This window comes from Streptomyces sp. CNH287, from assembly GCF_000424825.1.
This window is the reverse complement of record NZ_KE384251.1, coordinates 606194-661191: the sequence shown is the minus strand read 5'-3', so window position 1 is coordinate 661191 and position 54998 is coordinate 606194. Positions and strand designations below refer to the sequence as shown.

General features: G+C 73.0%; 56 protein-coding genes and 1 pseudogene (2 of these 57 running past the window's edge). 17 read left to right on the top strand and 40 right to left on the bottom strand.

Annotation, left to right across the window (positions count from 1 at the left end):
- The 3 genes from H299_RS0126780 to H299_RS0126770 form a co-directional block, all read left to right on the top strand.
- Positions 1–1063, top strand: the 3' portion of a protein-coding gene (locus tag H299_RS0126780; protein WP_027750923.1) for an NAD(P)-binding domain-containing protein. The gene continues 335 nt to the left of window position 1, outside the view; 1063 of the gene's 1398 nt are visible here — the last part of the coding sequence; its start codon lies off the left edge, out of view; its stop codon occupies positions 1061–1063.
- Between the two features lie 403 nt (positions 1064–1466).
- Positions 1467–2867, top strand: coding sequence for a DUF2252 domain-containing protein (locus H299_RS0126775; protein ID WP_027750922.1), 1401 nt, complete (start codon positions 1467–1469; stop codon positions 2865–2867).
- A gap of 50 nt (positions 2868–2917) precedes the next feature.
- Positions 2918–3337, top strand: coding sequence for an SHOCT domain-containing protein (locus H299_RS0126770; RefSeq protein ID WP_027750921.1), 420 nt, complete (start codon positions 2918–2920; stop codon positions 3335–3337).
- Between the two features lie 54 nt (positions 3338–3391).
- Here the strand turns inward: H299_RS0126770 and H299_RS0126765 are convergent, their stop codons facing one another.
- Positions 3392–6466 (bottom strand): hypothetical protein, encoded by a 3075-nt coding sequence (locus tag H299_RS0126765; protein WP_051262872.1) that lies wholly within the window; start codon positions 6464–6466, stop codon positions 3392–3394.
- A gap of 239 nt (positions 6467–6705) precedes the next feature.
- Between H299_RS0126765 and H299_RS0126760 the strand changes: the two genes are divergently transcribed.
- The gene (locus tag H299_RS0126760; RefSeq protein WP_051262871.1) at positions 6706–7461 is read left to right on the top strand and encodes a GNAT family N-acetyltransferase; all 756 of its coding nucleotides are present in this window, start codon (positions 6706–6708) and stop codon (positions 7459–7461) included.
- Positions 7462–7621: 160 nt separating this feature from the next.
- On the opposite strand, the gene H299_RS0126755 is transcribed toward H299_RS0126760, so the two are convergent.
- Genes H299_RS0126755 through H299_RS0126745 form a run of 3 tightly spaced genes read right to left on the bottom strand, consistent with a single transcriptional unit; the run spans position 7622 to position 10648 of the window.
- Positions 7622–9121: a tripartite tricarboxylate transporter permease gene (locus H299_RS0126755; RefSeq protein WP_027750918.1), complete on the bottom strand. Its 1500-nt coding sequence runs from the start codon at positions 9119–9121 to the stop codon at positions 7622–7624.
- A 1-nt stretch (position 9122) separates the two neighbouring features.
- Entirely contained in the window at positions 9123–9665 is a 543-nt protein-coding gene (locus H299_RS0126750) for a tripartite tricarboxylate transporter TctB family protein (protein ID WP_051262870.1), read from the bottom strand.
- Positions 9662–10648, bottom strand: coding sequence for a tripartite tricarboxylate transporter substrate binding protein (locus H299_RS0126745; RefSeq protein WP_027750916.1), 987 nt, complete (start codon positions 10646–10648; stop codon positions 9662–9664). The genes H299_RS0126750 and H299_RS0126745 overlap by 4 nt, the downstream gene beginning before the upstream one ends.
- Before the next feature lie 265 nt (positions 10649–10913).
- On the opposite strand from H299_RS0126745, the gene H299_RS0126740 reads away from it, so the two are divergent.
- The gene (locus tag H299_RS0126740; protein ID WP_027750915.1) at positions 10914–12617 is read left to right on the top strand and encodes an ATP-binding protein; all 1704 of its coding nucleotides are present in this window, start codon (positions 10914–10916) and stop codon (positions 12615–12617) included.
- Entirely contained in the window at positions 12614–13375 is a 762-nt protein-coding gene (locus H299_RS0126735; protein ID WP_027750914.1) for a response regulator, read from the top strand. Before H299_RS0126740 ends, H299_RS0126735 begins: the two co-directional genes overlap by 4 nt.
- A gap of 157 nt (positions 13376–13532) precedes the next feature.
- Here H299_RS0126735 and H299_RS0126730 read toward each other — a convergent pair whose 3' ends face one another.
- Both H299_RS0126730 and H299_RS0126725 read right to left on the bottom strand, forming a co-directional pair.
- On the bottom strand, positions 13533–14255 hold the full coding sequence (locus tag H299_RS0126730; protein WP_027750913.1) for a hypothetical protein: 723 nt from the start codon (positions 14253–14255) through the stop codon (positions 13533–13535).
- A 243-nt stretch (positions 14256–14498) separates the two neighbouring features.
- Entirely contained in the window at positions 14499–14900 is a 402-nt protein-coding gene (locus H299_RS0126725; RefSeq protein ID WP_027750912.1) for a Rid family hydrolase, read from the bottom strand.
- A gap of 97 nt (positions 14901–14997) precedes the next feature.
- On the opposite strand from H299_RS0126725, the gene H299_RS0126720 reads away from it, so the two are divergent.
- On the top strand, positions 14998–15972 hold the full coding sequence (locus tag H299_RS0126720; protein ID WP_027750911.1) for an HTH domain-containing protein: 975 nt from the start codon (positions 14998–15000) through the stop codon (positions 15970–15972).
- A 101-nt stretch (positions 15973–16073) separates the two neighbouring features.
- Here the strand turns inward: H299_RS0126720 and H299_RS0126715 are convergent, their stop codons facing one another.
- From H299_RS0126715 to H299_RS0126645, 15 genes are all read right to left on the bottom strand, one after another.
- Positions 16074–17447 carry an amidohydrolase/deacetylase family metallohydrolase gene (locus tag H299_RS0126715; protein ID WP_027750910.1) on the bottom strand — a complete coding sequence of 458 codons (1374 nt, stop codon included), beginning with the start codon at positions 17445–17447 and terminating at the stop codon, positions 16074–16076.
- Between the two features lie 14 nt (positions 17448–17461).
- Positions 17462–17953, bottom strand: a complete 492-nt coding sequence (locus H299_RS0126710) for a RidA family protein (RefSeq protein WP_027750909.1) — start codon at positions 17951–17953, stop codon at positions 17462–17464.
- A 99-nt stretch (positions 17954–18052) separates the two neighbouring features.
- The gene (locus H299_RS0126705) at positions 18053–19648 is read right to left on the bottom strand and encodes an aminotransferase class V-fold PLP-dependent enzyme (RefSeq protein WP_486587432.1); all 1596 of its coding nucleotides are present in this window, start codon (positions 19646–19648) and stop codon (positions 18053–18055) included.
- 160 nt (positions 19649–19808) lie between these two features.
- Positions 19809–20819, bottom strand: a complete 1011-nt coding sequence (locus H299_RS36485; RefSeq protein WP_078513059.1) for a LysR family transcriptional regulator — start codon at positions 20817–20819, stop codon at positions 19809–19811.
- Positions 20820–20949: 130 nt separating this feature from the next.
- Positions 20950–21312, bottom strand: a complete 363-nt coding sequence (locus tag H299_RS0126695; protein ID WP_027750907.1) for a hypothetical protein — start codon at positions 21310–21312, stop codon at positions 20950–20952.
- Positions 21284–22081 (bottom strand): ABC transporter ATP-binding protein, encoded by a 798-nt coding sequence (locus H299_RS0126690; protein WP_027750906.1) that lies wholly within the window; start codon positions 22079–22081, stop codon positions 21284–21286. The genes H299_RS0126695 and H299_RS0126690 overlap by 29 nt, the downstream gene beginning before the upstream one ends.
- On the bottom strand, positions 22078–22992 hold the full coding sequence (locus tag H299_RS0126685) for an ABC transporter permease (protein ID WP_078513058.1): 915 nt from the start codon (positions 22990–22992) through the stop codon (positions 22078–22080). The genes H299_RS0126690 and H299_RS0126685 overlap by 4 nt, the downstream gene beginning before the upstream one ends.
- Positions 22989–23831, bottom strand: a complete 843-nt coding sequence (locus H299_RS0126680; RefSeq protein ID WP_486587431.1) for an ABC transporter permease — start codon at positions 23829–23831, stop codon at positions 22989–22991. The genes H299_RS0126685 and H299_RS0126680 overlap by 4 nt, the downstream gene beginning before the upstream one ends.
- The gene (locus tag H299_RS0126675; RefSeq protein ID WP_051262868.1) at positions 23828–24961 is read right to left on the bottom strand and encodes an NrtA/SsuA/CpmA family ABC transporter substrate-binding protein; all 1134 of its coding nucleotides are present in this window, start codon (positions 24959–24961) and stop codon (positions 23828–23830) included. The genes H299_RS0126680 and H299_RS0126675 overlap by 4 nt, the downstream gene beginning before the upstream one ends.
- 3 nt (positions 24962–24964) lie before the next feature.
- Entirely contained in the window at positions 24965–25963 is a 999-nt protein-coding gene (locus H299_RS36480) for a sugar kinase (RefSeq protein ID WP_051262867.1), read from the bottom strand.
- A gap of 164 nt (positions 25964–26127) precedes the next feature.
- Positions 26128–26781 carry an RraA family protein gene (locus H299_RS0126665; RefSeq protein ID WP_037760615.1) on the bottom strand — a complete coding sequence of 218 codons (654 nt, stop codon included), beginning with the start codon at positions 26779–26781 and terminating at the stop codon, positions 26128–26130.
- 181 nt (positions 26782–26962) lie between these two features.
- Positions 26963–27976, bottom strand: coding sequence for a LysR family transcriptional regulator (locus H299_RS36475; RefSeq protein WP_051262866.1), 1014 nt, complete (start codon positions 27974–27976; stop codon positions 26963–26965).
- Between the two features lie 96 nt (positions 27977–28072).
- Positions 28073–28561 (bottom strand): 2,4'-dihydroxyacetophenone dioxygenase family protein, encoded by a 489-nt coding sequence (locus H299_RS0126655; RefSeq protein ID WP_027750901.1) that lies wholly within the window; start codon positions 28559–28561, stop codon positions 28073–28075.
- Between the two features lie 74 nt (positions 28562–28635).
- Positions 28636–29364, bottom strand: coding sequence for an SDR family oxidoreductase (locus tag H299_RS0126650; protein WP_199782505.1), 729 nt, complete (start codon positions 29362–29364; stop codon positions 28636–28638).
- A 120-nt stretch (positions 29365–29484) separates the two neighbouring features.
- Positions 29485–31152: an FAD-binding protein gene (locus tag H299_RS0126645; RefSeq protein WP_027750899.1), complete on the bottom strand. Its 1668-nt coding sequence runs from the start codon at positions 31150–31152 to the stop codon at positions 29485–29487.
- Positions 31153–31344: 192 nt separating this feature from the next.
- On the opposite strand from H299_RS0126645, the gene H299_RS0126640 reads away from it, so the two are divergent.
- Together H299_RS0126640 and H299_RS36470 are read left to right on the top strand one after the other, a co-directional pair.
- Positions 31345–32070 (top strand): helix-turn-helix domain-containing protein, encoded by a 726-nt coding sequence (locus tag H299_RS0126640; protein WP_027750898.1) that lies wholly within the window; start codon positions 31345–31347, stop codon positions 32068–32070.
- Positions 32071–32412: 342 nt separating this feature from the next.
- Positions 32413–33849 (top strand): MFS transporter, encoded by a 1437-nt coding sequence (locus H299_RS36470; protein ID WP_078513057.1) that lies wholly within the window; start codon positions 32413–32415, stop codon positions 33847–33849.
- A 53-nt stretch (positions 33850–33902) separates the two neighbouring features.
- On the opposite strand, the gene H299_RS0126630 is transcribed toward H299_RS36470, so the two are convergent.
- The 4 genes from H299_RS0126630 to H299_RS36465 form a co-directional block, all read right to left on the bottom strand.
- Entirely contained in the window at positions 33903–34370 is a 468-nt protein-coding gene (locus tag H299_RS0126630) for a MarR family transcriptional regulator (protein ID WP_027750897.1), read from the bottom strand.
- Between the two features lie 107 nt (positions 34371–34477).
- On the bottom strand, positions 34478–35143 hold the full coding sequence (locus H299_RS0126625) for a DsbA family oxidoreductase (RefSeq protein ID WP_037760608.1): 666 nt from the start codon (positions 35141–35143) through the stop codon (positions 34478–34480).
- Positions 35143–35649 (bottom strand): nucleoside deaminase, encoded by a 507-nt coding sequence (locus H299_RS0126620; RefSeq protein WP_078513056.1) that lies wholly within the window; start codon positions 35647–35649, stop codon positions 35143–35145. Before H299_RS0126620 ends, H299_RS0126625 begins: the two co-directional genes overlap by 1 nt.
- 101 nt (positions 35650–35750) lie before the next feature.
- Positions 35751–36245 (bottom strand): hypothetical protein, encoded by a 495-nt coding sequence (locus tag H299_RS36465; RefSeq protein ID WP_051262865.1) that lies wholly within the window; start codon positions 36243–36245, stop codon positions 35751–35753.
- A gap of 151 nt (positions 36246–36396) precedes the next feature.
- Here H299_RS36465 and H299_RS0126610 point away from each other — a divergent pair, with 151 nt between their 5' ends.
- A complete protein-coding gene (locus H299_RS0126610) occupies positions 36397–36984 on the top strand; it encodes a TetR/AcrR family transcriptional regulator (protein ID WP_027750894.1) in 588 nt (195 codons plus the stop codon).
- A 13-nt stretch (positions 36985–36997) separates the two neighbouring features.
- Here H299_RS0126610 and H299_RS0126605 read toward each other — a convergent pair whose 3' ends face one another.
- Both H299_RS0126605 and H299_RS0126600 read right to left on the bottom strand, forming a co-directional pair.
- Complete coding sequence (locus H299_RS0126605) at positions 36998–37474, bottom strand: polyketide cyclase (protein ID WP_027750893.1); 477 nt, start codon at positions 37472–37474, stop codon at positions 36998–37000.
- Between the two features lie 101 nt (positions 37475–37575).
- Entirely contained in the window at positions 37576–37785 is a 210-nt protein-coding gene (locus H299_RS0126600) for a DUF4287 domain-containing protein (protein WP_027750892.1), read from the bottom strand.
- Between the two features lie 130 nt (positions 37786–37915).
- On the opposite strand from H299_RS0126600, the gene H299_RS0126595 reads away from it, so the two are divergent.
- The 3 genes from H299_RS0126595 (at position 37916) to H299_RS0126585 (ending at position 40015) form a co-directional block, all read left to right on the top strand.
- A complete protein-coding gene (locus tag H299_RS0126595; RefSeq protein ID WP_027750891.1) occupies positions 37916–38602 on the top strand; it encodes a transcriptional regulator in 687 nt (228 codons plus the stop codon).
- Between the two features lie 124 nt (positions 38603–38726).
- Entirely contained in the window at positions 38727–39191 is a 465-nt protein-coding gene (locus H299_RS0126590) for a MarR family winged helix-turn-helix transcriptional regulator (protein ID WP_486587430.1), read from the top strand.
- 62 nt (positions 39192–39253) lie between these two features.
- Complete coding sequence (locus tag H299_RS0126585) at positions 39254–40015, top strand: class I SAM-dependent methyltransferase (RefSeq protein WP_027750889.1); 762 nt, start codon at positions 39254–39256, stop codon at positions 40013–40015.
- A 70-nt stretch (positions 40016–40085) separates the two neighbouring features.
- Here H299_RS0126585 and H299_RS36460 read toward each other — a convergent pair whose 3' ends face one another.
- Positions 40086–41729, bottom strand: a complete 1644-nt coding sequence (locus tag H299_RS36460) for an MFS transporter (protein WP_078513055.1) — start codon at positions 41727–41729, stop codon at positions 40086–40088.
- A gap of 182 nt (positions 41730–41911) precedes the next feature.
- On the opposite strand from H299_RS36460, the gene H299_RS36455 reads away from it, so the two are divergent.
- Positions 41912–45244: a BTAD domain-containing putative transcriptional regulator gene (locus H299_RS36455; RefSeq protein ID WP_051262864.1), complete on the top strand. Its 3333-nt coding sequence runs from the start codon at positions 41912–41914 to the stop codon at positions 45242–45244.
- Positions 45245–45262: 18 nt separating this feature from the next.
- Here H299_RS36455 and H299_RS0126570 read toward each other — a convergent pair whose 3' ends face one another.
- Positions 45263–46159, bottom strand: a complete 897-nt coding sequence (locus H299_RS0126570) for an MBL fold metallo-hydrolase (protein WP_027750888.1) — start codon at positions 46157–46159, stop codon at positions 45263–45265.
- Positions 46160–46279: 120 nt separating this feature from the next.
- On the opposite strand from H299_RS0126570, the gene H299_RS36450 reads away from it, so the two are divergent.
- Positions 46280–47221: a LysR substrate-binding domain-containing protein gene (locus tag H299_RS36450; protein WP_051262863.1), complete on the top strand. Its 942-nt coding sequence runs from the start codon at positions 46280–46282 to the stop codon at positions 47219–47221.
- 39 nt (positions 47222–47260) lie between these two features.
- Here H299_RS36450 and H299_RS0126560 read toward each other — a convergent pair whose 3' ends face one another.
- From H299_RS0126560 to H299_RS0126535, 6 genes are all read right to left on the bottom strand, one after another.
- Positions 47261–47515: a hypothetical protein gene (locus tag H299_RS0126560; RefSeq protein ID WP_027750887.1), complete on the bottom strand. Its 255-nt coding sequence runs from the start codon at positions 47513–47515 to the stop codon at positions 47261–47263.
- Positions 47516–47675: 160 nt separating this feature from the next.
- Positions 47676–48623, bottom strand: a complete 948-nt coding sequence (locus H299_RS37800; protein WP_051262862.1) for a hypothetical protein — start codon at positions 48621–48623, stop codon at positions 47676–47678.
- A gap of 13 nt (positions 48624–48636) precedes the next feature.
- A complete protein-coding gene (locus H299_RS36440; RefSeq protein ID WP_051262861.1) occupies positions 48637–49224 on the bottom strand; it encodes a sigma-70 family RNA polymerase sigma factor in 588 nt (195 codons plus the stop codon).
- A gap of 546 nt (positions 49225–49770) precedes the next feature.
- Entirely contained in the window at positions 49771–51315 is a 1545-nt protein-coding gene (locus H299_RS36435) for a LysM peptidoglycan-binding domain-containing protein (RefSeq protein ID WP_158692393.1), read from the bottom strand.
- A gap of 141 nt (positions 51316–51456) precedes the next feature.
- Positions 51457–51663, bottom strand: coding sequence for a cation transporter (locus H299_RS0126540; protein WP_027750886.1), 207 nt, complete (start codon positions 51661–51663; stop codon positions 51457–51459).
- The gene (locus H299_RS0126535; protein ID WP_027750885.1) at positions 51663–52055 is read right to left on the bottom strand and encodes a nuclear transport factor 2 family protein; all 393 of its coding nucleotides are present in this window, start codon (positions 52053–52055) and stop codon (positions 51663–51665) included. Before H299_RS0126535 ends, H299_RS0126540 begins: the two co-directional genes overlap by 1 nt.
- Before the next feature lie 105 nt (positions 52056–52160).
- Between H299_RS0126535 and H299_RS0126530 the strand changes: the two genes are divergently transcribed.
- Both H299_RS0126530 and H299_RS0126525 read left to right on the top strand, forming a co-directional pair.
- Positions 52161–52745 carry a TetR/AcrR family transcriptional regulator gene (locus H299_RS0126530; protein ID WP_027750884.1) on the top strand — a complete coding sequence of 195 codons (585 nt, stop codon included), beginning with the start codon at positions 52161–52163 and terminating at the stop codon, positions 52743–52745.
- A gap of 82 nt (positions 52746–52827) precedes the next feature.
- Positions 52828–53400, top strand: a complete 573-nt coding sequence (locus H299_RS0126525; protein ID WP_037760921.1) for a GNAT family N-acetyltransferase — start codon at positions 52828–52830, stop codon at positions 53398–53400.
- Positions 53401–53413: 13 nt separating this feature from the next.
- Here H299_RS0126525 and H299_RS0126520 read toward each other — a convergent pair whose 3' ends face one another.
- The 5 genes and pseudogenes from H299_RS0126520 to H299_RS40700 all read right to left on the bottom strand — a co-directional run.
- Complete coding sequence (locus H299_RS0126520) at positions 53414–53842, bottom strand: phosphatase domain-containing protein (protein WP_027750882.1); 429 nt, start codon at positions 53840–53842, stop codon at positions 53414–53416.
- 47 nt (positions 53843–53889) lie between these two features.
- Positions 53890–53988, bottom strand: a pseudogene (locus H299_RS40705) (RidA family protein); the annotation flags it as partial.
- 138 nt (positions 53989–54126) lie between these two features.
- The gene (locus H299_RS0126515) at positions 54127–54462 is read right to left on the bottom strand and encodes a hypothetical protein (protein ID WP_051262860.1); all 336 of its coding nucleotides are present in this window, start codon (positions 54460–54462) and stop codon (positions 54127–54129) included.
- Positions 54463–54517: 55 nt separating this feature from the next.
- Positions 54518–54961 carry a DUF7848 domain-containing protein gene (locus tag H299_RS0126510; RefSeq protein ID WP_027750880.1) on the bottom strand — a complete coding sequence of 148 codons (444 nt, stop codon included), beginning with the start codon at positions 54959–54961 and terminating at the stop codon, positions 54518–54520.
- Positions 54961–54998, bottom strand: the end of a protein-coding gene (locus H299_RS40700; protein ID WP_486587429.1) for a hypothetical protein. The gene runs 481 nt beyond the window's last position; 38 of the gene's 519 nt are visible here — the last part of the coding sequence; its start codon lies beyond the right edge, outside the window — the gene reads right to left on this strand; it ends in the stop codon at positions 54961–54963. Before H299_RS40700 ends, H299_RS0126510 begins: the two co-directional genes overlap by 1 nt.

The following is a 54998-nucleotide window of genomic DNA, read 5'->3' as shown; positions in this document are numbered from 1 at the left end:
CGGCGTCTCCCGGCTCGGCCGCGACCGGATCGTCGACGCCGACCGCGAGCAGCAGCCCTTCACCGTCCGCGTCTCGCTCGCCGACGGCACCGAGGAGCGGATTCTCGCCCGCGCTGTGATCGACGCCTCCGGCACCTGGTCCGCCCCCAGCCCCATGGGCGCCGACGGACTGCCCGCCCTCGGCGAGCGCGCCGCCTCCGCGCGCATCTCCTACCGCATCCCCGACCTCAAGGACCCGGCCGTCCGCGCCCGGTACGCCGGGAAGCGCACCGCCGTCATCGGCTCCGGCGCCTCCGCCTTCACCGCCCTCGCCGTACTCGCCGACCTCGCCCGGCAGGCCCCCGGCACCCACTCGGTATGGCTCCTGCGACGCGGCATCAGCGGCTCCACCTTCGGCGGCGGCACCGCCGACCAGCTCCCCGCCCGCGGCGCCCTCGGCCTCGCCGCCAAAGCCGCCGTCGACAACGGATACGCCGACGCGGTCACAGGCTTCCGCACCGACGCCGTCGAGCCCGCCGAGCAGGAGGGCCTGATCCTCGTCGGCGAGGACGGGCGACGCCTCAACCCGGTCGACGAGGTCATCGTCCTGACCGGTCTGCGCCCCGACCTCTCCTTCCTGTCCGAGCTGCGCCTCGGCCTGGACGACCGCCTCCAGGCGCCGACAGCGCTGGCACCCTTGATCGACCCCAACCAGCACTCCTGCGGCAGCGTCTACCCGCACGGCCACCGCGAACTGTCCCACCCCGAATCCGGCGTCTACCTCGCCGGCATGAAGTCCTACGGCCGCGCACCCACGTTCCTGGCCATGACCGGCTACGAGCAGGTCCGCTCCATCACCGCCGCCCTCGCCGGCGACCTCGAATCCGCCGACCGCGTCGAACTCACCCTCCCCGAGACCGGAGTCTGCGGCGGCGCCGGCCTCTTCGACGACCCCGCCGACCAGGCGGACGCCGGAGGAGGCTGCTGCGCCCCGGCTCCCGCGCTGGTGCAGATCGGCGTCGCCGCGTCTGACTCCGCTGCGGCTGCCGGGGAGCCGAAGCCGTCGGGTGGCTGCTGCGCGTGACCGAGGGGGAGCGGTCGCGGCCCCGCGGCGTACTCCCAGCCCTGTGCGCCACACAGATCACCCAGCTGGGGCATCGTCTTCTACGCCTTCCTCGTCCTGAACCCGCTGATCACCCAGGAGTCCGGCTGGTCAGCCGGACTCGCCCTGCTGGTCTGCGCATGCGCGGGAACGCAGGTCGTCGGGCCGTTCCTGGTGCACCGCCGGCCGGGGCCGTCAGGCGTACGGGGCGCACGGCCCGGACGTGGGCGCGGGTGTGGGGGCTCGCCGCCGGGGCGGATCGCGCCGCTGGGCGTCGTGGTCGGGATGCCGGGCGGTGTGGAGCGTGGGACGGTGGAAGTGGTCGGGCAGCTGGCCTGTAGCCGGGGCAAGTGCTCCGCAGGGCCGCTCCGCCCAGGAGGTGGTCATGGCTGGCCAGGTCGGCGGGAGGCTGCCGGAGGAGCGGGCAGCGCGGGGGCGGGCAGCGCGGGCGGATGCGCCGCGTTCCGCCCACGCGGAGTACCAGCCCTCGGCGGAGCGGCCCGACCCGGTGGCCACCCTCGAGGCGCAGTCGGCCGCCCGGCTGCCGGAACTCGTGCCGATCCGCTACGGCCGGATGCTGGAGTCCCCCTTCCGCTTCTACCGGGGTGCCGCCGCCCTGATGGCCGCTGACCTGGCCGCCACGCCCCGTTCGGGAATCACCGCGCAGCTGTGCGGGGACGCGCATCTGCTGAACTTCCGGCTGCTCGCCTCGCCCGAGCGGCACCTGGTGTTCGACATCAACGACTTCGACGAGACCCTGCCCGGCCCCTGGGAGTGGGACATCAAGAGGCTGGCCGCCAGCCTGGCCATCGCCGGACGCGAGAACGGCTACGGGGATGCCGAACGGGCCGCTGTCGTACGGACCGCCGTGCGGTCCTACCGCGAGCGGATGCGCGGTTTCGCGGGCCTGGGCAACCTCGCCGTCTGGTACGCCCAGGCCGACATGAACGTCCTGCGGGCGCTGGCGGACCGGAAGCTGGGAGCGCGGGGCCGCGAGCGTACCCGGCGGGCCATGGCCAAGGCACGTGGCCGCGGCAGCCTCCAGGCGTTCGAAAAGCTCACGCACGTGGCCGACGGGCAGCGCCGGATCGCCCCCGACCCGCCCCTGATCGTGCCCCTGCGGGACTTGCTCCCGGACGTCGAGAGCGAGGCGCTGGAGGAGCAGTTGCGCGAGCTGATCGAACGGTACGGCCGCAGCCTGCAGTCGGACCGGCGCCATCTGCTGCGGCAGTACCGGCTCGTCGACATGGCGCGCAAGACCGTCGGTGTCGGCAGCGTCGGCACCCGCTGCTGGCTGCTCCTGCTGCTCGGCAGGGACGACGAGGACCCGCTGCTGCTTCAGGCCAAGGAGGCCGACCGGTCCGTGCTGGCCCCGTACGCCGGGCGAAGCGTCTACGGCAACCAGGGACGGCGGGTCGTTGCCGGGCAGCGCCTCATGCAGGCCGCCAGCGACATCTTCCTGGGCTGGGAGCGCGTCACCGGCATCGACGGACGCCGGCGCGACTTCTACATCCGCCAGTTGCGGGACTGGAAGGGCATCGCCGAGCCCCGGCGCATGTCCCCCAAGGACATGCGCGCCTTCGGCGAACTGTGCGGCGGCACCCTCGCCCGCGCCCACGCCCGCTCCGGGGATCGCGTCGCCATCGCCGCCTACCTCGGCGCCGGTGAGGGTTTCGACCGCGCGCTCACCGTCTTCGCCGAGCGCTACGCCGACCAGAACGAAAGCGACCACCAGGCACTCACCGACGCCGTGCGTTCCGGCCGGGTCTCCGCCCGGAACGCATAGCACCCGACGGCTGCCGTGCCGCAGGGCACGCAAACGACAGGAGGACGGCAATGAGCAACCACGTGGAGCTGGCGTACGACTATCCGCTCCTGGGGGCGTTCTGGACGATGATGTGGATCTTCCTGTGGGTCCTGTGGATCATCCTGCTGTTCCGCGTCGTCGCCGATGTCTTCCGCGACGACACGCTGAGCGGGTGGGGGAAGACGGGCTGGACCCTCTTCGTGATCGTCCTGCCGTTCCTCGGGATCTTCGTGTACCTGATCGCCCGGGGGCGCGACATGGGCAAGCGCGAGCAGCAGCACGCCCGAGCACAGCGGGAGTCGCTCGACGCGTACATCCGGCGAACCGCCGGAGACTCGGGTGCGGGCGGCCACGCGGACGAGCTGGCGAAGCTCTCCGACCTCAGGAGCAGGGGTGAACTCACCGACGCGGAGTTCCAGCGCGCCAAGGAGAAGGTCCTGGCTTCCTGACGCCCCTGACGCCCCTGACGCCGCGAGGCCACGCTGTCCGGAGCCGCCCCGGTGTCATACGTCGTGCGGGGCCGCCAGTGGCTCCTCCAGCTCGGACTGCATGCTGCCGAGCACCCGCTTCGCCGTCCGGGCGAACGGCGTGCCGCCGATCCCCAGTTCGGCCTGCTTCGGTCCGCGTGGCAGGGCGGGGCCGGGGCCGGGCTCGGTGCGGACGTGCTGCCAGTACGGTGCGAAGTACCGTCGGGAGCGTTCCTCCGCTGTCCTGACCACCTCGTCCAGGCCCAGTGCGGCGGCCAGCGCGTACTTCTTCCGCACCTGTCCGCAGACGTGCTGGTAGAGCGATTGCGTGTACTCGTTGGGCTGCTGGGTGCCGACCTCCTCCTGGCGTATGTGGTAGACGAACGCGTGCAGCACCGCCCTTGCGTAGACGTCGAACGCCAGGCCGTGATCGCCCTCGTGCCAGGCGAGGTCTCCGTAGGTGAGGGTGACCAGGGCGCGCAGTTCGTTGTCGTCGGCGAGTTGCTCGCCGATGCCGTCGAGCATCCGGCGGGCGCGGGCGGGGTCGGAGGCGGCGTGCAGTTTCGCCTCCATCCAGGTGGCCCAGGCGCCGATCCATTCCTCGTCGGGTTCGGTGGCCTCCGTGGCGGCCGTCCGGTACCACTCGGCGGCCTCCCTGGCGTCCCGCTCGGTGCCCTGGCTGCCGTACCAGACCACATCGCCCTGGAGGCAGCAGAAGATGATGTGTATCCGGCGCAGATCGGGTGGCGACGGCACGCGCGACCGGGACAGGCCCAGGTCGAGCCAGATGTCCATCAGTGCCTCGCCTGCCCGCGCCCACCGGTCGCCCTGCTCGCCGGGCGACTGGTTCTGCTGCCCGGTGACGTAGTGGACGCGGAGCGCGTCGAGCCAGTCGATCCACTCCAGCGGGAAGGACGCGGGCAGCGCGGCCCGGTAGCCCATGACCAGCTGCGCGCAGTAGCCGGAGTCCACCTCCATGTCCCACCACCAGAAGGCTTCGAAGAACAGCCGGATCATGGCGCGCTTGGTGTCGGGGAACTGGCCTGGGCTCAGGTGCGCCGCGTGGTGGAGCCACTCCTTCGAGTCCCGCTGCCAGTCCGGGTTCTCGTACCGTGCGCAGGCGGAGTGCGGGGAGTCCGCGTCCAGGGTCTCGTCGAAGGTGAGGCCCTTGCGGTAGTGGCGCTCGACGACGGCGTGCAGCGCGGCGAACCGGGTGGGTTCGCGCTCGGCCAGCTCCCGGCCGACGTTGGCACGCAGGTAGTCGTGCAACCGCCAGCCCTGGTCGGCGTCGTCGTCGAAGGGTGTGGTGAACGCGCTGCGCGCCAGCCATTCGTGGATCTTGGCGGCCTCCGGGCCGTCGACGCCCTGCTCCGCCAGGACCCCGGCGAGCACCTTCCCGGTGCAGCGCCGGATCACCACGAGGTGGTCGAAGAGCTGGACGGGCCGGCCGACCAGTTGCGCCGCCGCCTCGTCCACGAAGCGGCGCATCGCGTCGATCGAGCCCCGGCGCAGCTCCCACGCCCGGTCACCGCCCAGGATGCGTTCGCTGATCTCCTCCTGGGGCGCGTCCGGCGCGAGCGCGCCGACGATGATCTCGGTGCAGGTGGCGACGCCGAGCGGGTGGCCGCGGGTGGCCCGGTAGACGGTCTCCGCGCAGGCTTCGGCCGCGGGGTGCTGCCATCCGGCGGCGGTCAGGCACTCGCTGACGTAGGCGTGGGTCTCCGTGCTGTCCATCGGGCCGAGCCGTACGGTCGTCATCCCCGGAGCCGTGATCCGCACGCCCTCCAGCGGCCACCGGGCGTGGATCACCGTGGCGGTGCCGAGCCCGTCCAGCAGGGTGAGCAGCCAGGTGCCCACCGAGGTCTGGAGCACCGCCTGCAGATCGTCGACCAGGACCGCGAGCGGGCGCTCCCGGGCCACGCTCCCCAGCACGGCGAGCACCTGCTCCTGCATGAGCTGCGCACGGTCCCAGGTGGTGGGCGGCGTCACCTGTACGTTGACGCTCCCCACGTTGTCCAGGCGCATCCGGCTCGAGTCGGAGATGCGGACCTGGTTGAGGGTGTTGATCATGACCGGGCTCAGCCGGGTGTCCCGTGCGGCGAGCACGGTGCGCTCCAGTTCGCGGCCGTAGGACTCGATCAGCAGCGGCGGCCGGGTGCCGTCGGGGCGCCGCGCGTCGCCGATGTCGGCGGCCAGTCCGTCCACGAGCGCCCGGCAGGCGCCGTACTCGGCCATCTCCCGCGCGGCCGGGTCGCACGCGCCCGCGCCGCTGCCGTACGCCGGCGCCTGGGCGGAGACGAACAGGGTGAGGCAGCCGTCCTGCTTGAGCTGTTCGGCGAGTTCGTTGAGCAGCCGGGTCTTGCCGCAGCCGCTGTCCGCGACGATGTCCACGCGCGCGCCGGGACGGGCGGCCACGGCGTCGAGCACGGTGCCGCGGGCGGCGCGCAGGCTGCCGGACATCGGCGGAGCGGCGGACCTCGCCGAGGCGGGGGTCAGAGCGGGGGCGGGGGCCGGGGCCGGGGCTGCGGGGTCCCCCGTCGGCACGGGCGCAGGCGCGGCCGGGGAGCCGGCCGTACGGCGCGCTCCGCCGACCAGAGCCGCGCCCCTCAGCGTGCCCCTGCCCAGCCGGCTGAGCCGGACCCTCGCCTTCCCGCCTGCCGGACCCACCCGTCCCACGTCGTGCAGGCGGGTGCCCGAGGCCCGCTCGATGCGGACGTCGGCCCGGCCGGAGTCCCCCTCCGCGGTACCGACGTTCTCCAACTCCACGTCGTCCAGGCGCCGGAGCCTGACGTCGACCTCGGCCCCCGGGGTGGCGCGCGGTCTGCGGGCGATGAACCACACGACGAGCGCCACCAGGAGGACCGCCACGATCGCACCGGCCACCGGCAGGAAGGGGCCGCCCAGCACGGCCCCGGCCCCGCCCACGACGATCATCGCCCCCAGGCCGATGAGCAGCGGCGGTTCGCCCCTCAGGGCCTGGGCCACCTCGGGCAGGCCCTCCGTACCCGCGGGTGGTTCGAGGAAGGGGAGCAGCGAGGCGGCCGGCGGTGTGGTGACCTGCGGGTCGGGTAAGGCGTCCGCGCCCTCTTGGGTGGGGTCCGGTGTCGGCATGAGAAGCCTCCAGAGTGGCTGCGGGGCATCGGCACCTCGACGCGGCATGAACCGTGTGTCACTCTCTGCGTCTGAACTGGCCGAAAGCGTTACTCCTCAGCGGGCCGGTTTATAGGTTCATCGCACACTCATAGGTGATATGCAGGACGCCGGTCGTCTGCGATTATCAGCCGACGGCACCCGCACGGCATACGCACGGCACGCACTGCACAACACACCGCAGGGAAGGCGAGGGCAGCGTGAGCGCGAGAGGGACGAGTGGCGGCGCACCGGCGAGGCCTGCACAGATCCGGCAGATCACCGCACCGGGACCGGAACTGGACACGGTCTACGAGGAGATCCTGCTGCCCTCCTTCGTCCGCGACGAATTGTCCTCCCTCGAAGAACTCGGGGAGGAGCTGAGCAGCGGCCGTACGAGCGTGTGGGTCAGCCTCGACGCGAGCGGACGCCCGTCCGGCACCGTCATCGGCGAGTGGGACCAGGAGCAGCGGATCGTCCTGCTGGCCTGGGCGGCTGTCCGGCCCGGCCTGCGCGGGACGGGCATCGGCGGGCCGCTGCTGCGGACCGTGCTGGAGCGCTGGCGGCAGGAGCGGGACCCCTGCCTGGTCCTCACCGAGGTCAACGACCCGGCCGTGCACCCCGCGGCCGACGAGGCGCACGGGGACCCCGTCGCCCGGCTGCGGTTCTACCGGCGGCTGGGCGCCCGGACGCTGGAGTTGCCGTACTTCCAGGCCGCGTTGGGCCGGGGCCGCGAGCGGGTGGACGGGATGCTGCTCCTGGTGCTGCACGGCCACCCGGACTTCGCCGGCCGGGAGCCGGACACGGTGGACGGCGCCGTGCTGCGCTCCTACCTGGAGGGCTACCAGCTGAACTGCGAGGGCGCGATCGCCACCGACGAACGAGCCATGCGGCTGTGGCGAGCCGTCGACCGGCCCGGCGGCGTACCGCTGCTGCGCGGGGCGGGTGCGGCGGAGGAAGTGGCGGCGATCTCCTAGGGTCTGTCGCGGCGAGGGTGCGCGGGTGTCCGGCGAACGGGCGGCCAGCCGTGCGTGAGGTGCCCCTGGCAGGAGCCGCCACGCACGGCTGGTCGTCGCTACAGCGCGGAGGAGCGTCTCGGCGCCGCCGTCGGGTCCGGCCGGATTTCCCGGGTGGAGGTCAGGCGTCGGCCCGCGACCGCCGCCGGAACAGCAGCGGCTTCAGCAGGGGCCAGGCCAGCAGCAGTGCGATCACCGCGTACACCGTCACCGCGAACGGGGTGTTGACCAGGCCGGTCACGCTGCCGTCGCTGATCTGCAGGGCGCGGCGCAGCTGCTGTTCGGCGTTCGGGCCGAGGATGACGCCGATCACGGCGGGCAGGACGGGCAGGCCGTAGCGGCGCATGCCGAAGCCGATGAGGCCGATGATCAGCAGGATGACCAGGTCGATGGACTCGCCGCCGACCGCGTACGCGCCGACCGCCGCGAAGAAGAGAATCCCCGCGTAGAGGTACGGCCGCGGGATGCGCAGCAGTTTGGCCCACACCGGCGCCAGCGGCAGGTTGAGCGCGAGCAGCAGCACCATGCCGACGAAGAGCGAGGCGATCAGGCCCCAGACCAGCTCGGGTTCGCGTTCGAAGAGCAGCGGGCCGGGCTGGATGCCGTACTGCTGGAAGGCGGCGAGCATGACCGCCGCGACCGCGGTCGTGGGCAGCCCGAGCGTCAGCATGGACACCAGCGTGCCCGCCGCCGAGGCCGACGCCGCCGACTCGGGGCCTGCCACGCCCTCGATGGCGCCCTTGCCCCACTCGTCCTTGTTCTTGGACAGGCGCTTCTCGGTGACGTACGAGAGGAAGGTGGGAATCTCCGCGCCGCCCGCCGGGATCGCGCCGAAGGGGAAGCCGATGAACGGGCCGCGCAGCCAGGGCTTCCAGGTCCGCTTGACGTCCCCGCGGCCGAGCCAGGGGCGGCCGACCGGGATCGGCTTGGCTCCCCCGTGCCGCAGGTGCGCCGCCACCCAGAGCACTTCGCCGATCGCGAAGAGTCCGACCGCGACGATCACCACGTCGATGCCGTCGGCGAGTTGCAGCGAACCGAAGGTCAGCCGCTGCTGGCCGGTCATCTGGTCCAGGCCCACCAGGCCGATCGTCAGGCCGATCAGGAGGGAGGCCATGCCCCTGATCCGGGACGAGCCCAGGACGGAGGTGACGGCGATGAAGGCCAGCACCATGATGGCGAAGTAGTCCGGCGCGCCGATGTCCACCGCCAGTTCGGCGACGGTCGGCGCGAGCACCACCAGCAGGATCGTGCCGATCATGCCGCCCGCGAAGTGGCCGATGGCGGCGGCGGCCAGCGCCTGGGCGCCGCGCCCCGACTTTGCCATGGGGTTGCCCTCCATGGCGGCGACCACGGCGGCGCTCTCGCCGGGGGTGTTGAGCAGGATGGAGGTGGTCGAACCACCGAACATCGCGCCGTAGTAGATGCCGGCGAACATGATGAACGCGGCGACGGGGTCCAGCCCGTACGTCACCGGCAGCAGCAGCGCGACCGCCATCGCCGGGCCGATGCCGGGCAGCACGCCGATGGCCGTGCCGAGCAGCACGCCGAGGGCGGCCCACAGGAGGTTGCCGGGGGTCAGGGCCGTACCGAACCCGTCCATGAGGGAGTTGAAGGTGTTCAAGTCAGAGCACTCCCATCAGCGGGCCGCCGGGCAGCGGAACGCCGAGCAGTACGTCGAAGACGACGTAGGCGACCAGGGACAGCACCGCGGCGATCAGCGGGTCGCGGTCCACACGGCGGCTGCCGAGCGCGAAGGCAGCGCCCCAGAACAGCAGCGCGCCCGCGATGGGGAAACCGGCCGGCTCGATCAGCACGGCGGCGCCCAGGAAGACCCCGACGAGCAGCAGCACCGTGCGCCAGTCGGCCGGTTCGGACAGGTCGACGTCCTCGCCGCTCTCGGCCTCGCCCCGGCCGCCGCGCAGCACGTCGGCGGCGAGCAGCACGGCGACCACCAGCAGCCCGATCCCGACGATGATCGGAACCGTCGTCGGGCCGACCGGCCCGCGCTGGGTGAGGTCGACGTCCATGGTGAGCGCGTCGGTCAGGACGAGCGCGCCGAGCGCGACCAGCAGCACGCACACGCCCAGCTCGGCGTGCTCGCGCAGCCACACGCGCTCCTCCCTCGCCGGGGTCAGGCCCGGGGGAGATCCGTTCGGTGTCGTCACAGTCCCAGCTCCTTCAGTACCGACACCACACGCTTGTCCTGGGCATCCAGGAACGTGCCGAACTTCTCGCCGGTCAGGAAGGCGTCTTCCCAGCCGTTCTTGTCCATCGATTCCTTCCACTCGGGCGAGTCGTGCAGCCTCTCGGCCAGCCGGATCAGCTTGTTGCGCTCCGCCTCCGAGAGCCCGGGCGGCGCGACGATGCCGCGCCAGTTGGTGAAGTTCACGTCGTAGCCGGACTCCTTGAGCGTCGGCGCGTCCTTCAGGTCGTCGACCCGCTTCGGTCCGGTCACCGCGAGCACCCTCAGCTCGCCCGCCTTGATCTGGTCCAGGTACTCGCCGACGCCGGAGACCCCGAAGGCGACCTTGTTGCCGAGGATGGAGGCGAGCAGTTCGCCGCCCCCGTCGAAGGGGATGTAGTTGACCGACTTGGGTGCGATCCCGGCGGCCCGCGCCATCAGCATCGGCGCGAGGTGGTCGGGTCCGCCCGGCGACGAGCCGCCCCCGACGGGGAGCTTGCCGGGGGCCTTCTTCCAGGCGGCGATCAGCTGGCCGATCGTCTTGTACGGCGAGTCCTTGCCGACCACGACGACGTTCTGCTCCTCGGTGAGCCGCGCGATCGGCGTGGTGTCGGCGAGGGTCCGGGGCGCGTCGTTGGAGCGGACGGCGCCCACGACACCGAGGCCCATGGACATGGCGAGCTTGCCGTTGCCGTGCTCGCTCACCAGGCGGCTCAGGCCCACGGTGCCGCCCGCGCCCGGCAGGTTGAACACCTCGATGTTGTGCGTGAGCCCGATGTCCTCGGCGTTCTTGGCGGCGGTACGAGCGGTGATGTCGTAGCCGCCGCCAGGCGTGTTGGGGACCATGAAGCGCAGGCCGGGGATCTGCGTGCCGGTCTCGGAGTCGCTGCCCGTGGAGAGCAGCGGGGGACCCGCGAGCACGAGCACGGCAGCCCCCAGCATGGCGAGCGGGGTGCGCAGGCGCACGAATGACACCACCTGTCGGTCGGGTAGAGCGGTACGGGGGAACCCTGGGGGGCAGGGTGACGTGGGCCACATCGTGCCCAGGGCACCGGCGGCCTGTCTTCCTTGCGGAACCAAGGGAGGTTGTGGTCTTTGCGGTCGCCGGGGGATCGCTGATTCGTTGCGAACGCGGCACATCCCTGTTCCTCCGCCGTGGACGGGCAGCATGATGGCGACCCGGCACACCCTCCCGCCCTGTCCCCGCCTCCCAGCCGAGATCGAGTCCGCCGTGGCACCCACCTTCCGCCGTCAGACCCTCGCGGGCGAGATGCTGGTCCTCCAGCTCGCCATCGTCGTGCTGGTCCTGCTCGCGGTCGCCGCCTTCTCGCTCGCCCAGTCCAAGGCCACCTTCAACCGCGTCGAGGGCCGCCGGGTCACCGCCCTGGCCGAACAGCTGGCCGCCACGCCACTGGTACGCGGCCAGCTGCTGAGCCCCCTGCCGCAGGAGGCCCTCGCCCCGCTGGTGAACTCCACGCAGGCCCAGTCCGGGGTCACCTCGGTCACCGTGGCCGACGCCGACGGCCGCGTCGTCAGCTCCACCGACCCCACGATGATCGGCACCCCGCTGCCGCGCGGCGACAGCGGCGCCGTGGGGCGCAGCTGGTCGGGAGCGCTGACGCTGAACGGCAGCCGCGAACTGGTCGCGCAGGTCCCGGTTTTCGGCGCCGCCCCGGAGAGCCTCGGCCGGTACCTCGGCACCGTGATGATCGGCGAGGCCGACCCGACGGTGTGGCAGCGCCTCGGCGGCGCCTCCTCGTACCTCCTCGCCTACCTCGGCATCGCCAGCGGCCTCGGCGTGGCGGGCTCCTGGCTGCTCGCGCGGCGCGTCAAGCGGCAGACCCTCGGGCTGGAGCCGCGCGAGATCGCCGGGCTCGCCGAGCACCGGGAGGCGATGCTGTACGGCATCGCCGAGGGCGTGGTCGCCCTCGATCCGCAGCACCGGCTCACGCTGGTCAACGAGGTGGGCCGGCGGCTGCTCGACCTGCCCGAGGACTGCGTGGGCCAGAGCCTGGACGGCCTCGGCGTCGACGGGCGGCTGCGCGACGTCCTGATCGGTGCGGGAGCGGGGGCGGACGCGGGAGCCGGAGCGGACGCCGAGGCGGAGGGCGCCGAGGCGGGCGCGGGCCGGGCCGTCCGGCGGGACGAGGTCGTCGTCCGCCACGGGCGGGTCCTGGTCATGAACCGCATGACCGTCACCAAGGACGGGCGCCTCCTCGGCTCGGTCACCACCTTGCGCGACCGCACCGAGCTGGCCCGTCTCGAACGGGAGCTGGTCTCCTTCCGCAGCACCTCCGAGCTGCTGCGTGCCCAGGCCCACGAGTTCGCCAACCAGCTGCACACCATCTCCGGGCTCATCCAGATCGGCGAGCAGGACGAGGTGGTGCCCTACATCCGCGCGCTCAACAAGCGGCGCCAGTGCCTGGACGTCGTCCTCAGCCGCCGGGTCCGCGACACCGCCGTCGCCGCGCTGCTGACGGCGAAGTCCTCCCTCGCGGCCGAACGCAGGGTCGACCTGCGCGTCTCGGACCGTACGGCGCTCGACCGGCTGGCCCCCGAGGACGCCGCCGACGTGGCGACCGTGGTCGGCAACCTCGTCGACAACGCCGTGGACGCCGCCGCGGCGCCCAGCGGCGCTCACGAGGCGTGGGTGGAGGTCGAGCTGCGGCAGGACGCCTCCAGCGTCGAGATCGTCGTCCGCGACTCCGGGCCCGGGGTGGCGCCCGAACTGGCCCGCGAGGTCTTCTCCCACGGCTTCACCACCAAGGCCGCCCGGCAGGGCGAGCGCGGCATCGGCCTGGCACTGACCCGGCTGGTCTGCGAACGCCACGGCGGCGAGATCTCGGTGGCCAACACCCCGGAGGGGGCCATGTTCACCGCACGCATGACCGTCAGCCATCTCACCGACGCAGTGGCGGAAGGAGCAGCACCATGACGGGTACGAGCGGCACGTCCGGAGCGAAAGGTACGGCGCACCCCCTCGGCGTGCTCGTGGTCGACGACGACTTCATGGTGGCCCGGGTACACCGCGCCTTCGTCGAACGCGTCGAGCCCTTCGGGGTCGTCGGGGTCGCCGGGACCGGGGAGCAGGCGCTCGCCGCTGTCGGGGAACTGCGCCCCCACCTCGTCCTCCTCGACCTGTACCTGCCGGACGTCTTCGGCCTCGACGTCATCCCCCGGCTGCGCGCCGCAGGCCACGACTGCGACGTCATGGTCATCAGCGCGGCCCGTGAGGCGGACGCGGTGCGGCACGCGGTGCGGCACGGCGTGGTCGACTACCTGCTCAAGCCGTTCGAGTTCGAGGACCTGCGGGTGAGGCTGGAGCGCTATGCCGTCCAGCGGGGACGGCTGCTCGGCACGGTGGTGCGAAGCCAGGCCGACGTGGACCGCGTACTGGCCGGAGCGGCCACGCCGGCCGCCGCCGTCCCTGCGCTGCCCAAGGGCATGAGCGTGGAGACCGCCGAACTGGTCGAGCGCGCCCTGCGGGAGGCCGACGGCACCCTGTCCGCCAGCGAGTGCGCGCGGCTGACGGGCATCTCCCGGGTCAGCGCCCGCCGCTACCTGGAGTACTTCCACACCGTCGGCAGCGCGGACGTCTCCCTGCGCTACGGCGTCGCGGGCCGGCCCGAGCGCCGCTACCGCTTCCTCGGCGCGGTCGCCGGACTGGCGCTCCCGCCTGCGGCCCGCCCGTGACGCGGCCCGTGACGCGGCCCTGGAGCCGGGCGAGGTGACGGGCGGCGCGGCCGGGCGCGCGGCGGGCGGCGGCGCCGGTGACGTCACCGACGTCCCGGACACCACCGCCCCGCCGCCTCCGCCGCCTACGACCCGCCGTGGGCCGGGCGGTCCGGCCTCACCTCAGGTGCCGGTCGTAGAACCGGAGCCCGTACTCCGCCTCGAACCACGGGGTGCCGAGATGCCCGCCCAGGTTGGCGTGCAGCGTCTTCTGCCTGCTGCCGAAGGCGTCGAACAGGTCCAGGGCGCGCTGCCGCGGGTTCCCCTCGTCGTCCCACTGGAGCAGGAACAGCAGCGGAACGGTGACCCGCCGGGCCTCCTCACGCTGGGCACGGGGCACGAATCCCCCGGCGAAGAGACCGGCCGCGGCGATGCGCGGCTCGGCCACCGCGAGGCGGATGCCGAGCGCGGCCCACCCCGAGTACCCGACCCCGCCGCCGATGTCGGGCAGCGCGAGGAGGGCGTCCAGCGCGGTCCGCCAGTCCGGGGCCGCCTTCTCGACCAGCGGGCCGACGAAGGACTCGAAGATCTCGTCGACGGGCCCGCCGTCCCGTAGTGCCCGGCGGATGTCGGCGCGGGCCTGCTCGTCGGCGGCGGAACGGGGCCGGTCACCGCACCCGGGGGCGTCGATGGAGGCCACCGCGTAGCCGTACGCCACGGTGTGCCGGGCACGGGCCGCCAGCCGTGCGTCGCTCCTGGGCAGGCCGTTGTTGTGAGCCATGAGGATCAGCGGCACCGGTGCGGCGCAGGCGGGTGTCCACAGGGTGCCGGGGATCTCGCCGAGGGTGAACTCGCGCTCGAGGCTGCCGTCCTCGAGGCGCTGTGCGGAAGTGAACTGCATGGTCGTGCCTTCCGGGAGTGCGCTGCAACGGCGCTCCCGGACGACCTACCGCCCGACCGTGACCCCGGAGGGGAGCACCCATGTCGATACTGCGTTCACGGGTACCACCTCCTCGTTCTCTCGCACGGCCTCCGGGACCGTAGCAGTGGCCGCAGCGGTCCGCCAGCGGGTTTCCGCGGCGGCACCGCCGGTCGGTGGCCGCCCCGGCACGGAGCCGGGGCAGCCGGCGTCGAAGAGGGCCGGTCAGGGGCGGACCGCGAGCGCCTCCACCTCGAACAGCACGTCCGGCGCGGCCAGGCTCGCGACGCCGATGAGAGTCTGCGTGGGCGGCTTCGCGCCCCAGCCCTCCTGCACGGCCCCGGCGATGGGCCCGAGCTTGCTGACGTCGTGGTCGACCACGTACGTCCTGAGCTGGACGACGTGGCTGAGGTCGAGCCCGTGGGCGGCGAGGGCGACGCCGATATTGTGGAACGTACGCTGCACCTGTGCGGTGAAGTCGTCCGAGACGACCGCGCCGTCCGGGCCCGATCCGTACTGGCCGGAGACCAGCACCAGTTCCGCCCCCGCAGGGACGGCGGCGGTGTGGCTGTAGCCGAACGGGACCGGGTCGTGCAGGCCGTCCGGGTTGACGATGGCGTGCGCCATGGGAAGCACCTCTCTTTGAGCGGGCGGGGTGTTTGTGCTGGTCAGCCTCTCAATGAATGACGACACGGACTGTCGTGTATTCGGCTAGGGTTTTCGTATGCGCGCCGACCGCCTGGTTTCGCTGGTGCTGCTGCTGCGGCAGCACGGCCGGCTGTCCGCGGCCACGCTGGCACGTAAGCTGGAGGTGTCCACCCGCACGGTGCTGCGGGACATCGAGGCGCTGTCCGCCGCGGGCGTCCCGGTCTACGCGGAGCGCGGCCGGCACGGCGGCTTCGCGCTGTTGCCCGGATTCCAGACCGAGCTGACCGGGCTGAACCACGACGAGGCGCTCGCCCTGCTGATCGTCGGATCTCGGCGCGGTGCGCAGGCGTTCGGCCTGGGTTCCGCGCTGGCCTCGGCCATGCGCAAGGTGGTCGACGCGCTGCCGGAGAGCTACCGGGTCATCGCCGCGGGGGCGGCGCAGCGGCTGCTCATCGACCCGGACACCGACCTCCTCTCGCGCCGCCTGGCCGCCGAGGAGCTGCCCGACGCCCTGCTGTCCGAGATCCGGGGGGCGGTGCTCGCCGGACACCGGCTGCGCATCCGCTACGAGGCGGTGGACCAGGCCCCGAAGTGGCGCACGGTGGACCCGGTCGGCCTGGTGACCGTCCGCGAGCAGGGCTATCTGCTGGCGACGAGGTCCGGCGAGGACCGCACCTACCGGCTGTCCCGGGTCCTGGCCGCCGAGGAACTGGCCGAGCCCGCGCAGCGACCGGAACGGGTCGACCTGGACCGGGCCTGGCGGGAGCGCAGCACCCGGTTCCGGGCCGGCGGGGAACAGGTCGCTGTGTTGGTACGGGTGGACCCGGCGCGGCGGGCGCAGCTGGTGGGCACCGCGCTGGCCGTCCGCAGCGAGGAGGCCGACGCGGACGGCTGGCCGCGGCTGGAGGTGACCTTCCAGGACGCGCGGCACGCCGAGTGGGCCCTGTGGCAGCTCGCCACGCATGCCGAAGCCCTGGCCCCGCAGTGGCTGCGTACCTCCCTGCGCGACCGCGCCGCCGCGCTCGCCGCCCGCTACGCCGGGTCGCCCTGACCCCGCGACGCCCGCCGCCGGGCCCGCGGCGACGCGGTGCCCGGCGGCGGAACGGAACGGCGGAACGCAACGGGGGTAACGGGGTTGCGGATCGGCGCCGCTCAGTGCCGGTGCTGCTGGGTCCCCCCTTCCTTGCTCGCGCCCGGCGTCCACTTCTGCGCCGCCCTGCCGTTGAGGTCCCAGACCACCTTGCCCGCGCGTACGGTCAGTTCGGTGGTCAGCTTCCGGGAGCCGTCCAGGCGGAAGCCGAAGCTGTCCACGTACCCGAACCGGCCCTTGTCGAGGGAGAACACCGCGAGGTCGGCGGGTGAGCCCACCGAGAGGTTCCCCAGGTCGGGCCGCTGGATGGCCTGCGCGGGCTTCCAGGTCGAGGCGGCGACGACGTCCTTGAGCGGCATGTCCAGCGCGAGGAACTTCGACATCAGGTTGGACATGTCCTTCATGCCCGAGTTCATGCTGGAGATGTGCAGGTCGGTGGAGATGGCGTCGGGGGTGAAGCCCTCCTCCATGGCCGGGACCGCGACGTTCCAGTCGAAGCTGCCGCCGCCGTGGCCGACGTCGAAGAGTATTCCGCGGTCGCGTCCCTGCTGGAGCGCCGGGTTGATCTTTCCGTCCTCGCCCAGTTCGCCGCGCAGCCCGGAGTAGGCGTGCGAGTAGATGTCGCCGGGGCGCAGTTTCTCGTTGAGCAGGGTCTTCAGGGGGCGTTCGGGGTGGTTGGCGCCGAAGTCGACCATCGCCGGGACGCCCGCGTCCTCGCCCGCCCGCACGGTGTTCTCGACGGGTACCCAGTCCTTCCCCTCGTAGTGCGCCGTCTTGATGCCGACGATCGTCTCCGGGTGCTTCCGGGCCATCTCGGCGGCCGCGCCCGGGTTCATGTCGCTGACGTCCTGCTCCGCCTCGTGGCCCGCCATGCCCTTGCGGACGATGTTGAGGAAGGCGAGCACGCGGGTCTCGGAGCGGTCGATGATCTTCTTCTTGAACAGTTCGAAGTTGGCCGCCCCGGAGGAGCCGGTGTCCACCGCGGTGGTGACGCCGGAGCGGAAGGTGAAGCCGTCGGGCGCCACGCCGTTCTTGCCGTTGGCGTAGTCGTCCTCCGGCCCCGGGAAGAGGTGGGCGTGCAGGTCGATCAGGCCCGGGGTGACGTACTCGCCGGCCGCGTTGACGGTCTTCTTCGCCGCCGAGGCGTCGATGCGCTTCGCCACCTTGGCGATCTTCCCGTCCTTGACGGCGACGTCACGCACGCCGTCGAGGCCGTTCTTCGGGTCGATGACGTGGCCGCGCCGGATGACGAGGTCGTACGCCTCGGCGGGGCCCGCGTCCGCCGCGGCCGTGGCCGTCGCGTTCACGTTCGCGTTCGCGTTCGCGTTCGCGGAGCCCGGTGCGCCGGCGGGGAGGGCGGCGCCGGTGGCGGCGCCGAGTACCAGGGTGAGCGCGGCCGGCAGGATGAACCGGCGGGCTCTGTCTCTCGGGGGCATGCGGGACTCCAATCTCAGATGACGGCGATGCAGTCGATCTCGACCAGTGAGTCGCCGGGGATGCCCGCGGCGGCGGCGATGGTGGTGCGTACGCCGGGCTCGCGGCCCCAGCGGCCGAGGAAGACCTCGTTCATGCCGTCGTAGTCGTCCAGCGTGTCGAGGTAGACGTTGACCTTGAGGACCTTCGCCATGGAGGAGCCCACGGATTCGAGGTAGCGCTCGACCTCGTTCAGGACGTGGTCGGTGTGCTCGCGGATGCCGCCCTCGAAGTGGGCGCCGATCCCGGAGATGAAGACCATGTTCCCGTAGGTCACGATCGGGCTGAACAGCGGGTTCTCCGGCGGCTGCGAGCCGTCGGGGTAGTGGACCTCCTTCTTCGGCCGGTGCGGGCGGCCGTGCCCGGCCTCGGCGGCGTTGGCGCTCCCGGCGCCTGCCACCACCGGTACGGCGGCGACGGCCGCCACGGCGGGGGCCTTGCGGATGAAGTCCCGTCGGTTCGAGGACACGCTTCCTCCAGTGCTGGGTTCACGTACAGGGGTTTGGGCGGTTTGGTCGGTGCATGACATGCACGGCCCGTGCATGACGGGGGTGACGCGCGCCGCCGGTCAGGACTTCCGGGTGGCGGACCAGGTCGCCTTGAGGTACTCGCCCATGTCGAGACGGCCGCTGATCCGGTCGCCGTCGACCGTGCCGGTGAAGGTGTAGTTGAGGGAGTCCCCGTGCTCCTCGCCGTAGACGGTCCGCACCGTCACCTCGGTGCCGCTGACGCTGCCGCGCGCGATGCGGGTGACGTACTCGCCGGTGTGGCTGCCGGTGACGGCGCCGTCGGCGTCCTGGCTCAGCTCCAGCTCGTGCGCGGTCGAGGTGCTCGCGGCGAACTTGATCGTGACCGCCCAGGTGCCGCCGACCTCCACGGCGGGCGGCTTGGGCTTCGGCGGCGGCGGGGGCGGGTCCTTCAGGAGCCGTACGACCGCGTCGCCGATGGTCTTCTCGTCGCCCCGCTCCAGCATGTAGGGGGTGACGGACAGGCCGGTCTGCCCGGGGGCGCCGCCGCCCGCGGCGTTGATGGCGATGCGCGGCTCGCCCTCGTAGAGCGTGTCCACGAGGGTCTGCCCCGTGACGCCGAGCTTCTCGGCGTCCCAGCGGACGGTCAGCGTCGGCGTCCGGTTGGACAGCCCCTCGGGCTGCGTGATCTCGGTGCTGACGCCCTTGACGGAGGAGACGCGGCGGGCGATGGACTTCAGCCACGAGGTCCATCTCGCGTACTCGGCCTTGTGGTCGCGCCGCGTCCACATCTCCACGGCCGCGAGCATCCCCATCGCGTCCTCCTTGCCGACCTTGAACCCGCGGGCGAACCCGTGGTGCGGCGCGCTGTGCACCCAGGCGGCCCGCACGAGGTCCTCGCGGCCCAGGAGTATCCCGGCCGACTGCGGGCCGCGCATCGCCTTGCCGCCGCTGTACGCCACCAGGTCGGCGCCGCGCCGGAGGTGCACGTTCGGGATGGTGAGGATCTCCGCGGCGGCGTCGACGAGCACGGGTACGCCCGCGGCGTGGGCGAGTTCGGCGATCGTCCGGGTGTCCAGCTCGCTCTTGTCCACCCGGGGCATGGCGAAGATGTAGACGAGCGCCGTCTGCGGCCCGAGCGCCGCCTTCAGCTCCTCGCGCGTCTCCACCTCGACCACCTTGAGGCCGACCATGCTGATGGCCGCCTCGTACACGTTGCGCGAGTGCTTCGGGATGATCGCCTCGGTCTTGCCGAAGCCGGTGAGGTCCGGGACCTGGATGTGCAGATCGGGGTTCCCGCCCATCGCGCACGCCGCGGCGGCGTGGCCCAGCGCGGCCGAGCACCCCGAACTGACCATCCCGAACTCGGACTTGGTCAGCTCGCCGAGCCGCCGTCCGACGCCGTCGGCCAGCTCGTCCATCTGCACGTACGAGCGGGCGGCCTCGTCTATGGCGTCCCGTACCTGGGGCAGCATCAGGGAACCGCTGAGGACGGTGTAGGTGCCGCGCCCGTTGATCAGCGGGCGGACGCCGATCTCCTTGTAGCCGCTGGTCCTCCCGCCCTTGCCGCTGCCGGGGCCGTTGGTTCTGCCCGCCGCCATGGCCTCGCCCGCCAGCAGCGGCCCCAGGGCGAAGGCCCCGCCCGCGGCTGCGCCCCGACCGAGCATCGCGCGGCGAGAAACTGCGTTCGTCGCCATACCTGCTCCTCATCACCTCGTGGGTTTGTTGTGCGGATCACGCTAGGGAGGGCGGGGCCGGGCGTTAAGCGCGTCGTTCTTATGCGGCTATTCGCAACTCGGATGCCGCTCGGCAGGGCTCGGCCCCGTCCCTCCGCCCGTCATTTCTGACGGATCGTCATCACATAGGCTGGCGCTGCGCGTTCGAATCCGGCACCACGGCCAGAGGGTCCGGGGCCGCGTCCGGGGCCGCCGGTTCCAGGGACAGGCGGCGGGTCCCCTCCGGCACGTCGGACGCCTCGATCTCCCGCAGCAGCGTGCGCGCGGCCGGTGACAGCGGGCTGGTCGTGCTCCAGTGCACGGCGACCCGACGGCCGCAGGGGACGTCGAGCTTGCGGGCCACCACCCCGGCCGTGTCGGCGGTGGCGACCGCCAGGAGGTTGGTGACCCCGACGCCGAGCCCGCTGCGTACCAGCGAGATGAGGGTCTGCGGCTGGTTCGTCGCCTGCACCGCGTTCGGTTCCAGGCCGCGCTCGCGGAAGGCGCGGTAGGTCTCGAAGCCCATCGCCTCCGGCGAGCCGAGCCGCCCGATGGTGATGATCGGGTGCTCGGCCACCGCCGCGACCGGCAGCGGCTCAGGCAGCGAGGCCAGCGGGTGGTCGGGGCGGTGCACGACGATCAGCCCCTCCCACCACAGCGGGCGGTACTCGACCGAGGGGCCGGTCGGCGGCGACATGGGGCGCAGGCAGATGTCCACCTCCCCCGCGGCCAGCGCCCGGTCCAGCTCCAGAGTGGAGCGCTCCACCAGAACCACCTTCATGGCGGGGCGGGTTCGCGCCATCCGCTCCAGCAGCTGCGGCACGAACGCCACGCTGGCGCTCGGATAACTGCCCAGGGCCACCATCCCCAGGGCAGCTCCGCGGTAGCCGGCCATGGCCGCCTCCGCGCCGGAGAGCTGCCGCAGGATGGTGCGGGCGTGGTCGGCGAGCACCGCACCCGCGTCGGTGAGCGACACGGGGCGGTGGTCGCGGTCGAAGAGCAGTACGCCTGCCTCCCTCTCCAGGGCGGCCACGTGCATGCTCACCCTCGGCTGGGAGCGATGGATGACCTCGGCCGCGGCACTGAAGCTTCCTGTGTCCACGACGCTGAGGAACGATACGAGCCACTCGAGACGCAGATCGGTACGGAGCATGCGTCCCGTCTACCGGGGGCCCGAGCGGCGGACAATCCCGGCTCGCGATTCGGAGGGGGGCCGATCCGCATTCCGAATACCCGCATCCCGGCGGGCCGCGCCCACGGCCCGTACGCCGCACGCCGGTTGCTCACCCCGGGGAGCCGCCTCCCTTCGGTGCCTCGATGCTCTCGACCCAGTACCAGCGGGCGAGCGCGTCGACTCCGGCGGGCGCCACGCTGCGCAGATGCACCACGTGCCCGTCGGTGCCCGCGATGCGGCCGTGCTTCTGGAGTTGCAGGATGTGGTACCGCTCCGGTGCGAAGCCCAGCTCGACCTCGACGGAGAACCGGCCGCGCTGGTCCCGCTCGGCCCCGACGCCGGGGCCCGCCTTCCCGTCGGCCTGCACGGTCAGCCAGATCTGGTACGCGGCCACGAGCAGGATCACCACCGCGATCTTGCGGAGCGTGGGGCTCTTCGCGGCCCTACGCGGAAGCGACAACTGGGTCGGCATCGTCCCCATCTCCCGCCAGCAGCTCGTTGACCCGGTTCGCGGTACGGCGGAAGTCCGCCAGCTCGCCCGTCTCCTGCCAGGTACGCGGCCGTGGCAGCCGTACGTCGACGATCTCCCGCACCCGACTGGGCCGGTTGGAGAGGACCACGATCCGGTCGGAGAGGAACACCGCCTCGTCCACGTCGTGGGTGACGAAGAAGACCGTCGGCCGCCGTTTCTCGAAGATCTCCATCAGGTTCTCCTGGAGCTTGCGGCGCGTCTGCGCGTCGATGCTGGCGAACGGCTCGTCCATGAGCATCACGGCGGGCTCGTTGGCCAGCACCCGGGCCACGCCGAGGCGCTGCTGCATGCCGCCGGACAGCTCGTGCGGATACCGGTGGCCGAAGCCGTCGAGCCCGACCAGGTCCAGGAACTCCTTTCCCCTGGCGGTGCGTTCGGCGCGCGGCACGCCGCGCATGCGCAGCCCGAAGACCACGTTGCCCAGCACCGTCTTCCACGGGAAGAGCGCGTGGCTCTGGAAGACGACGCCCCGGTCCGGGCCCGGCCCGTCGACCGGGCGGCCGTCCACGACGACCGTGCCGCCGCTCTTGCGTACGAAGCCGGCCACGATGTTGAGGACGGTGGTCTTGCCGCAGCCGCTGGGCCCCAGCACGGAGACGAACTCCCCCTGCTCCACCGCGAAGGAGACCTCGTCGATGGCCGTGACCTCCTCACCGCTGTAGGAGTCGGTATAGGCCTTGTGCAGTCGGTCGATCTCGAGCGCGGTCATCCGTCGTCCTCCATCGTGCGTACCATCCCCCAGCGTTCGACGGTCGCCCGCTCGAACGGGGCCAGAATCAGGGCGTCGAGCGCGTACCAGAGCACGCCGAGCACCGCCATGCCCAGGAACACCTGGCTGATGTCGCCCGACCGGCGGGCGTCGAACATCATGAAGCCGACGCCGCTGGTGCCGACGATGATCTCGGCGGCCACCAGGGCCCGCCAGCCGTAGCCGAGCCCGGTGCGGATGCCGCCGGCCACCGAGGGCAGCGCCCCGGGCACGATCACCTCCAGGAACACCCGCCACCGCCCGGCGCCCATGCTGCGCGCCGCCCGGATCAGTTCGCGCGGCACCTGCTCGACACCGGCGACGACGCTGAGCATCAGCGGGAAGACGATCGTGTAGGCAAGGACGAAGGTCACCGAGGTCAGGCTGAAGCCGAACCACACGATGACGATCGGCAGCCACGCGATGTCCGCGATGGCCTGGAAGAACAGCAGGATCGGCCAGCAGAAGCGGCGCAGCCAGCCGATCATCGCCACGGCGAAGCCCAGCGGCAGCCCGATGAGCAGGCCGAAGCCGACGCCGTAGGACAGCCGCGTGAGCGAGTCGGAGAGATAGCCGGGCAGGATGCCCTTCTCCACCATCTCGCCGAGCTTGTCGACCACGGCGGGCGGGCCGACGAAGAAGGACTCCGGGAACACCTCGAGCGCGGCGAGCAGCCACCACAGGGCGATCACCGGCACGAAGGGGCCGAGCGTACGGAAGGTGCCGCTGCGGGTGCACCGCAGCCACAGGCGCCGGGCCGCTCCCGGGCCGGAGCCGGTGCCCCGGCCCCTGCCCCCGTACTTGCCGGCGCCCTTCCCGGCGCCCTTGCGCGTGCCGCGCCGCGCGTCCTTCGGGGTGGTCACCGACGTCATGAGTCCCGCCCTCCCGTCATGCCCCAGCGTTCGACGGTGCGGCGCTCCAGCGGGGCCAGCATGAGCCGGTCCATCAGCAGCCACAGCACGCCGATGATCACCATGGAGGCGATGATCACGTCTGTCTGGAAGTACTTCTGCGCCTGGAAGAGGGAGTAGCCCAGGCCCGCGCTGCCCGCGATGATCTCGGCGGCGACCAGGCCGCGCCAGCCGTAGCCCAGGCCGACCCGCAGGCCGGTGACAATGCTGGGCAGGGCGCCCGGCAGCAGGATCTCCCAGAACATCCGGAGCCTGCCGGTGCCCATGCTGCGCGCGGCGCGCAGCAGCGGGGTGGGGATCTGCCGGACGCCGAGCATCGCGTTGTAGGTCAGCGCGAAGAACATCGCGTTCCACACGATGAAGATCACCGCGCGGTCGCCGTACCCGAACCACAGGGTGGCGACCGGAATCCAGGCGATCCCCGCGAGCGCCACCGAGAAGCGCAGCAGCGGGGTGAAGAACGCGGAGAGGGCGGAGCTGGCGCCCAGTGCGATGCCGAACGGCAGCGCCGTGACCAGCGCGAGCACCATCCCGATGCCCATCCGCCGCAGGCTGGCGCCCAGATGGCGGACGAGGTCCCCGTCGGCCCACATCTCGCCCAGCGCCCCGGCCACGTCGGTGACCTGCGGGAAGGTCCGCATGGGCACACCGGAGACGGCGACCACGGCGGCCCAGGCCGCCACCAGCGCCAGCAGCGGCCCGCCGAACCACAGGGCGGAGGAGAGCCGTCCGGCGGCACGGGAGCGGGGGCCGCGCCGGGGCGGTCGGCGCGGGATCGCCTTGAGGGGCGGCGCCGTCACGAGGGGCACGCCTTCGTGGCGCTCTTGCGGTCGAAGGTGTAGCCGTCGTCGATCACGGCGGAGCCCGGTACGGGGGGCAGGTCGGTGAAGAGCTTGGTGTGCTTGTCCATCACCTTGAGGAGGGGAGCGGGCTGGAAGTACTTGTTCACGTCGAAGCCGGGCTTGGTGTTGCCCTGTTCGGCCAGCAGCCGGGCGAGGGTGTCCAGCGCGAGGTAGTTGCAGGTGGAGAAGCGCGGGTCGAGCTGCTTGACGTTGTGCTTCATCGACTCCTGGGCGACCGACTCCTTGGTGCCGGGCAGCCAGCGGGTCGCCGAGTTGGCGGCGCGCTCAGGGTTCTCGCGCATCCACTGGTCCGTCGTGGCCCGCGCGGTCAGGAAGCGTTCGACGATGTCGGGGTGTTCGGCGGCGTACTTGCGGGTGGTCACGATGTAGCCCACGAAGGGGATGTGGCCGCCGCCGCGCAGCACCTCCTCGGCGCCGTCGACCTGCTGGGTGATCTGGATGGGGAAGGGGTCCCAGACGATGGCGACGTCGATGCCGCCGGTCTTCAGGGCCACCGCCATGTCCGGGGGTTCGGTGTTGACGACCTTGACGTCGCCCGCCTTGAGCCCGGCCTTCTGCAACAGGCCCAGCAGGTAGAGGTGGTTGATGGACCCCTCGGAGACGCCGACGCGCTTGCCGCGCAGGGTCTTGAGGTCGTCACCGTCCACCCCGGAGTCGGCTCCCGCCACCACGGCCATCGTCTCGTCGATGCTCTGCTTGCTGGCGGAGCCGGTGTAGTTGCCCACCAGGGCGAGGTCGATGCCCTTCTGCGCGGCGGCGATGGCGGGCGTGCCGACCTGTACGAAGTCGACCTCGCCGGCCTGGAGCGCGTTGAGCGCGTCGACGCCGGTGGGGAAGGGGTCGCTGAGCTTCACGTTCAGGTTCTGCTCGTCGAAGTGGCCCGCCTCCAGCCCGGCCGGCAGGCCGGTCTGGTCGATCGCGGACACGTATCCGGCCTTGACCTTGGTGAAGGCGGGGGCGTCGCCGCCGGACACGTCGTCGTCGACGGTGGTCCCGCCGGAACACCCGGCGAGCAGCAGGATGCCCGAACAGGCCGCCACCACGATGTGGCGTTTCGCGCGCAACATGACTCAACTCCTGATCGGTGTGGACTGTCTGACGGTGCGTCGGCCGCCTGCGAGCGCCGCGTCCACGGCGTCGCGGCCGGGGATCGGGGTGACCGCGCCGGGCCCGGTGGTGGTCAGCGCCGCCGCGACCGCCGCGTGGCGGGCGGCGTCCGGCGCGGGCATGCCCTCCAGCAGCCGGGCCGCGAAGGCACCGTCGAAGGTGTCGCCCGCCCCGGTGGCGTCCACCGCCTCCACGGGGTACGGCGCGATGTGTGTGACCGTGCCCTCGTGGGCCAGCAGCGCCCCCTGGGCGCCCATCTTCAGCACCACGGTCGAGGGGCCGCGCCGTACGAAGGCGGCGAGCACGTCCTCGGCGTCGTACTCGCCGGTGAGCAGCCGGCCCTCCCCCAGGTTGGGCAGGGCCAGGTCGCACAGCTCGACGCTGCGCATGACCACGGCGCGGGCGCGCTCGGCGGGCCACAGGGCGGGCCGGAGGTTGGGGTCGTAGCTGATCAGCGTCCCGGCGGCGCGGGCCAGTTCCATGGCGTGGAAGGTGGCGTCGCAGGCGCTGGTGCTGATGGCCTGGGTGATGCCGCTGAGGTGGATCAGGCGGGCCTGCCGTACGGCGTCGGCCGGGATGTCGGCGGGGGCCAGCCTGCTGGCGGCGGAGTGGGCGCGGTAGTAGGTGAACCTGCTCTCGGTGGGTGAGCGGGAGATGAAGTAGATGCCGGTGCGCCCGCCGGGCTCGCGGACCACGTGCGTGGTGCCGACCCCCTCCCGCTCCCACAGGCTGAGCAGCGCCGCGCCGAAGTCGTCGTCCCCGACCCGGGTGACGTAGCCGGTGCGGGCGCCGGAGCGGCGGGCGGCTATCGCGAAGTTGGAGGTGTCGCCGCCGTATCCGACGGCGAAGGCGTCCGCCTCCCGGACCGGCTGCGGCCCGCCGGTGCCCTCGGTGCCGGGGGTGCCGGGGGTGCCGGCGTTGAACTCGAGGAGCGGTTCTCCGACCGCGAGGATGTCCGCCACGGCTAGGTCCTCTCGTTGGGATCTTGTCGGGTAAGGGAGCGGGGTCTGGTGGTGTGGCTCGCAAGGCGGAGGAGGGAGTCGACGCGGAGCGTCGGCGACTGACGACAACGCAGCGAGGTGCGCCGCCAGGGCACGCGAGCCCGGCAAGATCCCAACGAGAGGACCTAGATCCGGTGGTACTTCTCGAGGCCGCTGGCGAGCGAACCCGATTCGAGTATCAGCGCGGTCTGCTGCCGCTCCCGCTCCTCGATCTGCTGCGCCATCTCCAGCACGGTGCCGACGTCTTCCGCCGGTACGCACACCACCCCGTCCGTGTCGGCCACGATGAGGTCGCCGGGGCGGATGGTCACGCCGCCCAGCTCCACCGCCTCGTTGAGGGACACCGTGCGATAGCGGCCCACGGTCGTGGCGGGCACGCGCCCCCGGGCGTACACGGGGAGTCCGGGGTAGTCGCGGCGGATCTCCTCGACGTCGCGCACGCCCCCGTCCAGGACCGCGCCGGCGATCCCGTTGGCCACGGCACCCGCCGACATCAGGCCACCCCAGACGGCGACGTCCGCGCCCCCGGCGGCGATGCAGATGACGCTGCCGGGCTCCGACTCGTCGATGGCGCGCAGCGCGTGGGCGGGCGGAACCGGGTCCGGGGAGGGCACCTCGAGGACCGTGACCGCGGGGCCGACGAGCTTGCCGGGGAGCATCTGCCGGATGCTGCCGGACAGGTAGCCGCGGCGGCCCGTCTGCTCCACCGCGTCGGCCACCGAGGCGGTGGTGACGGCACGGAATGCCCGGATGGTCTCGCCGGGAATTATCGTGGTCATTTCGTGTGGGCTCCGTTCTATGCTGGCAGCACATGCCAGAACGCGTTTCTGGAACTACTCGGTCGACCCCGTTCTTTCGGTCAGGAAAACCGTAGGGGTGGAATGGAGGAGCGGTTAAGTACCGGGCTCGAATGCGGGTATTCCAGAAGCGGATGGGGCCGGGTGCGGCGGGGCGGGCGCCCTAACCGGAGGAGGGCAGCGGCTCCGCGGCGGTGCCGCGCGGCTGGGGCTGCGACACCGGCTGCGACGTCGGCTGCGGCTCCGGCTGCGGCCATGGCCAGGTGGGCGGTTCGAGCTTGCTCAGGCAGTCCCGTACGGCCTCGACCGCCGGCGAGGGGCCCTCGTTCATCCGCCACCAGGCGGCGACGACGCGCTGGCAGCCCGCGTCCACGAGCGGGACGAGCGAGACACCGTCGGTGTTGGCGGTGGTCATGGCGAGGGCGTTGGTGACGCCGACGCCCAGCCCGTGGCGGACGAGGCAGATCAGCGTCTGCGGCTGGTTGGTGCGTTCGCTGATGACCGGGTGCAGGCCCAGGTTGGCGAAGGCGAGGTTGGTCTCGTACTGGCGGCTGTGCCCGTCGTCGCTCTCGCCGATGCTGATCACCGGCAGCCGGGCGGCCTCCGCCAGCGTCACCCCCTCCGCCCCGGCGAGCGGATGGTCGGTGCGGACCACGGCGACCAGCGGCTCACGCCACAGCACCTGGCTGGTCACCCGGTGTGAGTTGACCAGCGGGTGCAGCGGGCGCACGGCCAGGTCGACGCCCCCGTCCACCAACTGCTCGCCCAACTCCAGGCTGGGGCCCTCGTGCAGGACGAGGCGCACCTGCGGATGGGCCGAGCGCAGCGCCCGGACCATCCGCGGGTAGAGGTACGCGGCGGCGCTCGGGTAGCAGCCGAGCCGTACCGTGCCGCGCACGGTGCCGTCGGCGGTCTCGGCCAGCAGGTCCAGGCGCCGGATGATCTCCTCGGCGTGGGGCAGGAGTCCGCGGCCCTCGGGGGTGAGGATCGAGGGCTGCACCGAGCGGTCCACCAGCCGCCAGCCCACGAGCCGCTCCAGGGCGGCGACGTGGCTGCTGACCCGCGGCTGGGAGCGGTAGAGGGACTTGGCGGCGGCGGAGAAGCTGCCGTGGCGGGCCACGGCGACGAAGCTGGTGATCCAGTCGATGCGGTAGTGATGCACGCTGCTGAGGTCCATGCCGTCCTCCGATCATCGAGATCGACTAGGACGATACCTGCGGCGAACCGGAAGGAATACCCTTTGGCATCCGCCTCCCTGAGCCGCTGCCTCGCATTACCGGATGAACTGGTCTGTGTAGTCGGCACCGAGCCCGTTCTTCGCGTAATGGGACCGGCACATACCGATCTTCGTAAAGGTGTCTTCGTAGCCGGTCTGCACGCCGTTCTCGTCCACGTACGCCATGGCGCCGGTGATGTTGAAGAATGTGATCATCTCGGAGCAGTCGGGCGGCACCTCCAGCGTGTGGATCTCCCCGGGCGGCTCGTACACGAAGTGCCCGGCCTCGGCGACCCAGTCGTGCTCGTGGTACTGCCACCGGCCCTTGATCACGTAGCCGAAGACGACTCCCGGGTGCCGGTGCCGGGAGACGACACCGGCGGCGGTCACCTTCAGCAGGTTGCACCACTGGCCGGTCACGGTGTTGAACATCAGCGGCCGGAACCAGACGTTCGGCGCCTGCGGCACCCAGACCCGGTCGTCCTCGGGCAGCGCGGCTACGGCGATCTCCGGCGGCACGGCGGAGGAGGTGGGGATGACGGCCATGGGCGGGGTCCTTTCCTGCGGTTCGCGGTTCGCGGTTCGCTGGGTGGCGAGGGCGGTGGCAGGGGCGGTGCGGTTCACGCGGCCAGATAGCCGCCGTCGACGGCCAGCACGGCCCCGGTGATGAAGGCCGCGTCGGGACCCGCCAGGAAGGACACGGCCCCGGCGATGTCCGCGGGCGTGCCCCAGCGGCCCATCGGTGTGCGGTCGACGATGCGCTTGCTGCTCTCGGCGCTCTCGTGCAGTTCGCTGGTCAGTCCGGTGCGAATCCAGCCGGGCGCGACGGCGTTCACCCGGATTCCCTGATCCGCCCAGGCGACCGCGAGGGACTTGGTGAGCTGCATGACCCCGCCCTTGCTGGCGCTGTACGCGGGCACCCGCCCGCCGCCGAAGAAGCTCAGCATGGAGGCGATGTTGACGATGCAGCCGCCGGAGCCGGCCAACGCCTCGCGGGCGGCGACGCAGGAGCGCATCGTGCCGTTCAGGTTGACCCCGACGACGTCGGCGAAGACCTCGGGTTCGAACTCCCTCCCGCGGGCGATGACGCCGGCTGCGTTGATCAGGACGTGCAGCTGATCGAACTCGGCGAGGAAGGCGTGGAGTTCGCCGTTCCGCCGGATGTCGAGCGGTACGGCGCGCACCTGGGCGGGCAGGTCGTCCGCGGCGCGTTCCGCGTCCAGCCCCGCGACGACGACGTCGTCCCCGTCCGCGGCGAACCGCCCCGCGATCGCGGCGCCGATCCCGCCGGTTCCGCCGGTCACCACCACGGTTCGTCCGCCGGGCCCCGCCACGCGGTCATCCTGCACAGCCGTCTCCTCCGGTTTCGACGCGGATGCGATGCACCTGATTGAACACAGGGGCGGAACGGACGTCAGCTCTCATCCGGGAGGGGAATGAGGGCCATTCGGATAGCCCCGCCCGTGACCTCAGTCCGCGTCCGGCAGGCGTACGGACTGGGCGTGGCGGAAGACGTCGCCCGGGTCGTAGCGCGCCTTCGCCCGCTGCAACCGGGCGTAGCCGCCCTTGTAGTAGAGGTCGTGCCAGGGGACGCCGGAGCTGTTCCACTCGGGGTCCCCGAGGTCGATGTCCGGGTAGTTGATGTAGCAGCCGTCGGTGATCTCGCCGGGGACGGGGACGCCGCCCGTCTCGGCGTAGACGTCGCGGTAGATGCCGCGTATCCAGGCGAGTTTCGCGGCCTCCTCGGCCCCTTCCCGCCAGTACGCCTGGTACTGGAGCTTGAGCACCGAGTCGCGCTGCGGTACGGCGGTCGCGTCCGGCGCCACCGCGTTGACCTGGCCGCCGTACGAGTCGACCTGGAGCAGCGCGCCGGTCAGCTTCGTCTCGGTGAGGTTCCGGTAGACGGCCGCGATCTGCCCGTCGGGGAAGCCCTTGCGCAGGTACGCCGACTTGTAGTCGCCGCGCCCGCCCCAGCCGCTGCCGGAGTGCGCACGGGTCGCGGCGAGCCACGACTGCTTCTGCGCGGCGAAGAGTTCCGGTCTCGCCCGCAGCTCGCCCGCGCGCCGCGCCATCGGCCGCGGCTGCCCCAGCCCGGCGCCGATCGCGGCGAGGTACTCCTCCAGCAGCCGCGCCGCGTCGGGCCGGGTGGCGTCCAGCTGCGTCGACAGGGAGATCTCCCCGCTCGCCGCCGTACTGAGCACCAGCATGCTGAACAGGCCCGCGTACGGCGAGCCGGGGGCGCTGTGCTCCTCGTGGAAGGCGCCGTAGTTCCGCAGGAGCATGCGGAAGCGGGCCTCGGTGAGGTCGCTCCAGGGCCAGGACTGGGAGTGGACGTAGACCTGGCCGGGCGGCCTGGGCAGCTGCTCCTCGGGCGCGAGGTCCCCGGTGCCCGGGGTGCGCAGGAAGTACCGGGTGACGACGCCGAAGCTGCCGCCGCCGCCACCGGTGTGCGCCCACCACAGCTCGCGGTGCGGGTCGTTCTCCTCACGGGTGGCGAGCACGGCGCGGGCCCGGCCGTCGCCGTCCACCACGACGACCTCGACGGCGTAGAGGTGGTCGACGGTCAGCCCGGCCTGGCGGCACAGCATCCCGTAGCCGCCGCCGCAGATGTGCCCGCCCGCGCCGACGGAACCGCAGGTGCCGCCGGGGACGGTCACGCCCCACACGCGGTACAGCTCCTGGTAGACCTCCCAGAGCGTGCAGCCCGCGTCGACGGCGAAGGCGCGGAGCTTCGCGTCGTACGAGACGGAGTTCATGGCCGACATGTCGATGACGACCTCGGCCTTCGGGTGGAAGACGAAGGCCTCGTAGCAGTGGCCGCCGCTGCGCACCGCGACGCGCTTCTTGGCCCGTACGGCGTCCTGGACCGCGCCGACGGCCTGCTCGGTGTCCAGCACCATGCGGACGGCCCCGGGGCTGCCGCGCCAGCGGCCGTTGCTGCCGGAGACCAGGTCGGGGTAGCGGGCGTCGCCGGGGGTCACCGTCACGGCCGGGCCGGCGGGGCTGGAGGGACCGAAGCGGCCGGACGCGGGTCCGCCGGCGGTCGCGGGGGCGGCGAGCGGGCCGAGGCCGGCCGCCGCCGCGCCGCCGAGCGCCGCGCTGCCCAGCAGGACTTTTCGGCGTGAGACGTGGTCCATGCGAGGTACTCCCGTCAGAGCATGAGGGGGCAGGGCATGGACTGATGCTGTTCCCGCGATTACGGCGTGTACATGCCGGGATGCCGATGCGGGTATCCGGTTCCCGAATAGTCGGCGGCACGGCCTTCCGTCCCGGCAGCCGCGCGCGCAGTTCCTACTATGGGTGCGGAGTCGACAGAAGGGACCTCGCCCATGAGCACGCGGGACACCGGAGCAGGCACCAAGGGCTCACGTCCGCGCCGCATGGGCCGACCACCCATGGCCGACCGGGAGACGATCATCGCCGCGGCGCTCGGCATCGGGTTCGCCCGGCTGACGATGCCGGCCGTCGCCGAGCGCCTCGGCATCTCCCACTCGACGCTCTACCGGTACTTCCCCAGCCGCGACGCCCTCGCCGCGGCCGCCGCCGACCACGCCGTCGACGCGATCGAGTGGCCGGAGCCGGGCGAGGACTGGCGGGCCTTCCTCACCGCGACGGCGTGGGCGCACTGGCAGCTGTTCGCCACCCGCCCCGGGCTGGCGCAGGAGATCACCGCGCTGCGGCTCACCGGCCCCGGGCTGGTGGGGCGCGAGAACCGGACGGGGGTCGCGCTGCTGGGCTACGGGTTCTCGGCCGAGGACTCCGTCCTGATCATGGACATGCTCGCAGAGCTGGTCACGCAGGCGTTCCTCGCCGTCCTTCCGCAGGGGAGCGGCGACGCCGGGCCCGGTGACGGGGCCGGGTCCGATGCCGCCGACGAGGCCGCCGGCGCCATCGCGGCGGTCCACCGGCGCCGCCGCGAACTGATCGGCCCGTGGATGCACACCTTCGACCCGCGGCTGCGCGATGTCCTGGCCGACGCCGTCGCGGGCCCGCCCGCGGACTGGTTCGAGCGCAAGCTCGGCCTCTTCCTGGACGGGGTCGCCGGCCGCCGCTGAGCTGGTTCCGCTCACCCTCGAGTCCCTCCGGGATCAGGGCTCGGCAACTTTCCGACAGCGTGTTATAAAGTAAGAGCAATACGGTGGCCGACCCGTACTCCCCCGGTGCGGGCGGCCACCGGCCACCTGCCTGCACAGGGCCCGGCGCGGGCCGCTGACGACCTTGACCGTCGCAGCGGACCGGAGGGGATCGACCGGGAGCGCCGCCTGCCCACCGCCGTCCGGCGGGCTCCGCGGTGACCTCCCTCGATCCGACGCGCCTCCCGGCCCTCTGCCGGGAGCCCCCCTTCGGCGCGCCCGTACCAGCCGATCAGGCACGCCGCCCAACCTGAGCGAGGACCGATGTCACACTCCGATGTCCGCAAATCCGGAGCAGAGCAGCCGTTGCCCGACGAGGGCGATCCCCGGCGCTGGCGGGCGCTGTGGATCATCGTCGCGGCCCAACTGCTGGTCGTGCTCGACGCCTCGGTGGTCAACATCGCCCTGCCGTCGGCGCAGTCGGCGCTGGAGATGTCGGACTCCAGCCGCCAATGGGTGGTCACCGCCTACTCGTTGACCTTCGGCGGGTTCCTCCTGCTCGGCGGGCGGGTGGGCGACCTCCAGGGGCGCAAGAAGCTCTTCATCGCCGGACTGGTCGGCTTCGCCGTGGCGTCCGCGGTCGGCGGCTTCGCCGTGAACGAGGCCATGCTGCTGCTCGCCCGCGCCGCCCAGGGCGTGGCCGCCGCCTTCCTGGCACCGGCCGCGCTGGCCCTGCTGACCACCCTCTTCACCTCGGACGCCGAACGCGCCAAGGCCTTCGGCATCTTCGGCGCCGCGGTCGGCACCGGCGGCGTGGTGGGCATGATCCTCGGCGGGGTGCTCACCGAGTACCTCTCGTGGCGCTGGTGCCTCTGGTTCAACGTTCCGGTGGTGCTGCTGCTCATCGGCCCGGCGCTGCGCGGGCTCACCGAGAGCAAGGGCGCCGCGTCCTCCCGGCTCGACCTGCCCGGGACGCTGACCGCGACGCTCGGCGTCGGATCGCTGATCTACGGCATCTCGGAGGCCGTGGAGGACGGCTGGCTGGGCACGAGCACTCTGGTGTTCGGCGGCGCCGGACTGCTCGTCCTCGCCCTCTTCGTCTGGATCGAGCACCGGTCGGCGGAGCCGATGATGCCGCTGCGCATCGTGCTGCACCGGGTGCGCGGCGGCGGCTACCTCGTCGTGGTCCTCATCGCGAGCGGGCTCTACGCGTACTACCTCTTCCTCACCTACTTCCTCCAACTCGTCAAGGGATACTCGGCGTTGATGACCGGCCTGGCCTTCGTGCCCATCGGCGCCGGCATCCTCTTCGGCTCCATCGCGACGGGCAAGGCGCTCGCCGGGCTGAGCGCGCGCACCGTGATGACCGGCGGCCTCCTGCTCAGCGCCGCCGGATGCGCCCTGACCGGCACCATCGAGCCGGACACCGGCTTCTGGACCGTCCTGTTCCCCTCGCAGCTCCTGATCGGCCTCGGCATCGGCGCGGCGCTGACGACGGTCATGCGGCTCACGCTGGACGGCGTGGCGCCGGAGGAGAGCGGAGTGGCCAGCGCCCTGACCAACGCGACCCGGGAGATCGGCGGCGCGATCGGCATCTCGGTGCTCAACGTGGTCGCGATCTTCGTCACCGACGGAGGCAGCGGCAAGGGAGCCGTCACGGACGGCTACGCGGCGGCGTTCCTGGGCGGTGCCGGGCTGCTGCTGCTGGCGACCCTGATCGTCCTCGTCATGGGCCGTACGCGGCCCGCCACCGCCGCGTAACGGCGGCACCCGGCGCCGGGCCGGGCCGGGGCGCCCGAAGCGGGGCGCCCCGGTCAGCCCGCGGCGCGCAGGGCGTCGACGATGCCGCGCGGGCGGGCGTCCTGCGCGGCGGCGTCCTGCGCGGCCGAGTCCAGCGCGGCGGAGAGCGCCTCGGCGTAGGTGGCGCGGGCGTCCTCGTACCGCTTGCGCCCCGCCTCGGTGACGACGGCGTAGACGCCGCGCCGGTCGTCCGGGCACAGGTCCTTGTACGCGAACCCGGCCGTCTCCAGCCGCCCGACCAGCCTGGTCACCGAACTCTGCCCGAGCCCGATGCCGTCGGCCAGCTCCTGCATGCGCCGCTCGCTGTCGGGGGCCTGGTACAGCTTCTCCAGGGCGAGGTACTCCGACAGGCCGATCCCGTGCCGCCGCTGCATCACGTGCGCCAGCTCCCGTTCGACGCGCGCGTAGAGGCTCTGGACGCGGTCCCACATCGCGACGTCGGCGGAGAGGGACGGGGTGCGGGGGGCGGTGGTGGGCGGCATGGGAGTTCCTCCTCCGGTGGATGCTGCATGGTAAAGATACATGCTCATGCAACCATTACGCCCTCGCCGGTCTTCCCCCCGCCCCCGCCGCCTCGGCATCCGCCGTCTCAGCATCCGTCGATTCCGCAGACCGCGCCGTACACCGGCACCTGCTCGGCCCCCGCGGCCTGGACCTCCAGCACCGCGCGCCGCAGCTCGGCCGGCTGCGGGGCGCCGACGAGCCGGTGGGTGCCGCCGACCAGGATCGTCGGCGCGGCGGAGACCCCGTGCGCGGCGGCCTCCAGCAGCGCCCTGCGGTGCGCCTCGGTGTACGCGCCGGAGGTCAGCGCTTCGGTGAACTCCCCCGCGTCCAGGCCGAGTTCACCGGCAAGCTCGGCCAGCACCGACACCTGGCCGATGTCCCGGTCCTCCTGGAAGAAGGCGCGGAAGACGCGGCTGTTGTACCGCTCGGCCAGGCCGCGTTCGGCGGCGAAGCGGTACCCCTCGAAGGCGAGCCGGGTGTACGGCTGCGGCGAGACGGTCGGCAGGGTGAGTTCGACGCCCAGCCTGCGGGCCATCGGGTAGACCGCGCGCTGCCAGATCGCCGGCAGGTAGTCGTCCTCCGGGCGGAGCGTGGCCTGCGGGTAGGGGCGCAGCTCGAAAGGCATCCACTCGATCTCCACGTCGAGCCCCGCGGTGCCCTCGCGCAGCGGCTCCTCGGCCAGCATGCAGAACGGGCAGACGTAGTCGGACCACACCTGAATCCTTACGGGGGCGGCTTGCTGAGGGGTCATCAGATCTGTCCGTTCTGCTCGAGGTGGTCGATGAAGGGCTGCTCGGCGCCGGGCACGGGCAGGGCGGTGACGGTGAGCGGCCAGGAGGCCGGGTCCTGGGCGAAGGCGGCGTACGTGCCCCGGTAGTCGAAGCCGTAGCGGGCGGCGGTGTGCCGGTCGGCGGCATGGACGATGTGGGCGATGCCGAAGTGCCGTGCGGCCAGGTAGCACAGGCCGCAGGGCTCTCCGGAGGCGATCAGCACCGCCCCGGCGGTGGCGTACAGGCCGTGCCGCGCGGCGGCCTGCCGCAGGGCGACGACCTCCGCGTGGGCGGTGGCGTCCCGCTCCTCGCGGACCCGGTTGACGCCCTCGCCCAGGACCCGTCCCTCGCGGAGCACCAGCCCGGCGAAGGGGATGCCGCCTTCGGCGACCCGCGCCCGGCTCAGCTCCACGGACTGCTGGACGAACGGGGCCAGGGCTGCCCGCTCCTCCTCCGAGACGGTGCGCTGCGCTGTGGCGCGGCTCATGCGGCGGCGGGGGTGGTGGTCGTGGTCATGGGGGCTCCCGGAGTTCGAATAAGTTGCATGTACGTGCACTCTCTTGCTGGAAAGCATGCACGTACATACATCTAAACGTCAAGCACCTCCGCCTTCCCGGACGGCCCCTTCCGGGGGCGGTGCCCACCGGCGGCGAGTTCGGCGTTCGCCCGGGCGGTGACATGGACCAGCGCACGGGCGGCGATCTCGCGCTCGGCCGCCGGGAGATCGCCGTACAGCCGCACGGCCGTCTCGGCCACGGCGTCCGCGAACCCCTGCTGGACGCTGCCGCCCCGGTCGGTCAGGGACGTGCGGGCGTCGTCGATCAGGCCCGCCTCGGCGAGTTCGCCCAGCCGGGCGTCCGCCTCCGCCTCACTGATCTTGAGCGTCGCCGTCATGCGGCCCACCGCACCGGCGCGGCCGGCGCCGTCGGCGAGGGCATTGAGCGCCGCGGCCTGGTGGAAGGTCAGGCCCGAGGCGGCGAGGAGGCGGTCCCGTACGGCGGCGATCGCGTGGTAGGCGATGCCGATCCGCTGACCGTCGAGAGTGAGTGCGCGGTCGGTGCTCGGGGCGGTGGTGGCGGTCATGGCGTGATTCCCCTTACGGACGGGGCGGGCAGGAGCCCGCGACAACAAACGGAGAACCCTCCGATTGACGTGCCGCCAGCCTAACCGGAGAATCCTCCGATTCCCAGAGGACAACCGGAGAACTCTCCGCCGCTCCGCTACGCTGCCCCGCATGACCGCCCCCACCGAGCGCGCCGAGCGCGCCGACGCCGCCCGCAACCGCCTCCGCATCCTCGACGCCACCCGGCGCCTGCTCGCGGCGAACGGCTCCGCCGGACTCTCCCTGGACGCGGTGGCCAAGGAGGCGGGCGTCGGGGTCGGCACGGTCTACCGGCGCTTCCACGACCGGGCGGGCCTCGTCTACGCGCTCATCGAGGACAACGAGACCCGCTTCCAGGAAGCGTTCACGCGCACGTGCGAGGACGGCGCCCGGCCGGCCCCCGAGCGGCTGCGCGCCTTCCTGCACGGCATGGCCGAACTCGTGGACGACAACCGCGAGTTGCTGCTCCTGGCCGAGGCGGGTGTGCCGACCGGGCGCTACCGCAGCGCGCCGTTCCGCCGGCACCACCGGCAGGTCGCCGGGATGGTCGCGGAACTCGCCCCCGGCGCGGACGCCGCGTACCTGGCCGATCTGCTCCTCATGGCGTACACGCCCGGCCTGTTCCACTTCCAGCGCACCGAGCGCGGCTGGGACGTGGAACGCATCAAGCGCGGGCTCGACGCGCTGGTCGCCGGCCTCGGGGCCGCGGAGGCCGTATAGGTCGCCGGGGGCCTCACTCCCCGGAGACGATCCCTGCCAGGTGGTGCAGCGAGTTGCTGAGGTGATCCGGGCCGAACATCGGGAACCGGAGGTACTCCCGGACGTACGCGGGCACCGCCGACCAGTCGTAGCTGAGCGTGACCTCCGTCTCGGCCGGGCCGAGCGGCACCAGGTCGTAGCGCCAGATCCAGCCGCCCAGTTCCAGCCGGCCGTCGTCCTTCTCGTCCCCCGTCATCCAGCCGATGACGTGCGGCGGGTCGATCATCGCGACCTCGTTCGCCACCTGGTAGTCACCCTGGGGATGGTCGGGGTGGTACATGGCCATCCGGAAGATCTGCCCCGCCTCGGTCAGCGGCGCCGGATCGACGACCTTCTGGACCCAGCCGGTGCCGTCGATCGCCGCATGCGTCGTCGGGTCCGCCAGCACCTCGAACACCCGCGTGACGGGCACGCCGATGGTCAGGGTGGCGCTCACTCGCTCCTGGTCCACGATGCCTGCGCTCCTCATCGGTTCCACTCGACCCTCCCGCGGGTGCGGAAGGGGTGTTCCTGCAGTCGCCCGCCGCACCCCCCGCCGGAGCGGCCGGCGCCCTACGCGCCGCTCGCGCGGGTATGGGCGACGAGGGCGTTGGCATGGCCGTGCCCGAGGCCGTGGTCGGCCTTGAGCCAGGCGACCAGCTCCATGTGCCTGGTCAGGGGCGAGGAGCGGATGAGGCCGATCCATTCCTCGACGGGGCGGCCGTACTTCTCCTCGATGGCGGGAAAGTAGCTGGCCGGGTTGCCCTTCGGCGCGGCAGTCACGGTGGCGGTCTCCTTCGTCCGGTGGCGCCGGGGCAGCGTCCCGCCCCCGGCAAGGGTCAACCTAGAGATAACACTTTCAAAAAGCAAGTATTAGGTTTCACAACAGAAGCAGACCGCTAGACTGCCGGCCATGGCAACGAAACGGACCTACCACGACGCCTGCGGGGTCGCCCACGGGCTCGATCTGGTCGGCGAGCGCTGGGCCCTGCTGGTCGTCCGCGAACTGGTCCTGGGCCCCAAGAGGTACGGGCGCCTCCGCGCGGACCTGCCAGGCATCGGGACCAACGTGCTGGCCCAGCGCCTGAGCGAACTGGAGGCTTCCGGCCTCCTGCACAAGCACCGCCTCCCCCCGCCCGCCGGCGCGACGGTCTACGAACTCACCGACTGGGGGCGCGAACTGGAGTCGGTGCTCCAGACGTTGGGCCGCTGGGCCATCCGCTCCCCCGACCACGACGGCACCGCACACCTCAGCGCCACCTCCTTCCTGCTGTCCTTGCGCACGAACTTCGACCGGCACCTCGCCGAGGGCGTACGCGGGAGGTACGAACTGCGCGTGGGCGAGGAGGTCGCCCGCGCGGTGCTGGAGGACGGGGCGCTGACCGTGGAGCGGGGCTCGGCGGAGCGGCCGGACGCCGTGGTCACCGGCCCACCCGCCGCCCTCGCCCGTGTGGTGTACCGGGGCGGCGGCCTCGAGGCGGCGATCACGGCGGGAGACGTCCGGGTCGAGGGGGACGTGCGGTCGGTCGAACGCTTCCTGGGCGTCTTCAGCCTTCCCGCACCGGTAGGCGGGGCCTCAACCGTGCAACCTTCCGTGTAGCAACCGTCACTCTCCGGGGCTTCCTCTTGCTTGAGCAAGCAGATAGCGTGCCCGCATGGGTAGTCAGCACACGACAGGCAGGGCAGACACGGCAGGCACGGCAGGCGAGGACCCCCTCCGTCCCGTGAGCGACGCGGAGGACGACCGCTGGTGCATGGCCGTACGCCTCCTGGGCCGGGTGGAGCAGCGGCTGGACGAGACGCTGCGGCGGCGGCACGGCCTGCCCCTCTCGGAGTACCGGGCCCTGTGCGCCCTGGGCCGGCACGACAGCGGTCCGTCCCTGCGGATGGGCGAGCTGGCCGACCGTATCGGCCTCAAGGACAGCACGGTCACCCGCCTCGTCGCCCGCCTGGAGTCCCACGGGCTGGCCGAGCGTACGACGCCCTCGGGCGACGGGCGGGCCGTGTCCGCGAGCATCACGCCGGACGGACGGCAGCGGTACGCGGACGCGACGCCCACCTACCGGGCGGCGCTCGGCGACTCGCTGGAAGCGGCCCTGACCAACGTCTACCTCGCCGACCTCGCCGCCTGGGTGCGCACCGGGGAGTCGGCGGTCGGCCCCGGCGCCGCCGCGCCGGACCGTCCCTGACGGCCGCGCCGACGGCCCGCCCGCGCACCGCCCCGACCGAACACGCCGCGAAGGAGCGCCTCATGACCACCGCCGCAGAGCACTACGACCAGCTGCTCGCCGAGCACTACACCTGGATGCTGGGCGGAGACGTACGCACCGCCGCGACGGGACAGGCCGAGCTGCTGCGCACCCTGGGCGTGCGCCCGTCCGGCACCTCCGCCGCCGGCAGCCTGGCGATCGACCTGGGGTGCGGCTCCGGCGCCCAGACCCTGGCGCTGTCCGAGCTGGGCTACGCCCAGGTGATCGCGGTCGACTCCAGCCCCCGGCTCCTCGAAGAGGTACGGGAGTACGCGCGGGGCGACGCGGCGGTGCGCACCGTGCTCGGCGACCTCCGCGAGGCGCTGCCCGAGGTGGCCGGGCCGGGCACGGCCGAGGCCGTCGTGTGCATGGGCGACACCCTGCCCCACCTGCCGCGCAGGAGCGACGTCCCGGCCCTCCTGCGGGACATCGTCCAGGCGCTGCGGCCCGGCGGGCACCTGGTCGTCACCTACCGTGACCTGACGGCGGAGCTGCGCGGGACCGGCCGCTTCCTCCCCGTGCGCAGCACCGACGACCAGCTGCTCACCTGCTTCCTGGAGTACCGCGACGAGGACACCGTGACGGTGCACGACCTCGTCCACACCCGGACGGGGGACGCGTGGGAGCTGCGTGTCGGCAGCTACCCCAAACTGCGGCTGGCCGCCGCCTGGTTCGCCGGTGAGTGCCGTGCCGCGGGGCTGGAGGTGCGGCACGACGAGGTGGGGCCGCGCGGCATGCGGGTGGTGCACGCCGTGAAGCCCTGACCCGCCGCAGCCACCGTACGGGGGCCGCCGTCCTGGACGGCGGCCCCCGTACGTCCCGCGCGGGACCCGTTCAGTCCGGGCGGCCCACGCGGCGCAGGGCCGTGGCCGCGAGGAGCGCCGTGCCCGCCGCGAGCGCCGCGCACACGACGGCGATCGTGCCCAGCCCGCTGGTGTACGCCTCCCGCGCGGCGGCCAGCGTCTCGCGCGCGACGCCTGCCGGCAGGTCCGGCGCCGCCGCCAGCGCGCCTTCGAGGCTGCCCCGGCTCTCCTGGGCCGCCTCCGCGGGGACGCCTGCGGGCAGCGTGATCCCGTGCCGGTAGACGGCGGAACCCAGACTGCCCAGCGCGGCGATGCCCAGGGCCACGCCCAGGTGGCTGCTGGTCTCCTGGAGCGAGGCGGCCGAACCGCCCTTCTCCGGCGGGGCGGAGCTGACCACCAGGTTGGTGCCCAGTGCCCCGACCGGCCCCGTGCCGAAGAAGCAGACCACGAAGCCGGTGACCAGGAGCGGCAGGCCGCCGACCGGGTCGACGAAGGCGATCAGCGCGTAGCCGACCGCCGCCACGGCGAGGCCCGCCGCGATGACGGAGGCCATGGAGAAGCGCTTGGCCAGCGAGGGCGCCAGCATCGCGGAGACGATCGAGGCGACCGCCGAGGGCACCATCCACAGCCCGGCCTTCACCGGGGACAGGCCCTCGACCATCTGGAGGAAGCCGGTGATGAAGAGGTAGCTTCCGGCCACCCCGACCATCAGGAGGGTGGTGATCAGGAGCGACGAGGTGAAGGCGAGGTTGCGGAAGAGGCTCACGTCCAGCACCGGATGGGCCAGCGTCCGCTGCCGCAGTACGAACACCGCGCCGAGCGCCACGCCCGCCAGCGCCGTCAGCACCGGCACGGGGCCCCAGCCGTGCTTGGTGATCTCCTTGAGGCCGTAGATGACCGGCAGGATGGCCGCCAGGGAGAGCGCCACACTGGCCAGGTCGAGCCTGCCGGCCTCGGGGTCGCGGTACTCCGGCAGCAGCGCGGGTCCCGCGATCAGCAGGACGAGCATGACGGGCACGCCCAGCAGGAAGACCGAACCCCACCAGAAGTACTCCAGCAGCACCCCGCCGATCACCGGGCCGAGCGCGGTGCCCGCCATGAAGCAGCTGGCCCACAGGGCGAAGGCCCGGCCGCGCTCCTGCGGGTCCTGGAACATGTTGCCGATCAGGGCGAGGGTCGACGGCATGAGCGTCGCCGCCGCGATCCCGAGCAGGGCCCGGCTCACGATCAGCATCTCGGCGCTGGTGGAGTAGGCGGTGAGCACCGAGGTCGCGCCGACGACGACCGCGCCCGTCATCAGCAGCCTGCGGCGGCCGATCCGGTCGCCGAGAGTGCCCATGGTGACCAGGAATCCGGCCATCATGAAGCCGTAGATGTCCATGATCCACAGTGTCTGGTTGCCGCTCGGCCGCAGGTCGTCGGCGAGGGGTGGCAGCGCCAGGAACAGCACGCTCTGGTCGAGCGAGAGCAGCAGGGTGGGCAGGGCCAGCACGGCGAGCCCCGCCCATTCCCTGGGACCGGCCTTCTTCGGCGCGGGGGGCGCGGCGGTCCCAGCGGACGCGGTGTTCCCGTCGGGCGCGGTGTTCCCGTCGGGCGCGGTGTTCCCGTCGGGCGCGGTGTTCCCGTCGGGCGCGGTGTTCCCGTCGGGCGCGGCGGTCGTGGCGCGTTTCGGCATGGGGAGTGCTCCTTGCGGTGGCGGCTCGGACGGGCAGCGTGCACGGAGGGACTCCCGGTTCCCTCTCGGCCCGCTCTCGGTCCGCTCCCCGCCCCGAGAGGCGGACCTCCGGTGCCGCATCAGACAGGCCCTCGGGCGGCTCGCGGGGTGAACCCTGCCCGGCGCGGCATTAACGTGATCACATGCGTTTCGGGGTGCTGGGCCCGGTGGGGGTGTGGACGGCGGACGGGCGACCGGTGAAGGTCCCCGAGGCCAAGGTCCGCGCCCTGCTCGCGGCGCTCCTGGTGCACCGCGGGCGGCCGGTGTCCGCGGACCGGCTCATCGACGACCTGTGGGGCGACTCGCCGCCGGGCAATCCCGCGGGCGCCCTCCAGAACAAGGTCTGGCAGCTGCGCCGGGCGCTGGAGGCCGCCGAGCCGGGCGGCCGTGCCCTCGTCGCGTCCCGCCCGCCCGGCTACCAGCTCCTGCCGGACGGCGCCGCCAACGCCGACGCGGCGCACGCCGACGCCGTGGATGCCGACCGCTTCGCCGGGCTGACGGCCCGCGCCCGCGCGGCGGACGCACCCCGGGAGCGCGCCGCCCTGCTGACCGAGGCGCTGGCGCTGTGGCGCGGTCCCGCGTACGCGGACTTCGCGGACGAGGAGTTCACCCGTGCCGCCGTGGCCGGGCTGGAGGAGCGGCGGCTCACCGCCTTCGAGGAACGGGCCGAGGCCCGGCTCCTGCTCGGCGAACCCGCCCTGGCGGCAGAGGAGTTGGCGGCCCCGGCCGCCGAGAATCCGCTACGGGAGCGGCTGCACACCGCGTACATCCGCGCCCTGGGCCTGGCGGGCCGCCCCAGTGCCGCCCTCGGCGCCTACGCCGCGCTGCGCGCACGCCTCGCCGACGAACTCGGCCTGGAGCCGGGCCCCGAGCTGGCCGCCCTGCACGAGGCGATCCTCACCCACGACCCAGCGCTCGCCCCTGCCCCGGCCCCTGCTCCTGCTCCTGCCGCGGCTCCCGTCCCGGCGGCGCCCGTGCCCACCGGCCTCACCGGCCTGACCGCCCTCGTCGGCCGCACCGAGGCCGTCCGCACGCTCCGCGCCCAGCTGGCCGCGCACCGCCTGGTCACCCTCACCGGCGCGGGCGGCGTCGGCAAGACGCGGCTCGCGCACACGGCGGCGGGCCAGGCGGCGGAGGAGTTCCCCGGCGGGGTGCCGCTGGCCGAACTCGCCGCGCTCGACGCCTCCGCGACGAGCGCGGCGGTGTACGAGGCGATCGGCGCCGTCCTGGGTGTCCGCGAGGACACCGGGGGCCGGCCCGTCCCGCTGGCCGACCGCGTCGTACGCGCCCTGGGTGCCCGGCGCACCCTGCTCGTCCTCGACAACTGCGAGCACGTCGCGGGACCGGCCGCCGAGGCGGCCGAGCACCTCCTCGGAGCGGCGCCCGCGCTCACCGTCCTCGCCACCAGCCAGCTGCCGCTGGGCATCCCGGGCGAGCAGCTCCACGAGGTGCCGCCGCTGGCGCAGCCGGACGCGGTGGAGCTGTTCGTCTCCCGCGCGACCGCCGCCGCCCCCCGCTTCGTACTCGACGAGGACTCCGCCGCCGCGGTCGAGGCCGTCTGCCGCCGCCTGGACGGCATCCCGCTGGCCCTGGAGATGGCCGCGACCCGTGTCCGCGCCCTGGGCGTACGGGAGTTGGCGGCCCGCCTGGACGACAGGCTCCACCTGCTGGAGACGAATCGGCGTACCGCACCGGCCCGGCACCGCACCCTGCGGGCGGTGATCGACTGGAGCTGGGGCCTCCTCGGCGAGTCGGAACGTACGGTGCTGCGGCGCCTCGCCGTGCACGCGGACGGCTGCGCGCTGGAGGCGGCGGAGGCCGTCTGCGCCACCGGGGACGTACGCCCCCGGGACGTACCGGGCCTGCTGTCGCGGCTGGTGGACGCCTCGCTGGTGGTCGTGGCGGACACGCCGGACGGGCCCCGGTACCGGCTGCTGGAGTCGGTCACCGCGTACTGCCACGAGCGCCTGCGGGAGGCGGGCGAGTGGGACGCGCTCCGGCAGCGGCACCTGCTCCACTACACCGCGCTGGCCGAACATGCCGAGTCGCGGCTGCGCGGCCACGACCAGCGCACCTGGCTGCGCCGCCTGGACGCCGAGGCGGCCAACCTGCGCGCGGCCCTCGACACGGCCGCCCATACGCACGATCCGGACCAGCCGCACCCACCGGACCACACAGACGCGCCGCACGCGCCGCACCAAGCAGACCTCGCGCTCCGCCTGGTGAACGCGCTTGCCTGGTACTGGCGGCTGCGCGGCCGGACCGGCGAGGCCGAACGCTCCCTCGCGCTGGCCCTCTCGCTCACCTCACCGGCCGCTCCGCGCGATCCCGTGCTGGTCGCGCGGGCCACCGGCTGGCTCGGGGGCATCCGCCTGCTGATCGGCGGCAGTACGGACCCGGTCGCGGAGTACCGCACCGCGCTGGAGCCCTTCGCGCGGGTGGACGACCCTGCCGGGCGGGCGCGGGCGGAGTGGTTCCTCGGCTCGCACCTGTACGGCCTCAGCGACCTGTCGGCCGGAATCGGCCTGGTGGAGGGGGCGTTGGAGACCTTCCGCGCCCTCGGGGACACCTGGGGCACGGCCGCCGCGCTCGGCAGCCGTACGTTCCTGGCCAACCGGCGCGGGGACTTCGGCGCGCTGCGCGAGGGCGGCGAGCAGAGCCTGTCCCTCTTCCGCGAGTTGGGCGACCGGTGGGGCCAACTCCAGGCCATGGTCCCGCTCCAGACCCACGCGGAGGTCGTCGGCGACTACGCGCGCGCCGAGCAGCTCTACCACGACGGCCTGCGGATGGCCGAGGACATGGGGCTGTGGCCCGAGGTCTCCTTCCAACTTTCCGGGCTCGGCCGGATCGCCCTGCTGACCAAGGACTTCCCGGCGGCCCGGGAGTTCCACGAGCGGGCGCGGCGGCTCGCGGTGGAGCAGTCGGACAAGTTCGGGGAGCAGTTCGCCGAGATCGGGCTCGGGCTCGGTGCCCGCAGGGAGGGGCGACTCGACGCCGCCGAGGCGCACCTGCGCCGCGTACTCGCACTGCACCGGCAGATGGGGTACGAGCTGGGCCTGCCGACGCTGATCCTGGTCGAACTCGGCTTCGTCGCGGAGCTGCGGGGCGACGCGCCGGCCGCCGTCGGCCTCCAGGAGCAGGCACTGGCGAGCGCGCGGGAGACCGGCGACCCCCGTGCGCTCGCCCTGGCGCTGGAGGGCATGGCCGGGGCGCGGCTGGCGGCGGGCGACGCCCGGCTCGCGGCCCGGCTGCTGGGCGGCGCCGCCGCCGTCCGGGAGTCGGTCGGCACGCCGCTGGCCGCCGGTGAGCGGGACGACGTCGACCGCGTCTCCGCCGGAGCGGCCGAGGTCCTGGGAGAGGCGGCCTACGCCGGGGAGTTCACCCGCGGCGAGTCCCTCGGCCCCACCGCACACCCGCCGGACCCTTGGTCCGCACGTGCAAGCCCGCGGAGGCGGGGCGGGAGGGCACCGCGCTGAGAGCGGCCCGGCGCGGCCTCACGCGGGGTGTTCGGAGCAGAGGCAGCCGACGCCCTTCTCGATCCATTCCCGGCCCGCCCACTCCGGGTGGCGCGCGGTCATGAGTGCCGTCAGTTCCTCGGCGATCGTCTGCTCGCTCATCGCGGAGTCGCGGCGCACCCAGGTCTCGTCGCGCAGGAGGCGCAGGTAGTCGCGGACGTCGGTCAGCAGCCGCTGGTCACCTGCCTCGCCGTGGCCGGGGACCACGATCCCGTCGCCCCGCTGCGCCAGGCGCTCCATGACGCCGAGCCAGCGGACGCCCGAGACGTCGGTGTCGTGCGGCGGGAACCACGGGAAGATGGCGAAGTGGGCGGCCTCCACGAGGTCCCCGGCGAACAGGACGTCCGCGTCCGGCACCCGGATCACCTGGTCGCCCCTGGTGTGCGCCCGGCCGCTCGCCCGCAGTTGCACCACCCGGCCGCCCAGGTCCAGGTCGTAGGCGTTCTCGTAGACGACGTCCGGCGCTGCCGGTGTGACTCCCGCCAGCCGGCGCGCGACCGGTTCGCCGAGCCCCCGGAACATCTCCAGGTAGCCGGGGCCCCGCTCCTTGAGGTCCTCGGCCTGTGCCCGGTTGCACAGGTACGTCGCCTCGCCCGCGAACACCTGGGCGCCGAAGGCGTGTTCGGGGTGGAAGTGGGTCGTGGTCAGGTAGAGCCGCCGCCCCTTGGCGTGCTCGGCCGCGAACTCCAGCACCTTCGCGGCGTTGTCGGTGCCCATGCCCGTCTCGACGACCAGTACGGCGTCCCGGCCGCCGATGACGCCGATGTTCGGCACCAGCGGGACCCGCGGGTCGGGGATGACGACCAGGTCGCGGGCCAGCTCCTGGGCACCCGCGACGCGTACGGCGGGGTCCTGCGTGATCTGCGGCTCAGCCATCGTGACTCCTTCGGTCCTTTCGGTCGGCTCCGGTCGAGCGTGCCCAGTCCATCCCGGGCCGCTCGCCGCGTCCAACACCCCTTCCGGCTCCCCGATACCGCCCCGGTATCGTCTCCGCTGATGGACCTACGCACGCTGCGCTACTTCGTGGCGGTCGCCGAGGAACTCCACTTCGGCCGGGCCGCCGCCCGACTCCACATGACCCAGCCACCGCTGAGCCGGGCCGTCCAGCAACTGGAGGCCGACCTCGGCTCCCGCCTCCTGCACCGCTCCCCCGCCGGGGTCGCGCTCACCCCCGCCGGGGCCGCGCTGCACGAGGAGGCGCGCGCGCTGCTGGCCCGCGCCGAGCAGGTCCGTGCCCGGGTGGCGGCCGTCGCCGGTCCCGCCGTGCTCACCGTCGGCACCCTCGCCGACAGCGCCGAGCAGACGGGCACCCGGCTGGCTGACGCGTACCGGCAGCGCCATCCCCGTACGCGCATCCGCATCCGCGAGGCCGACCTGACCGACCCGACCGCCGGGCTGCGGGCCGGGCTCGTCGATGTGGCCCTGACCCGGGCGCCGTTCGAGACCGCCGGACTCACCGTGCGGGTGCTGCGCTCCGACCCGGTCGGCGCCGTGCTGCGCGCCGACGACCCGCTCGCGGGCCGGACGGACCTGCGGCAGGCCGACCTCGCCGACCGGCGCTGGTTCCGGCTGCCGGAGGAGACCGACCCCCTCTGGCGGGCCGCCTGGAACGGGCCTGCGGCCACCCGCGGGCGTGAGGGGCCCGTCGTGCGCACCGCGCACGAGTGCCTGCAAAGCGTCCTGTGGGACGGCTCGGTGGGCCTGGCGCCGCTCACCCACACACTGCCCGAGGGCCTCGCGGCGGTGCCGCTGGCCGATCTGCCCGCCAGCGATCTGGTGCTGGCCTGGAAGACGGGCGACGCGGGGCCGCTCGTCCGCTCCTTCGTCCACCTGGCCGCCGCGCTGCACCGGCGCCCGGGCAGCGGCAACGGGCGCAGCGGCGACAGCGGGACGGTCGCGGTGAACGGGTCCGGCGCGACGGTCCCGCAGCCGACGTAGGGCGGCGGCCCCGGGCGGCCTCGGGAAGCGCGGGGCCGTTCAGCGCGCGGTGGCGGCCGGTTCGGGGGCGCCCGTGGTGTGCGCGGGGGCGGGCGGCGGGCCTGCCGGGGCCTGGGTGTTCTGCGGCGACCGGAGCGCCTCGAAGACGGGCGGCAGCGCCGCGACGAGTGCGGTGAAGGCCGTGATCACCACGGCGATCCGTACGGGGGTGGACGCGAGCGACACGACGACCACGATCACCACGGCCCCCACGATCGCGGCGAAGAGGAGGGCGGCTATCAGGAATCCGGACATGCTGGGCTCTTCCCTGTCGAGGGTGGGGCGGAAAGCGGCGCGCGGCTGCGGCGGGTCGGCCGGAGGTCGCGGCGTGGCGCCGGGGCGCGACCGGTCAGCGGGTCAGGGGGTCAGCGATCAGCAGGCAGGCGGGCGGGCAGGCAGGCACGTGCGCGGCGCGTCAGCCGGTCATGCCCTCGACCTGCCGCGCGAGGGTGTGGTCCGGCCAGGACAGCAGGCCGAACTGGCTGCTGGGCGCGGCCTCGAGGCGCTGGACGGCGGCGGTCACGCCGAGGGACAGCGTGCCCGCGCGGGTGTGGAAGGCGCTCACGGTGAGGCCGGAGCCAGACCCGGAACCCGAGCCGGACCCGTGACCGGCGCACGTGCCCGGCCCTCCACCGGTGGCCGCGCCCTCCATGCCGCGCAGCGCCTGCCACACCCGCAGGAGCATCAGCGAGGTGAGCGGCCCCATCTCGCGCCGGTCCCCTTCCCGCTCCCGCCCCCCTCCCCGCACGGTCACGCGTGCGGAGGCCCGGGGGCGGGCGGCGGCGCCGTCCACCCCCTCCGCTTCGTCGGAGGCACCCGAGGCACCCGAGGCGTCCTCGGAGTCCAGGACGACCGCCTGACGTGCCCAGTGCCGGGCCTGGCGGAGGTCGCCGCGGGTGGTGTGCAGGAGGGAGAGGCATTCGGCGGAGGCGGGTTTGTCGGCACCGGCGGCGAACTGCCAGAGCGTCTCGGCGTGGTCGTCGCGGTCGGCCAGGTAGAGGAGGCAGGCGAAGACGAGCGCGCTGTCGGGGTCGATCTGGTGGCTGTGCGCGAGGTCGGCGATGCGTTCGGCGGCGCCGGGGCTGCGGATCGTCCAGGCGGAGAGGGCCCGCAGTTCGCGGGTGGCCGACTCGTGCCGGGAGACCGCTCCCCCGCGGCCCGGCCCCGCGGCGGTGAACGAGGCCGGGCCGAGCGCGGGGTGGGGGTAGCCGCCTCCCCTGGTCCTGCCGTGCCGCACCGCTTCGGCGTAGTCGAGTGCGAGGAAGCGGCGGGAGAGCCATTCCTCCCGCTCCTCGTCGACCTCGTCGTGCTGAGCGGTGCGGGCATCGTTCAGGAGATCATCCAGGGTTCGCGGCGGCTGCATCGGGTGGTACTCCTCATTCCTCGGTGTGGTCGGGTTCCGTCCGGAAGCCCAGGTCCCGGGCGAGCCGCTGGCGGGCGCTGAGACGGTGGGAGCGGACGGTCGCTTCGGTGACGCCCATGATGCGGGCGGTGTCGGCGGTGCTGTACCCCAGGACGTAGTGGAGGACCACCACGTCCAGCTGACGCCCGGGCAGCCGGGCTATCGCGGGGAAGAGCCCGACGCTGGACTCCATGGCCGCGAACTCGTCGCGGGTGTCCTCCAGCACGGCACGTCGTACGCGGGCGAACGCCGCGGTCTCCGGGAGCGCCGAGTCGCGGCCGGCGGCGAGCAGGGCGTCGTCGACGGCCTCCTTCAGGTGCGCCCAGGCGCCCTCGGCGGGGCTGGCCTCCTCCATGAGCCGCGGCCAGCCCAGCAGCAGGCTCTGGAAGACGGCGTGCACCACCCGTCCCGCCAACCGGGGGTCGCCCAGCTGGAGTTCGGCGTAGTGCCGGTACGCGCGGTGGAACTGGCGGTGGAAGGCCCAGAAGGCCACGGGAATCTGCTGGCGCTCCCGCACCATGGGCCTGGTGCTCCTGCCCTTGTCGTCCTCGTCCTCGTTCACGCCCGCTCCTTCGCACCGGTACGGGCGCGGAGCCGGGCGTCCGGGTGGTGGGCAACGCCGGGGCGGGGCGGGTGGACGGCGCCGCCTCGCTCGCCCGAGGACGCGACCCCCGACGGGACGCCTGCCGTGCGGCCGTGCTCCACCGGACGCGGCACGCCCGTTACGGCACGGCCGCGCGCGGCGGTGGTCGCAGCCGGCGTTCCGCTGAGCAGCTCAGACAAGTGCCTCTTCCTCTCTTCCGTTTGAGCGCCGGACGATCACGCCCCGTCCCAACGTCGCCCTGCGCCCGAGGACTTCGGTGCCCTCTGTGACCCAGCTAATCGGTCGGGGGTGGGCAAACGTGGAAGCGGTCTCCGAGCAATTTCGTCCGGAAGGCGACGGCAACTGCCCACGGCACGCCCACTACCGGGCAGTAGCGCACAAGCCCGGCGCGCGAGGACAGCAGGTGACCAGGGAGTCTGCGGCACCCCGCCACAGCACGCGCCGACGGCACCCGCCCCGGCCCCGCCCGGGCCGCGTGACGCACGTCACTCCTCCAGCAGCGCGCTACCGCACGCGCAGGATCTGGTCGGGGTGGATGAGGTCCGGGTCGGGGATCTTGTTCGCCTCGGCGAGTGCCTTCCAGCTGACACCGAAGCGGCCGCCGATCTTGCTGAGCGTGTCCCCCGGCTGGACCGTGTACGAGTGCAGCGCGGCAGCGGTGACGAGCCGGTCACCGGAGCCGTAGCGCAGTGCGCGGTACGGAACCAGCGACTCGTCCAGGGCCGCCGCGGCGGGGCTGCCGTGCCCCACCGACCGGGAGACGGCCGCGAGGTCGGTGTCCTCGCCGTCGAGCCAGGCCAGCGCCGCCCTGTGCTGGTGGGAGCGGTGGGAGGCCGCGTCGGAGCGCAGCAGCTCGAAGTCGAGGCGGCGCAGGGCGTCGCGGGTGGCCCGAAGGCAGTGGTCGAGCAGACGGGTGAGCGCCTCGGCGCGGGCGGCGGGGCTCTCGTCCCGCCGGACCCGCACGGTGGCGTGGGCGCGTGCCGAGCCGTGCAGTCGGTAGCAGCCCGGAACCGGCCGGACACCTTCGGTGTGGTACTGGACCAACTGCCCCCGGCGCAGCTCGCGGAGCGCGCCCCTGGCCTCCTCCAGGGGCAGCCCCGCCAGGGCGGCGGTCGCCTCGGTGCTGACGCGGCGGCCGGGGTGCAGCGCGAGCAGCCGGTACACGCGGGCCTGTTCGGGCGGCAGCAGGCGGTGGGCGAGTTCGAGCGCGGCCCCGGCCGGGGAGTCGTACGCGGGCAGCCGGGCGGCCACCTCCGACGGGGAGAGCGCGGGATGCGTGCTCAGTGTTCCCGCGAGCACGCGCAGGACCGACGGCAGGTATCCGGACCGCCCGATCAGGGCGTCCACGCCCGCCGGGTCTGCGGAGAGCCGCTGGGCGCCGGAGCGGTTCGCCCGGATCAGGAGTTCCTCCAGCAACTCCCGGCATTTCTCCGGGGAAAGCACCGGAACTTCCACGTGCCGGGCCCGTGCGCGCGACAGCGGCAGCGACAGCGAGGAGGGAGGAGGTGAGGCCGAGACGAGAATGCGGTGTTCGCCCTCGCCAGGCCGGAGTTGATCGAGAAGTGCGGCGTCGTCGACTTCACCGAAGTCGAAGAGAAGCAGCGTGGCCGGGCGCTCCGCGAGAATCGAACGGTACGTCTCGGTCTGCTCCGCCACCGTCGACGGCATCTCCTCGCCCGGCACGCCCAGCGCGCGGAGCAGCGCGAGCAGTGCCGTCCCGGCCGTCAGGGGCCGCGCCGGGCCGTGGCCGTGCGGGCTCAGCATGAGCAGGCCGCCCGGGAAGCGGCCCTCCCGGGCGAGATCGTGAGCGCACTCCAGGGCGAGGGTGTGCGCTCCCGCGCCCGGCGGACCGGCCACCACCACCGCGTCCGCCTCGGGAGCCTCCAGCGCGGCGGTCGCACGGCGTACATCCCCGGCCCGGCCGACGAACGGCCCGGTGCGTGTGCGCTCGGCGGGAATCGCGTGGTGGAGATGCAGTTCGTGAATGTCCCTGGCCTGAACGGAGTGGCCCCGCACCACCCCGTGGAGTTCGTTGTGCGCGCCACCCATCTGCCCGACGCTAGCAGCGAATTGAACACTGCGGATATCTGCCGACAAGACCGATTCCCGGGCTGTGCCGGGGCTGTCGGAGAAACGCACGCCAGCGGTCCGCGCCACCGCCCGGCCTCCCCTGCGGTCTCGGCGCCCCCGTCAGGGCACCGGGTCGTACCCCGCCTCCGTGATGGCCTGGTGCACCTCGGCGGCCGACAGTTCGCGCTCGCTGGTGACCGTCACCGATCCGGCGTCGAGATCCACCCGCACCCCGGTCACCCCCGGGATCAGCGCTACCTCCTCGGTGACCGACTCGACGCAGTGGCCGCAGGCCATCCCCGCGACGAGGTACGCGGACTCGGCCATCACTCCGCCTCGGGGACCGTGCGGCTGAGCCCGTGCGCGCGGCGCATCCGGCCGTCCGGGGTGAACTCGGCGAACATCTGCGCCTCCGTCGTGACGGCACGGCCCTGGCGCGAGACCGCGTGGAAGGTCATCCACGCCGCGATGCGGTCGCCGTCCGCCACGGCCTGGTGGACCTCGATCCGGCCCTCGGGGAAGTTGCGGCGCACGGGGCGGGTGTGGGCCAGGAGCTTGTCCCAGTCCATCCGGATGCCGTTGGAGTACTGCACGACGTCCGGGGTGTAGAAGCGGTGCATCGCGGCGCCGGGGTCGTCGGAGTGGACGACCTCCTCGGTGAAGCGGGTGTAGAAGTCGGCGATGAACTGGGCGGGGCTGGTGGCATCGAGTGCGCTCATGACGCTCCGGGGTCCGGACCACCGGCAGGGGCCGGCGGCCTCCGCTACGATCTCTTACAGACTGTAAGATATACAGGACTCCCTAACTTTTACAAGGTGTACGAGTTGACCTCTCCCGCAGCCCCCCGACGCCGCCGCTCCGATGCCCTACGCAGCCGGACCGCCCTGCTGGACGCGGCGGTCCAGCTCCTCAATGCGCCCGGCGACGCCAGCGTCGAGGCGATCGCCGCGCAGGCGGGGGTGAGCCGCCAGACCGTCTACGCCCACTTCCCCTCCCGGGAAGCGCTGCTCGGCGCGGCCGTCGAACGGGTCACCGAGGAGGCCGTGGCCGCGATGGACGCGGAGCGCCTGGACGAAGGCCCGGCCCCGCAGGCGCTGTTGCGGCTGCTCGACGCCAGCGAGCGTACGGCCGGGCGCTATTCGACGCTGCTCCAGAAGTTCGCCGCGCTGCCCACGGACACGCAGGCCGAGCACACCCGCCACGCCCCCGTCGCCGACCGGCTCCGCCAGCTGCTCCAACGCGGTCAGCGTGAGGGCGAGTTCGACCGCGAGCTGCCGACCGGCTGGATGGTCACGGTCACCGTACGGCTCGGCCACGCCGCCGCCGACGAGGTGGAGGCGGGACGGCTGGACCGCGCCGAGGCGTCGGCGGCGCTCCGTACGAGCCTGCTGCGCGCCTTCGGCGCGTAGGCCGCACCCGGCGGGCCGTCCGTCTCCCCAGACGCCGGAAATTCGGTGTCTGCCCGCCTCGCGAGCACGCAAGATGGGGCACATGACGCTGACCACCCCCACCCTGCACACCGCCCGCCTCCGGCTGCGCCCCTTCACCGCCGCCGACGCGGACCACCTCTTCGCGCTGCACAGCAACACCCACGTGATGCGCTACTGGGACTCCCCGCCGTGGACCGAACGTGCCCGCGCCGACCGCTTCCTCGCGACGTGCCGGAAGATGGCGGAGGCGGGCACCGGAGCACGGGTGGCCATCGACCGTGCTTCCGACGGAGCCTTCGTCGGCTGGTGCGCTCTGATGGAGTGGAACCCGGACTTCCGCAGCGCGTCGCTGGGCTACTGCCTCGACGAGCCGATGTGGGGCCACGGGTACGCGACGGAGGCCGCGCACGCCGTGTTGCAGTGGGCGTTCGACACACTGGACCTGAACCGGGTCCAGAGCGAGGCCGATACGCGCAACCTGCCATCCGGCCGGATTCTGGAGAAGCTCGGTTTCGTGCGGGAGGGAACCTTGCGCGAGGACTGCGTCGTGAACGGGGACGTGTCCGACTCGTGGGTGTACGGGCTGCTCCGGCGGGAGTGGCAGCCCTCGGCCGCGCCGACTCCCGCCCGCTGACAGCCGCGCCGGGTCAGGAGAAGCGGGTGACGAAGCGGCGCTGCCAAGGGGTCTCCACGGCACGGGAGTTGTAGTGCTCACGGACGTAGGCGACCGCCTCGCCGCCGGGCACGCCGTCCAGTACGGCGAGGCAGGCCAGCGCCGTACCCGTCCGCCCGTAGCCGCCGCCGCACGCGATCTCCACGCGCTCCGCCTCGGCCCGCGCCCACGCCTCGCGCAGCGCCTCCCCGGCGGCGGCGCGGTCGGCGGGGAGCCGGAAGTCCGGCCAGCGCACCCAGCGCGACTCCCAGCGCACGGCGGGCGGCGGCTTGCCCTGGAGGTACAGGGCGAACTCCGGCTCCGGCCCGTCGGGCAGCGGATTGCGCAGGCCGCGCCCCCGCACGAGCCGCCCGGAGGGCAGCCGCAGCACGCCTGCGGTCGTGGACTCCCAGGTAGTGATCACGAGGCGAGCCTACGGCCTGTCCGTTGCGGGCCGGGCGGCCACGGCTACGTTGTCCCGGACACGTGCACCCAGTCCCCGTCGACCACGGCACGGGCATAGCCGATCTTTTCCTCGAACGCCGAGCCGCTGAGAAGGGAACGTCGCACCCTCCGAGGCGGCGCCCACGTCGATCGGCCCGAGGGTGAAGTCCACGGCTTCTCCGACCTCCGCCCAAGGAAGCAGCAGCGGTGCGCCGAGGGGAGCCGGGCGGCAGCTGCACCATCGGGAGGATGCCGACAGGTGGTTCAGGGTTCGTGGGTGGCGTGTTGGCGGAGGGCGTCGTGGGTGGGGTCGGTGATGTGCCAGGTGTGGCCGGTGGGGTGGTTGCGGAAGAGGGCGCAGGCGTCGCCGTGGGTGTCTTCGGTGGTGGTGTGGGTGCACCAGGGGAGGAGGACGAAGCGGGCGTCCTCGTCGTTCCATTGGCGCCAGACGGCCCAGTTGCGGTCGAAGTCCCACAGGTGTGCGGCGTGGGGTCCTTGATGGTCCTGGGCGAGCGCGCACAGCGCGTAGCCGGTTTCGGCTTCGGGGAGGAGGTGGGGTGGGGGTGGGATGTGGCCGGTGGCGGTGCACTGGAGCATCATTGGTTCTCCAAGGGCTGCTGTCAGGGGTCCAGGAAGCTGTAGCGCGGACCGCTGGTCACTGGGTCTCTCCTGCGGACGTGGTGGGGGTGGCGTGCCAGGGCTGGACGGTCAGGTGGCGGTAGCTGCGGTGCGACGGGTGTGCCTGGGCATGGGAGGTCACCCACTCCCGCAGCGTGTCCAGAGCGTTGGCCGGTTGGGACTGCTGGTTGCAGGCCAGGCACTGCATCACCTGCCGGGCCACCGCGTCCCGGCGCGGGTCGGGAGCCGCACGCCAGATCACCGGCGACGGCGCCGGAGCGGCATGGACGCGCACCCGCAACGAGGCGTCCTTGAGCAGCCGGTAGGTGATGCCGCCCTCGAACATCAAAAGGCGGTCCCCGCCCGAGCAGGCACGCATCTCCCGCACCATGCGCCAGCCACCCCGCACATGCACCACATCGCCGACCCGCACCGACCACACGGTCACATGAGGACCGCCCTGGAAACTCTCCACAGGCATCAACAGCCCTCCTTGTGCAGGGCTGGACGGGCGACCT

Excerpts from the sequence above, each read along its gene's own strand:
- H299_RS37800 (WP_051262862.1), bottom strand. The coding sequence starts at position 48,623 with ATGCAGCCGCCGCGAACCCTGGATGATCTCCTGAACGATGCCCGCACC.
- H299_RS0126705 (WP_486587432.1), bottom strand. The coding sequence starts at position 19,648 with ATGGCGACGAACGCAGTTTCTCGCCGCGCGATGCTCGGTCGGGGCGCA.
- H299_RS0126695 (WP_027750907.1), bottom strand. The coding sequence starts at position 21,312 with ATGCCGACCCAGTTGTCGCTTCCGCGTAGGGCCGCGAAGAGCCCCACG.
- H299_RS0126535 (WP_027750885.1), bottom strand. The coding sequence starts at position 52,055 with ATGAGCGCACTCGATGCCACCAGCCCCGCCCAGTTCATCGCCGACTTC.
- H299_RS0126570 (WP_027750888.1), bottom strand. The coding sequence starts at position 46,159 with ATGGCTGAGCCGCAGATCACGCAGGACCCCGCCGTACGCGTCGCGGGT.
- H299_RS0126690 (WP_027750906.1), bottom strand. The coding sequence starts at position 22,081 with ATGACCGCGCTCGAGATCGACCGACTGCACAAGGCCTATACCGACTCC.
- H299_RS0126625 (WP_037760608.1), bottom strand. The coding sequence starts at position 35,143 with ATGACCCCTCAGCAAGCCGCCCCCGTAAGGATTCAGGTGTGGTCCGAC.
- H299_RS0126620 (WP_078513056.1), bottom strand. The coding sequence starts at position 35,649 with ATGAGCCGCGCCACAGCGCAGCGCACCGTCTCGGAGGAGGAGCGGGCA.
- H299_RS36460 (WP_078513055.1), bottom strand. The coding sequence starts at position 41,729 with ATGCCGAAACGCGCCACGACCGCCGCGCCCGACGGGAACACCGCGCCC.
- H299_RS0126525 (WP_037760921.1), top strand. The coding sequence starts at position 52,828 with ATGACGCTGACCACCCCCACCCTGCACACCGCCCGCCTCCGGCTGCGC.
- H299_RS36435 (WP_158692393.1), bottom strand. The coding sequence starts at position 51,315 with ATGGGTGGCGCGCACAACGAACTCCACGGGGTGGTGCGGGGCCACTCC.
- H299_RS0126630 (WP_027750897.1), bottom strand. The coding sequence starts at position 34,370 with ATGCCGCCCACCACCGCCCCCCGCACCCCGTCCCTCTCCGCCGACGTC.
- H299_RS0126775 (WP_027750922.1), top strand. The coding sequence starts at position 1,467 with ATGGCTGGCCAGGTCGGCGGGAGGCTGCCGGAGGAGCGGGCAGCGCGG.
- H299_RS0126715 (WP_027750910.1), bottom strand. The coding sequence starts at position 17,447 with ATGCCCCCGAGAGACAGAGCCCGCCGGTTCATCCTGCCGGCCGCGCTC.
- H299_RS0126725 (WP_027750912.1), bottom strand. The coding sequence starts at position 14,900 with ATGGCGCACGCCATCGTCAACCCGGACGGCCTGCACGACCCGGTCCCG.
- H299_RS0126720 (WP_027750911.1), top strand. The coding sequence starts at position 14,998 with ATGCGCGCCGACCGCCTGGTTTCGCTGGTGCTGCTGCTGCGGCAGCAC.
- H299_RS0126595 (WP_027750891.1), top strand. The coding sequence starts at position 37,916 with ATGGCAACGAAACGGACCTACCACGACGCCTGCGGGGTCGCCCACGGG.
- H299_RS0126770 (WP_027750921.1), top strand. The coding sequence starts at position 2,918 with ATGAGCAACCACGTGGAGCTGGCGTACGACTATCCGCTCCTGGGGGCG.
- H299_RS0126585 (WP_027750889.1), top strand. The coding sequence starts at position 39,254 with ATGACCACCGCCGCAGAGCACTACGACCAGCTGCTCGCCGAGCACTAC.
- H299_RS36465 (WP_051262865.1), bottom strand. The coding sequence starts at position 36,245 with ATGACCGCCACCACCGCCCCGAGCACCGACCGCGCACTCACTCTCGAC.
- H299_RS36475 (WP_051262866.1), bottom strand. The coding sequence starts at position 27,976 with ATGGACCTCAGCAGCGTGCATCACTACCGCATCGACTGGATCACCAGC.
- H299_RS36450 (WP_051262863.1), top strand. The coding sequence starts at position 46,280 with ATGGACCTACGCACGCTGCGCTACTTCGTGGCGGTCGCCGAGGAACTC.
- H299_RS36470 (WP_078513057.1), top strand. The coding sequence starts at position 32,413 with ATGTCACACTCCGATGTCCGCAAATCCGGAGCAGAGCAGCCGTTGCCC.
- H299_RS0126560 (WP_027750887.1), bottom strand. The coding sequence starts at position 47,515 with ATGTCCGGATTCCTGATAGCCGCCCTCCTCTTCGCCGCGATCGTGGGG.
- H299_RS0126515 (WP_051262860.1), bottom strand. The coding sequence starts at position 54,462 with ATGATGCTCCAGTGCACCGCCACCGGCCACATCCCACCCCCACCCCAC.
- H299_RS0126675 (WP_051262868.1), bottom strand. The coding sequence starts at position 24,961 with ATGTTGCGCGCGAAACGCCACATCGTGGTGGCGGCCTGTTCGGGCATC.
- H299_RS0126540 (WP_027750886.1), bottom strand. The coding sequence starts at position 51,663 with ATGGCCGAGTCCGCGTACCTCGTCGCGGGGATGGCCTGCGGCCACTGC.
- H299_RS36485 (WP_078513059.1), bottom strand. The coding sequence starts at position 20,819 with ATGCTCCGTACCGATCTGCGTCTCGAGTGGCTCGTATCGTTCCTCAGC.
- H299_RS0126765 (WP_051262872.1), bottom strand. The coding sequence starts at position 6,466 with ATGCCGACACCGGACCCCACCCAAGAGGGCGCGGACGCCTTACCCGAC.
- H299_RS0126655 (WP_027750901.1), bottom strand. The coding sequence starts at position 28,561 with ATGGCCGTCATCCCCACCTCCTCCGCCGTGCCGCCGGAGATCGCCGTA.
- H299_RS0126640 (WP_027750898.1), top strand. The coding sequence starts at position 31,345 with ATGAGCACGCGGGACACCGGAGCAGGCACCAAGGGCTCACGTCCGCGC.
- H299_RS0126735 (WP_027750914.1), top strand. The coding sequence starts at position 12,614 with ATGACGGGTACGAGCGGCACGTCCGGAGCGAAAGGTACGGCGCACCCC.
- H299_RS0126730 (WP_027750913.1), bottom strand. The coding sequence starts at position 14,255 with ATGCAGTTCACTTCCGCACAGCGCCTCGAGGACGGCAGCCTCGAGCGC.
- H299_RS0126610 (WP_027750894.1), top strand. The coding sequence starts at position 36,397 with ATGACCGCCCCCACCGAGCGCGCCGAGCGCGCCGACGCCGCCCGCAAC.
- H299_RS0126665 (WP_037760615.1), bottom strand. The coding sequence starts at position 26,781 with ATGACCACGATAATTCCCGGCGAGACCATCCGGGCATTCCGTGCCGTC.
- H299_RS36455 (WP_051262864.1), top strand. The coding sequence starts at position 41,912 with ATGCGTTTCGGGGTGCTGGGCCCGGTGGGGGTGTGGACGGCGGACGGG.
- H299_RS0126510 (WP_027750880.1), bottom strand. The coding sequence starts at position 54,961 with ATGCCTGTGGAGAGTTTCCAGGGCGGTCCTCATGTGACCGTGTGGTCG.
- H299_RS0126685 (WP_078513058.1), bottom strand. The coding sequence starts at position 22,992 with ATGACGTCGGTGACCACCCCGAAGGACGCGCGGCGCGGCACGCGCAAG.
- H299_RS0126645 (WP_027750899.1), bottom strand. The coding sequence starts at position 31,152 with ATGGACCACGTCTCACGCCGAAAAGTCCTGCTGGGCAGCGCGGCGCTC.